Origin of the sequence: Micromonospora sp. NPDC126480, assembly GCF_040302465.1 — a bacterium.
Lineage (GTDB): Bacteria > Actinomycetota > Actinomycetes > Mycobacteriales > Micromonosporaceae > Micromonospora.
This window is the reverse complement of record NZ_JBEORU010000011.1, coordinates 113,678-168,808: the sequence shown is the minus strand read 5'-3', so window position 1 is coordinate 168,808 and position 55,131 is coordinate 113,678. Positions and strand designations below refer to the sequence as shown.

General features: G+C 70.8%; 59 protein-coding genes and 2 pseudogenes (2 of these 61 only partly in view). 39 read left to right on the top strand and 22 right to left on the bottom strand.

What is annotated here, in order from left to right:
• The 3 genes from ABTW87_RS13325 to ABTW87_RS13315 all read left to right on the top strand — a co-directional run.
• Positions 1-733 carry the 3' portion of an acetaldehyde dehydrogenase (acetylating) gene (locus ABTW87_RS13325; protein WP_350651071.1) on the top strand. 206 nt of this gene lie to the left of the window's left edge, so 733 of the gene's 939 nt are visible here — the last part of the coding sequence; the start codon falls outside the window, past its left edge; it ends in the stop codon at positions 731-733.
• On the top strand, positions 730-1,746 hold the full coding sequence (dmpG, locus tag ABTW87_RS13320; RefSeq protein ID WP_350651070.1) for a 4-hydroxy-2-oxovalerate aldolase: 1,017 nt from the start codon (positions 730-732) through the stop codon (positions 1,744-1,746). The genes ABTW87_RS13325 and dmpG overlap by 4 nt, the downstream gene beginning before the upstream one ends.
• Positions 1,747-1,823: 77 nt before the next feature.
• Complete coding sequence (locus ABTW87_RS13315) at positions 1,824-2,102, top strand: zinc finger domain-containing protein (protein ID WP_350651069.1); 279 nt, start codon at positions 1,824-1,826, stop codon at positions 2,100-2,102.
• Positions 2,103-2,174: 72 nt separating this feature from the next.
• Here the strand turns inward: ABTW87_RS13315 and ABTW87_RS13310 are convergent, their stop codons facing one another.
• On the bottom strand, positions 2,175-2,795 hold the full coding sequence (locus ABTW87_RS13310) for a TetR/AcrR family transcriptional regulator (RefSeq protein WP_350651068.1): 621 nt from the start codon (positions 2,793-2,795) through the stop codon (positions 2,175-2,177).
• Between the two features lie 98 nt (positions 2,796-2,893).
• Between ABTW87_RS13310 and ABTW87_RS13305 the strand changes: the two genes are divergently transcribed.
• The 4 genes from ABTW87_RS13305 to ABTW87_RS13290 all read left to right on the top strand — a co-directional run bounded on the left by ABTW87_RS13305 (position 2,894) and on the right by ABTW87_RS13290 (position 12,013).
• Positions 2,894-6,097, top strand: a complete 3,204-nt coding sequence (locus tag ABTW87_RS13305) for a bifunctional cytochrome P450/NADPH--P450 reductase (protein ID WP_350651067.1) — start codon at positions 2,894-2,896, stop codon at positions 6,095-6,097.
• A 95-nt stretch (positions 6,098-6,192) separates the two neighbouring features.
• Positions 6,193-7,242, top strand: a complete 1,050-nt coding sequence (locus ABTW87_RS13300; RefSeq protein WP_350651066.1) for a zinc-binding dehydrogenase — start codon at positions 6,193-6,195, stop codon at positions 7,240-7,242.
• Positions 7,243-7,660: 418 nt separating this feature from the next.
• A complete protein-coding gene (locus ABTW87_RS13295) occupies positions 7,661-11,431 on the top strand; it encodes a polymorphic toxin-type HINT domain-containing protein (protein WP_350651065.1) in 3,771 nt (1,256 codons plus the stop codon).
• Positions 11,432-11,440: 9 nt separating this feature from the next.
• Positions 11,441-12,013, top strand: a complete 573-nt coding sequence (locus ABTW87_RS13290; RefSeq protein ID WP_350651064.1) for a suppressor of fused domain protein — start codon at positions 11,441-11,443, stop codon at positions 12,011-12,013.
• A gap of 49 nt (positions 12,014-12,062) precedes the next feature.
• Here ABTW87_RS13290 and ABTW87_RS13285 read toward each other — a convergent pair.
• Positions 12,063-12,155: pseudogene (locus ABTW87_RS13285) on the bottom strand (IS5/IS1182 family transposase); the annotation flags it as partial.
• 204 nt (positions 12,156-12,359) lie between these two features.
• On the opposite strand from ABTW87_RS13285, the gene ABTW87_RS13280 reads away from it, so the two are divergent.
• Positions 12,360-12,569, top strand: coding sequence for a hypothetical protein (locus ABTW87_RS13280; RefSeq protein ID WP_350651063.1), 210 nt, complete (start codon positions 12,360-12,362; stop codon positions 12,567-12,569).
• Positions 12,570-13,346: 777 nt separating this feature from the next.
• On the opposite strand, the gene ABTW87_RS13275 is transcribed toward ABTW87_RS13280, so the two are convergent.
• The 4 genes from ABTW87_RS13275 to aztA form a co-directional block, all read right to left on the bottom strand.
• Positions 13,347-14,129 (bottom strand): 1-acyl-sn-glycerol-3-phosphate acyltransferase, encoded by a 783-nt coding sequence (locus tag ABTW87_RS13275; RefSeq protein WP_350651062.1) that lies wholly within the window; start codon positions 14,127-14,129, stop codon positions 13,347-13,349.
• Positions 14,126-15,571, bottom strand: a complete 1,446-nt coding sequence (locus ABTW87_RS13270) for a dihydrolipoyl dehydrogenase family protein (RefSeq protein WP_350651061.1) — start codon at positions 15,569-15,571, stop codon at positions 14,126-14,128. Before ABTW87_RS13270 ends, ABTW87_RS13275 begins: the two co-directional genes overlap by 4 nt.
• A gap of 117 nt (positions 15,572-15,688) precedes the next feature.
• A complete protein-coding gene (locus tag ABTW87_RS13265; protein WP_350651060.1) occupies positions 15,689-16,345 on the bottom strand; it encodes a class I SAM-dependent methyltransferase in 657 nt (218 codons plus the stop codon).
• Between the two features lie 252 nt (positions 16,346-16,597).
• A complete protein-coding gene (gene aztA, locus ABTW87_RS13260) occupies positions 16,598-17,224 on the bottom strand; it encodes a zinc ABC transporter ATP-binding protein AztA (RefSeq protein ID WP_350651059.1) in 627 nt (208 codons plus the stop codon).
• 50 nt (positions 17,225-17,274) lie between these two features.
• Here aztA and aztB point away from each other — a divergent pair, with 50 nt between their 5' ends.
• The 9 genes and pseudogenes from aztB to ABTW87_RS13215 all read left to right on the top strand — a co-directional run bounded on the left by aztB (position 17,275) and on the right by ABTW87_RS13215 (position 24,973).
• Entirely contained in the window at positions 17,275-18,141 is an 867-nt protein-coding gene (gene aztB, locus ABTW87_RS13255; protein WP_350651099.1) for a zinc ABC transporter permease AztB, read from the top strand.
• Entirely contained in the window at positions 18,138-19,322 is a 1,185-nt protein-coding gene (locus tag ABTW87_RS13250; protein ID WP_350651058.1) for a hypothetical protein, read from the top strand. Before aztB ends, ABTW87_RS13250 begins: the two co-directional genes overlap by 4 nt.
• A complete protein-coding gene (gene aztC, locus ABTW87_RS13245; protein ID WP_350651057.1) occupies positions 19,319-20,236 on the top strand; it encodes a zinc ABC transporter substrate-binding protein AztC in 918 nt (305 codons plus the stop codon). The genes ABTW87_RS13250 and aztC overlap by 4 nt, the downstream gene beginning before the upstream one ends.
• Positions 20,237-20,449: 213 nt before the next feature.
• Positions 20,450-21,496, top strand: a complete 1,047-nt coding sequence (gene aztD / locus ABTW87_RS13240) for a zinc metallochaperone AztD (RefSeq protein ID WP_350651056.1) — start codon at positions 20,450-20,452, stop codon at positions 21,494-21,496.
• Between the two features lie 224 nt (positions 21,497-21,720).
• Positions 21,721-21,900 (top strand): 50S ribosomal protein L32, encoded by a 180-nt coding sequence (gene rpmF, locus ABTW87_RS13235; protein ID WP_350651055.1) that lies wholly within the window; start codon positions 21,721-21,723, stop codon positions 21,898-21,900.
• Positions 21,893-22,595: pseudogene (locus ABTW87_RS13230) on the top strand (GTP-binding protein); the annotation flags it as partial. The gene rpmF and the pseudogene ABTW87_RS13230, both read left to right, overlap by 8 nt.
• Positions 22,596-22,597: 2 nt before the next feature.
• On the top strand, positions 22,598-23,311 hold the full coding sequence (locus tag ABTW87_RS13225) for a class I SAM-dependent methyltransferase (RefSeq protein WP_350651053.1): 714 nt from the start codon (positions 22,598-22,600) through the stop codon (positions 23,309-23,311).
• Between the two features lie 269 nt (positions 23,312-23,580).
• Entirely contained in the window at positions 23,581-24,441 is an 861-nt protein-coding gene (locus ABTW87_RS13220; RefSeq protein WP_350651052.1) for a class I SAM-dependent methyltransferase, read from the top strand.
• A gap of 139 nt (positions 24,442-24,580) precedes the next feature.
• Positions 24,581-24,973 (top strand): Fur family transcriptional regulator, encoded by a 393-nt coding sequence (locus tag ABTW87_RS13215; protein ID WP_350651098.1) that lies wholly within the window; start codon positions 24,581-24,583, stop codon positions 24,971-24,973.
• Positions 24,974-24,978: 5 nt separating this feature from the next.
• Here the strand turns inward: ABTW87_RS13215 and ABTW87_RS13210 are convergent, their stop codons facing one another.
• Genes ABTW87_RS13210 through ABTW87_RS13200 form a run of 3 tightly spaced genes read right to left on the bottom strand, consistent with a single transcriptional unit; the run spans position 24,979 to position 26,653 of the window.
• The gene (locus ABTW87_RS13210) at positions 24,979-25,110 is read right to left on the bottom strand and encodes a hypothetical protein (RefSeq protein WP_350651051.1); all 132 of its coding nucleotides are present in this window, start codon (positions 25,108-25,110) and stop codon (positions 24,979-24,981) included.
• Positions 25,107-25,367, bottom strand: a complete 261-nt coding sequence (locus ABTW87_RS13205) for a type B 50S ribosomal protein L31 (RefSeq protein WP_350651050.1) — start codon at positions 25,365-25,367, stop codon at positions 25,107-25,109. Before ABTW87_RS13205 ends, ABTW87_RS13210 begins: the two co-directional genes overlap by 4 nt.
• On the bottom strand, positions 25,364-26,653 hold the full coding sequence (locus ABTW87_RS13200; RefSeq protein WP_350651049.1) for a CobW family GTP-binding protein: 1,290 nt from the start codon (positions 26,651-26,653) through the stop codon (positions 25,364-25,366). Before ABTW87_RS13200 ends, ABTW87_RS13205 begins: the two co-directional genes overlap by 4 nt.
• 197 nt (positions 26,654-26,850) lie before the next feature.
• On the opposite strand from ABTW87_RS13200, the gene rpmB reads away from it, so the two are divergent.
• The 12 genes from rpmB (at position 26,851) to ABTW87_RS13140 (ending at position 37,730) form a co-directional block, all read left to right on the top strand.
• Positions 26,851-27,087, top strand: a complete 237-nt coding sequence (gene rpmB / locus ABTW87_RS13195; protein WP_350651048.1) for a 50S ribosomal protein L28 — start codon at positions 26,851-26,853, stop codon at positions 27,085-27,087.
• Positions 27,087-27,254, top strand: coding sequence for a 50S ribosomal protein L33 (rpmG, locus tag ABTW87_RS13190; protein ID WP_095565727.1), 168 nt, complete (start codon positions 27,087-27,089; stop codon positions 27,252-27,254). The genes rpmB and rpmG overlap by 1 nt, the downstream gene beginning before the upstream one ends.
• Positions 27,254-27,559: a 30S ribosomal protein S14 gene (rpsN, locus tag ABTW87_RS13185; protein WP_350651047.1), complete on the top strand. Its 306-nt coding sequence runs from the start codon at positions 27,254-27,256 to the stop codon at positions 27,557-27,559. The genes rpmG and rpsN overlap by 1 nt, the downstream gene beginning before the upstream one ends.
• A gap of 139 nt (positions 27,560-27,698) precedes the next feature.
• A complete protein-coding gene (locus ABTW87_RS13180; protein ID WP_350651046.1) occupies positions 27,699-29,171 on the top strand; it encodes a choice-of-anchor M domain-containing protein in 1,473 nt (490 codons plus the stop codon).
• A gap of 131 nt (positions 29,172-29,302) precedes the next feature.
• Positions 29,303-30,547, top strand: coding sequence for a WxL protein peptidoglycan domain-containing protein (locus ABTW87_RS13175; protein WP_350651045.1), 1,245 nt, complete (start codon positions 29,303-29,305; stop codon positions 30,545-30,547).
• A gap of 40 nt (positions 30,548-30,587) precedes the next feature.
• Positions 30,588-32,165, top strand: coding sequence for a TIGR03773 family transporter-associated surface protein (locus tag ABTW87_RS13170; RefSeq protein WP_350651044.1), 1,578 nt, complete (start codon positions 30,588-30,590; stop codon positions 32,163-32,165).
• Positions 32,162-33,760, top strand: coding sequence for an anchored repeat ABC transporter, substrate-binding protein (locus ABTW87_RS13165; RefSeq protein WP_350651043.1), 1,599 nt, complete (start codon positions 32,162-32,164; stop codon positions 33,758-33,760). The genes ABTW87_RS13170 and ABTW87_RS13165 overlap by 4 nt, the downstream gene beginning before the upstream one ends.
• Before the next feature lie 11 nt (positions 33,761-33,771).
• Positions 33,772-34,752, top strand: a complete 981-nt coding sequence (locus ABTW87_RS13160; RefSeq protein ID WP_502891576.1) for a choice-of-anchor M domain-containing protein — start codon at positions 33,772-33,774, stop codon at positions 34,750-34,752.
• Complete coding sequence (locus ABTW87_RS13155) at positions 34,749-35,492, top strand: anchored repeat-type ABC transporter ATP-binding subunit (RefSeq protein ID WP_350651041.1); 744 nt, start codon at positions 34,749-34,751, stop codon at positions 35,490-35,492. The genes ABTW87_RS13160 and ABTW87_RS13155 overlap by 4 nt, the downstream gene beginning before the upstream one ends.
• Positions 35,492-36,367 (top strand): anchored repeat-type ABC transporter permease subunit, encoded by an 876-nt coding sequence (locus ABTW87_RS13150; protein WP_350651040.1) that lies wholly within the window; start codon positions 35,492-35,494, stop codon positions 36,365-36,367. Before ABTW87_RS13155 ends, ABTW87_RS13150 begins: the two co-directional genes overlap by 1 nt.
• A gap of 62 nt (positions 36,368-36,429) precedes the next feature.
• A complete protein-coding gene (locus ABTW87_RS13145; protein ID WP_350651039.1) occupies positions 36,430-37,080 on the top strand; it encodes a choice-of-anchor M domain-containing protein in 651 nt (216 codons plus the stop codon).
• A complete protein-coding gene (locus tag ABTW87_RS13140; protein WP_350651038.1) occupies positions 37,077-37,730 on the top strand; it encodes a choice-of-anchor M domain-containing protein in 654 nt (217 codons plus the stop codon). The genes ABTW87_RS13145 and ABTW87_RS13140 overlap by 4 nt, the downstream gene beginning before the upstream one ends.
• A gap of 117 nt (positions 37,731-37,847) precedes the next feature.
• Here ABTW87_RS13140 and ABTW87_RS13135 read toward each other — a convergent pair whose 3' ends face one another.
• Positions 37,848-38,642, bottom strand: a complete 795-nt coding sequence (locus ABTW87_RS13135) for a TIGR03943 family putative permease subunit (protein WP_350651037.1) — start codon at positions 38,640-38,642, stop codon at positions 37,848-37,850.
• Positions 38,639-39,697, bottom strand: coding sequence for a permease (locus ABTW87_RS13130; RefSeq protein ID WP_350651036.1), 1,059 nt, complete (start codon positions 39,695-39,697; stop codon positions 38,639-38,641). Before ABTW87_RS13130 ends, ABTW87_RS13135 begins: the two co-directional genes overlap by 4 nt.
• A gap of 233 nt (positions 39,698-39,930) precedes the next feature.
• Between ABTW87_RS13130 and ABTW87_RS13125 the strand changes: the two genes are divergently transcribed.
• The 3 genes from ABTW87_RS13125 (at position 39,931) to ABTW87_RS13115 (ending at position 42,499) form a co-directional block, all read left to right on the top strand.
• Positions 39,931-40,323 (top strand): SCO5389 family protein, encoded by a 393-nt coding sequence (locus tag ABTW87_RS13125; protein ID WP_350651035.1) that lies wholly within the window; start codon positions 39,931-39,933, stop codon positions 40,321-40,323.
• Entirely contained in the window at positions 40,313-41,431 is a 1,119-nt protein-coding gene (locus ABTW87_RS13120) for an LLM class flavin-dependent oxidoreductase (RefSeq protein WP_350651034.1), read from the top strand. The genes ABTW87_RS13125 and ABTW87_RS13120 overlap by 11 nt, the downstream gene beginning before the upstream one ends.
• Positions 41,432-41,521: 90 nt before the next feature.
• Positions 41,522-42,499, top strand: a complete 978-nt coding sequence (locus ABTW87_RS13115) for an ATP-binding protein (RefSeq protein WP_350651033.1) — start codon at positions 41,522-41,524, stop codon at positions 42,497-42,499.
• 73 nt (positions 42,500-42,572) lie between these two features.
• Here the strand turns inward: ABTW87_RS13115 and ABTW87_RS13110 are convergent, their stop codons facing one another.
• The 6 genes from ABTW87_RS13110 to ABTW87_RS13085 all read right to left on the bottom strand — a co-directional run bounded on the left by ABTW87_RS13110 (position 42,573) and on the right by ABTW87_RS13085 (position 48,462).
• The gene (locus ABTW87_RS13110) at positions 42,573-43,220 is read right to left on the bottom strand and encodes a DUF1775 domain-containing protein (protein ID WP_350651032.1); all 648 of its coding nucleotides are present in this window, start codon (positions 43,218-43,220) and stop codon (positions 42,573-42,575) included.
• On the bottom strand, positions 43,217-44,902 hold the full coding sequence (locus tag ABTW87_RS13105; protein ID WP_350651031.1) for a copper resistance protein CopC: 1,686 nt from the start codon (positions 44,900-44,902) through the stop codon (positions 43,217-43,219). Before ABTW87_RS13105 ends, ABTW87_RS13110 begins: the two co-directional genes overlap by 4 nt.
• 1 nt (position 44,903) lies before the next feature.
• Positions 44,904-45,647, bottom strand: a complete 744-nt coding sequence (locus ABTW87_RS13100; RefSeq protein ID WP_350651030.1) for a YcnI family copper-binding membrane protein — start codon at positions 45,645-45,647, stop codon at positions 44,904-44,906.
• A gap of 381 nt (positions 45,648-46,028) precedes the next feature.
• A complete protein-coding gene (locus ABTW87_RS13095) occupies positions 46,029-46,628 on the bottom strand; it encodes a copper resistance CopC family protein (protein WP_350651029.1) in 600 nt (199 codons plus the stop codon).
• Between the two features lie 20 nt (positions 46,629-46,648).
• Positions 46,649-47,851 (bottom strand): Dyp-type peroxidase, encoded by a 1,203-nt coding sequence (locus tag ABTW87_RS13090; RefSeq protein ID WP_350651097.1) that lies wholly within the window; start codon positions 47,849-47,851, stop codon positions 46,649-46,651.
• 23 nt (positions 47,852-47,874) lie between these two features.
• Complete coding sequence (locus ABTW87_RS13085; protein ID WP_350651028.1) at positions 47,875-48,462, bottom strand: copper chaperone PCu(A)C; 588 nt, start codon at positions 48,460-48,462, stop codon at positions 47,875-47,877.
• Positions 48,463-48,790: 328 nt separating this feature from the next.
• Here ABTW87_RS13085 and ABTW87_RS13080 point away from each other — a divergent pair, with 328 nt between their 5' ends.
• The 3 genes from ABTW87_RS13080 to ABTW87_RS13070 all read left to right on the top strand — a co-directional run bounded on the left by ABTW87_RS13080 (position 48,791) and on the right by ABTW87_RS13070 (position 50,396).
• Complete coding sequence (locus ABTW87_RS13080; protein ID WP_350651027.1) at positions 48,791-49,405, top strand: superoxide dismutase; 615 nt, start codon at positions 48,791-48,793, stop codon at positions 49,403-49,405.
• 242 nt (positions 49,406-49,647) lie between these two features.
• A complete protein-coding gene (locus ABTW87_RS13075; protein ID WP_350651026.1) occupies positions 49,648-49,845 on the top strand; it encodes a hypothetical protein in 198 nt (65 codons plus the stop codon).
• On the top strand, positions 49,842-50,396 hold the full coding sequence (locus ABTW87_RS13070) for a glycosyltransferase (protein WP_350651025.1): 555 nt from the start codon (positions 49,842-49,844) through the stop codon (positions 50,394-50,396). The genes ABTW87_RS13075 and ABTW87_RS13070 overlap by 4 nt, the downstream gene beginning before the upstream one ends.
• Positions 50,397-50,477: 81 nt before the next feature.
• Here the strand turns inward: ABTW87_RS13070 and ABTW87_RS13065 are convergent, their stop codons facing one another.
• On the bottom strand, positions 50,478-50,666 hold the full coding sequence (locus ABTW87_RS13065) for a hypothetical protein (protein WP_350651024.1): 189 nt from the start codon (positions 50,664-50,666) through the stop codon (positions 50,478-50,480).
• 502 nt (positions 50,667-51,168) lie between these two features.
• A complete protein-coding gene (locus ABTW87_RS13060; protein WP_350651023.1) occupies positions 51,169-51,939 on the bottom strand; it encodes an SAM-dependent methyltransferase in 771 nt (256 codons plus the stop codon).
• A gap of 212 nt (positions 51,940-52,151) precedes the next feature.
• Between ABTW87_RS13060 and ABTW87_RS13055 the strand changes: the two genes are divergently transcribed.
• Genes ABTW87_RS13055 through ABTW87_RS13045 form a run of 3 tightly spaced genes read left to right on the top strand, consistent with a single transcriptional unit; the run spans position 52,152 to position 53,516 of the window.
• Positions 52,152-52,472 carry a prolyl oligopeptidase family serine peptidase gene (locus ABTW87_RS13055; RefSeq protein ID WP_350651022.1) on the top strand — a complete coding sequence of 107 codons (321 nt, stop codon included), beginning with the start codon at positions 52,152-52,154 and terminating at the stop codon, positions 52,470-52,472.
• Positions 52,460-53,035 carry a dihydrofolate reductase family protein gene (locus tag ABTW87_RS13050; RefSeq protein WP_350651021.1) on the top strand — a complete coding sequence of 192 codons (576 nt, stop codon included), beginning with the start codon at positions 52,460-52,462 and terminating at the stop codon, positions 53,033-53,035. The genes ABTW87_RS13055 and ABTW87_RS13050 overlap by 13 nt, the downstream gene beginning before the upstream one ends.
• 40 nt (positions 53,036-53,075) lie before the next feature.
• Positions 53,076-53,516, top strand: a complete 441-nt coding sequence (locus ABTW87_RS13045) for a VOC family protein (RefSeq protein ID WP_350651020.1) — start codon at positions 53,076-53,078, stop codon at positions 53,514-53,516.
• Here the strand turns inward: ABTW87_RS13045 and ABTW87_RS30220 are convergent.
• From ABTW87_RS30220 to ABTW87_RS13035, 3 genes are read right to left on the bottom strand one after another with little or no spacing between them, the layout of a single operon-like run.
• Positions 53,449-54,036: a histidine phosphatase family protein gene (locus tag ABTW87_RS30220; RefSeq protein ID WP_502891575.1), complete on the bottom strand. Its 588-nt coding sequence runs from the start codon at positions 54,034-54,036 to the stop codon at positions 53,449-53,451. The two genes, ABTW87_RS13045 and ABTW87_RS30220, sit on opposite strands and share 68 nt — an antisense overlap.
• Positions 53,987-54,223: a histidine phosphatase family protein gene (locus ABTW87_RS30215; RefSeq protein ID WP_502891574.1), complete on the bottom strand. Its 237-nt coding sequence runs from the start codon at positions 54,221-54,223 to the stop codon at positions 53,987-53,989. The genes ABTW87_RS30220 and ABTW87_RS30215 overlap by 50 nt, the downstream gene beginning before the upstream one ends.
• Before the next feature lie 30 nt (positions 54,224-54,253).
• Entirely contained in the window at positions 54,254-54,859 is a 606-nt protein-coding gene (locus ABTW87_RS13035) for a YdeI/OmpD-associated family protein (protein WP_350651019.1), read from the bottom strand.
• 205 nt (positions 54,860-55,064) lie between these two features.
• Between ABTW87_RS13035 and ABTW87_RS13030 the strand changes: the two genes are divergently transcribed.
• A protein-coding gene (locus ABTW87_RS13030; RefSeq protein ID WP_350651018.1) for a Re/Si-specific NAD(P)(+) transhydrogenase subunit alpha crosses the window boundary here: on the top strand, positions 55,065-55,131 show its start. Its footprint extends 1,484 nt past the window's final position; 67 of the gene's 1,551 nt are visible here — the first part of the coding sequence; it begins with the start codon at positions 55,065-55,067; its stop codon lies off the right edge, out of view.

The window sequence follows — 55,131 nt, the reverse complement described above, 5'->3', positions numbered from 1 at the left end:
CGACATCGCCGTCGTCTTCGACGCCACGTCGGCGGGCGCGCACCGGGCCAACGCCGCCGCCCTCGCCCCGTACGGCAAGGCGCTCGTCGATCTCACCCCGGCCGCCATCGGCCCGTACGTCGTTCCCGCCGTCAACCTCGACGCGCACCTCGGTGCCGGCAACGTCAACATGGTCACCTGCGGGGGACAGGCCACCATCCCGGTTGTCGCGGCGGTGTCCCGGGTGACGCCCGTGCCGTACGCCGAGATCGTCGCTTCCATCGCGTCCCGGTCCGCGGGTCCCGGCACCCGCGCCAACATCGACGAGTTCACCGAGACCACGGCCGCCGCCATCGAACAGGTCGGCGGCGCCCGCCGCGGCAAGGCCATCATCATCCTCAACCCCGCCGAGCCGCCGATGATCATGCGCGACACCGTGCAGTGCCTCATCGGCCCCGCCGACCACGACGCCGTCCGCGCCAGCATCGAACAGATGATCAAAGAGGTCGCCGCGTACGTTCCCGGCTACCGGCTCAAGCAGCCCGTGCAGTTCACCCCACTGGCACCGGACGAACCGGTCCACACTCTGCTGCCCGACGACACGACACGGGTCACCACCAAGGTGAGCGTCCTGCTGGAGGTCGAAGGCGCCGCCCACTACCTTCCCGCGTACGCCGGCAACCTCGACATCATGACCTCCGCGGCACTCCGGGTCGCCGAGCGCCTCGCCGCAGCACAGGGAGCCACCCGATGACCACACCCGCCCGCCGCCTGTTCATCCAGGACGTCACCCTGCGCGACGGCATGCACGCCACCCGGCACCGCATGACTCCGGCCGACGTCACCCGGATCGTCACCGCCCTCGACGCCGCCGGCGTGGACGCCATCGAGGTCGCCCACGGCGACGGGCTCGCTGGCGGCAGCCTCACCTACGGCGCCGGCAGCCACAGCGACCGGCAGTGGATCGAAGCCGCCATGGCCGCCATCACCCGCGCCCGCCTCACCACCCTGCTGCTGCCCGGCATCGGCACCATCCACGACCTCAAACAGGCCCACGCCCTCGGCGTACGGTCCGTCCGCGTCGCCACCCACTGCACCGAGGCCGACATCGCCGCCCAGCACATCGCCACCGCCCGCGAACTGGGCATGGACGTCTCCGGCTTCCTCATGATGAGCCACCTCGCGGAGCCCAAACAGCTCGCCGCCCAGGCCAAGCTCATGGAGTCCTACGGCGCCCACTGCGTCTACGTCACCGACTCCGGCGGACGGCTGACCATGGACGGCGTCAGCGACCGGGTCCGCGCCTACCGGGACGTCCTGGATCCGGGGACCGAGATCGGCGTCCACGCCCACGAGAACCTGTCCCTCTCGGTGGCCAACAGTGTCGTCGCCGTCGAGGCGGGGGCCACCCGTGTCGACGCGTCCCTCGCCGGCCATGGCGCTGGCGCCGGCAACTGTCCGATCGAACCGTTCGTCGCCGTGGCCACCGTTCAAGGCTGGCAGCATGGCTGTGACCTGTTCGCCCTTCAGGACGCCGCCGACGACCTCGTCCGCCCGTTGCAGGACCGGCCCGTCCGCGTCGACCGCGAGACCCTCACCCTCGGCTACGCCGGCGTCTACTCCAGCTTCCTTCGCCACGCAGAGACCGCCGCACGCCAGTACGGTCTCGACACCCGGGACATCCTGCTCGAAGTCGGCCGACGCAAACTGATCGGAGGCCAGGAAGACATGATCATGGACATCGCCCTCGACCTTGCTCGAACCTGACCTGTCGGATGACCGGGTCCGCGCCCGCAGTGCCGACCTGGCTGTTTCATTCGCACCCGCCCGGGAAGCCGCCACGCATGTCTTCTGACCCTGGCGCGTCAGCGCGGAGCAACCTGGAGCGCGCGCGACGGTCGGTTCAACAGATCCATGAGGCTGCCGTCCGGCACCGCGACCCGGTCCTGCACGACCTGGCCGACGAGATCAGCGAGATCGCCATGATGTTGGGTCACGACGCCGGCCCGGTCCAGGAGTGGCGCCCTTGCCCGGTCTGTGGGGCGCAGCCAGGGGCGCACTGCATCAACATGCCGGGGCACGAGATGGTCGACGACATGCACCCCGAACGGACCAGGCTCTAGCGAGCGCAGGGACGGCATCACACGGCCCCCGATCAGCGGCGGGTGCCGATCTGCGTGGCGAGGCCGCGGGCGTCAGGGAAGGCGCGCTTCGAGGCCCGCGATGAGGGTCTGCACGGCGAACTGGAAGCTGTCAGCCCGGTCCATGTCCGCGTTTGATGGAGTGCCCGACCCGGGGGCACCGGGTTGCATGGCGGCGAGGCGACCCAGGGTTCCGTTGCTCTCGGCGAGGAGGAAGCCCGAAAAGAGGCTGGCGAGGACTGCTCCGATCGGGGCAACCTGGGTCGGCGGCAGGCCTGCGCGGGTGAGGATGTCGGCCAGCCCCGTCCAGAACGGGTCCTCCGGCTCGACGAAGTCCGGGCTGGCCAGGCTGTGCACGATCAGGTTGGGGTGCCGGTGCGCCAGCGCCCGGAAGTCCGTTGCGAACCGGTGCAGCTGGTCCTGCCAGCTTCCACCGTCGACCGGGGGCTGGAACTGGGCGGCGACGAGGTTCTTGACGCCGCGCAGCAGCGCCGCCTTGTTCGGCACGTGGTGGTAGAGCGACATGGGGTTCACCCCCAGCACCCCGGCCAGCTTCCGCATGCTCAGCGCGCCGACTCCGTCGGCGTCGATCAGCCGGAGAGCGGCGGTGTAGATGCCCTTCTCGGTGAGACGTGCGTCTCCTCGGCCGCCCGAGGCCTGTCCAGTCGTAACCATACACCGTATGGTAGCAGCAGCCATACAGTGTATGGCTGGCGTCCAGGCAACGGATTCACCGGCTGGCGCCGCCGGCAGTGCTCAGGAAAGGAGTCCACGTGTCGAGCAACCTCACGTCCATCCCCGCCCCGCGAGGGATTCCGATCGTCGGCAACGCGCTGCAGATCCCGTCCGACGGGCCGGCCGCCTTCTTCGAGGAGACGGCCGCTCGGTTCCCCGAGGGGATCTACCGGCTCGCGCTGCCCGGTCGCGAACTCGTCCTTGTGTCCGACCCGGACCTGGTGGCGGAGCTGTGCGACGAGTCGCGCTTCTACAAGCCGATCGACAAGCCGCACAGTGACGTGCGGGCGATCGCCGGCGACGGTCTGTTCACCGCGAGGCGGGACGAGCCCAACTGGGGTAAGGCCCACCGGATCCTGATGCCGGCGTTCAGCCAGCGGTCGATGAAGTCGTACTTCCCCGAGATGCTCGAGGTTGCCGACGCACTGGTCGACAAGTGGCGGCGTAACGAGGGCACGGACCTCGACGTCGTGGGTGACATGACCCGGCTGACCCTCGACACCATCGGGCTCACCGGCTTCGACTACCGATTCAACTCCTTCAGCAGCGAAGAGGTCCACCCGTTCCTGCAGGCTCTGGCCGACTCCCTGAACGAGGCCATGGGGCGGTTGAAGCAACCACCCTTCGTCACTGCGATGCGGCGCAAGCAGATTCGGACCTTCGAGGAGAACGTCCGAGTCATGCAGTCCATCGTCGAAGAGGTCATCCGCGATCGCCGAGCGGCTGGGGGCGATGACCGCCGCGACCTGCTCAGCCTGATGCTCAGCGCGGTCGACCCCGAAACCGGCGAGCCACTGTCCGACGAGAACATCCGCAACAACGTGGTGACGTTCCTCATCGCCGGGCACGAGACCACCAGCGGTCTGCTCTCGTACGCCCTGTACCAGCTGCTGCGCAACCCGCACGTGCTGGCCCAGGCGTACGCGGAGGTCGACCGGCTGCTGCCCGGTGACACGGTGCCGACCTACGAGACGATCATGAAGCTGAACGTGATCCCGCGGGTCCTGGACGAAACCCTGCGCCTGTGGGGCCCCATTCCGGCGATCGCCCTGGCGCCGTACGAGGACACGGTGATCGGCGGCCGGTACGCACTGCCGAAGGACCAGCAGGTGATGATCGTGATCCCGGCGCTGCACAAGCACCCCAAGGCATGGGACCGGCCGACCGAGTTCGACATCGACCGGTGGCTGCCGGAGAACATCGCCCAGCACCACCCGCACGCCTACAAGCCGTTCGGCAACGGCGAGCGGGCCTGCATCGGCCGGCAGTTCGCCCTCACCGAGGCCCGGCTCGCGCTGGCCCTGGTCCTGCAGCAGTTCGCGATCACCGACCCGAACGACTACCAGATCAAGGTCAAGGAAACGCTCACTCGCAAGCCGGACAACTTCATGGTGCGGGTGCGCTCCCGCCAGCCGCACGAGCGACTCGGCACCGAGGTGCGGGCGGTGCACGAGCCGCAGGCGCCAGCGGCCGCGGTGAACGCCGTCGGCGTCACGCTGCGCGTCGCGTACGGCTCGAACCTGGGCTCGTCAGAGGATCTGGCCCGCCAGTTCGCCGGCCGGGCTGAGCAGTCCGGCTTCGACACCACTCTGCTCACCTTGGACGAGCTGGCCGACAACCCGCCCAGCGACGGGATCCTGGTCGTGGTCACGCCCAGCTACAACGGCAAGGCCCCGGACAACGCCCAGCGCTTCGACGCCCTCGCCGCCGCCGGCGGACTGACGGCCGGATCGATGTCGCAGGTGCGGTTCGCGGTGCTGGGCAACGGCAACACGCACTGGCTGACGTACCAGGCCTTCCCCAAGCGGGTGGAGGCGGCGCTGCTGGCGGCCGGCGCCACGCCGATCGTGCCGCGCGGCGAGGTCGACGCGAACGGCGACTTCGACGGCATGGCAACCACGTGGTTGGCCGGACTGTGGACGGCTCTGGCCGAGCAGTACGGCGCGGACACCACCGCCACCGGCGCACAGCTGTCGCTGGACGTCCTCACCGAGGCTGAGGTACGCCCGGCGGTGGTCTCCGAGAAGGCATACCCGATCACGGTGGTGGCCAGCGAGGAGCTGGTCGGCGATCCGACCGGGCTGTGGGACTTCAGCGTTGAGACGCCTCGGCCGCAGGCGCTGTCGATCACCGTGGCACTGCCCGAGGGGGTCGGCTACGAGACCGGCAACCATCTGGCCGTCTTCGGCAAGAACGACCCGGAACTGGTGGCTCGGGCGCTGCGGCTGCTGCGGGTGCCCCGTGAACAGGTGGTCCGGCTGCGCCGCGAGGACGGCGGCACCGGCACCCACCTGCCGATCGGCCAGCCGGTGACCGCGGAGCTGCTGCTGACGGAGTTCGTCGAGCTGCAGGAGGTAGCCACTCGTGCGCACCTGCGGGCGCTGGCCGAGCACACCCAGTGCCCGTGGACCGCCACCCAGCTTCAGCGGTATCTCGACGACACCGACGAGGCGAGCCGGCGCTACCAGGACGAGATCCTCGCCAAGCGGGTCTCCGTGCTCACCCTGCTGGAGCGGTTCCCCGCCGTCGAGTTGCCGCTGGCCGTCTTCCTGGAGTTGGCCGGGCCGATCCGGCCGCGCTTCTACTCGATCTCGTCGGCGGGGCTGGTGGAGCCGAACCGGCCGCGACTGACCGTGGGCCTGGTGGAGGGCCCGGCGCTCTCCGGCGACGGGGAGTACCGGGGGCTGGCCTCCCAGTACCTGGCCCGGCTGCGGCCCGGGGACGTGTTCTTCGGTTACGTACGCGTCCCGTCCCCGCCGTTCCACCCGCCGGCCGACCCGGCCACGCCGATGATCCTCGTCGGTCCCGGCACCGGCTTCGCTCCGCTGCGCGGCTTCCTCGAGGAGCGCGCCGCCCAGCAGGCGGGCGGTGTCCAGGTCGGCCTGTCGAAGGTGTTCTACGGCTGCCGGCACCCCGAGCACGACTGGTTCTACCGCGACGAGATGCGGGCCTGGGAGCAGGCCGGCATCGCCGAGGTGCACCTGGCGTTCTCCACCGTGCCGGATCACCCGTACCGGTTCGTGCAGGACGCCATCACCGCCGACGGCGACGGCATCTGGGACGCACTGCAGAACGGTGCCCACGTCTACGTCTGCGGTGACGGCCGGCGGATGGCCCCGTCGGTACGCCAGGCGCTGGCCGACATCTACCGCAGCCACACCGGTGGCAGCGGCGACGACGCTGAGAAGTGGCTCGACCAACTCGAGGCCGACGGGCGCTACCAGCAGGACGTCTTCGCCTGACCGACCGTTCGGCCGTGCGGCGCGGGTCGCCGCATCCGACACCATGCCCCGCGCGGTGGGGGCCACCGCACGCACCGCGAGACAAGGAGAATGTCATGTCCACCATGCTCGCCGGCCGACTCGACTACAAGACGGGCGACTTCGCGATGGAGGAGGTACCCGTCCCGCAGCCGGGGCCGGGCCAGGTGCGGATCAAGGTCGCGGCGGCCGGCATCTGCCTGTCCGACGTCCACCTCATCGACGGGAGCCTGCGGCTGGAGACCGGAGTCGACGAGGTGACCCTGGGGCACGAGGTCGCCGGTGTCATCGACGCCGTCGGGGCGCAGGTGCCCGCCGAATGGCAGGTCGGGCGGCGCGTGCTGTTGCAGGCCGGCCAGCCCTGCGGCGCCTGCCCGCCGTGCCGCCTCGGGCGGGTCGCGCAGTGCCAGCACCCGCTGACCCGCGGGGTCGACTACGACGGCGGCTGGGCCGAGTACACCATCGCCGACCACTTCACCCTCGTCGGCGTGCCCGACGACCTTCCCCTCGAGCAGGCCGCGATCATCCCCGACGCCGTCTCCACCCCCTGGGCGGCGATCGTCGGCACCGCCGACGTGCGTCCCACCCAGGCCGTCGGCGTGTGGGGTTTGGGCGGACTGGGCGCCCACGCCGTCCAGTTGCTGCGTCTCGTCGGGGCCGCTCCGATCGTCGCCGTGGACCCGATCCCGGATGCCCGGGCCCGGGCTCTCGCCCTGGGCGCCGACCACGTCCTCGACCCCGGCGTCGCCGACTTCGCCGACGAGGTACGCCGGATCACCGGCGGACGCGGCCTCGATTTCGCCTTCGATCTGGCCGGTGTCCCGCCGGTCTGGGTTCAGGCCCAGCAGGTGCTTGCCATCGAGGGCCGGCTGGTCCTGGTCGGACTGGCACCCCAGCCGCTGACGATCCACCAGAGCACCCTGTTCAGCTACCTCAGGCAACAGGTCCGCGGCCACTACGGCAGCGTGCCCGAGCACGTCGAGCAGTTGGTCTCGCTGGTGGGCCACCACCGTCTCGATCTCTCCGGGTCGATCACCGATGTGCTTCCGCTGTCCGAGGCACCTCGTGGGGTCGAACGGCTGGTGAAGAAGGAGGGCAGCCCCATCCGGCTGATCCTCAAGCCCTGACCGGCAGGCCGATCACTGCATGTGCCGGCAGAGTGGGTCACCTGCCGGCACAGCCTGGACAAGAAAGCGTTGTGGTCTGAGACAGACCGGCTTGACGCCCGTCCGACGTCCTTGATCTCGCTGATCCCGGCGCCGTCAGTTAGCCGTCAACCAGCCTTGGGAAGAAGTCCTCTACGGCGTTCATCATGCGGCTGCGCCGGATGGACCTCGGCGGCCCGCCTGGCGATCGGGATCCGCCCGGCGGCTCCGCTTCCGTCAGACGTGAGGGCTCGGATCTTCGTCCGGCGCGGACGCCCGTGTGGGCGGTACCGGAGACAGATCCCGTCGGGTGCCGGTGATTCCAGCGGCCTGATCGTGTGCTCGGTTCAGGATCGCCTCCGCCTCTCGCCGGGCGGCGGTCACTATCCCCTCGGGGTCGGTGGATGCCACCGGGGCGCGTGCCACCGCCACCTACGACCTGCTCGGCCGTCGCCTCACCAGCAGCCAGGTGGTCCGCCAGCCGAGCCCGGTCACCAACACCACCAACTACGACTACGGCACGGACGCCTACGGCTCGGGGCCCTGGCTGCGCAAGACCACCTCGCCGGAGGGCGTGACCACTTCGAACAGCTACAACTCCGTGGGCGAGGTCACCGGCATCACCGACGGCGCCAACCACACCACCACCCTGGAGTACGACGGGCTCGGCCGGGTCGTGAAGACCGTCGCGCCCGACTCCACCAAGACGGTGAACGTCTACGACGCGGCCGGCCGCCAGGTGGAGGAGCGGAAGCTGGACGCCACCGACGCCGTGCTGACCATCAGCTCCGCCGGGTACGACGACAACGGCAACCAGACCAGCGCGACCGACCCCCGTCGCACCACGGTCACCTTCAGCTACGACGCGCTCGGCCGGCTCGTCGGTCAGAGCGAGCCGGTGACCAGCACGAAGGCGATCGCCAGCTCGTTCGGCTACGACGCCGCCGGCAACCGCACCCGGTTCACCGACGGTCGAGGCAACCAGTTCTGGACCACGTACAACAGCTGGAACCTGCCGGAGTCGCGGGTCGAGCCGTCGACGTCGGCCTACCCGGCGGCCGTGGACCGCACCTTCACCGTGACGTACGACGCGGCCGGACAGGTCAGGGAGCAGTTCGCTCCCGGCGGGGTTCGGATAAGCAACCAGTACGACCCGCTCGGGCGACTGATCAGTCAGGCCGGTTCGGGCGCCGAGGCGGCGACGGCCGAGCGCACCTTCGAGTACGACGACGCGGGACGGATCACCGAGCTGTCCGTCCCGGCGGGCACCAACACCATCACGTACGACGACCGGGGCCTGCCGCTCGCGATCAGCGGCCCGAGTGACAACCTCTCCTACTCGTACAACAGGGACGGGCGGCTGACCTCGCGCGCCGACGCGGCGGGGACCACCGCCTTCGGCTACGACACGGCGGGCCGGTTCCGGACGGCCTCGAACGCCACCACCGGCATCAACCTGGTCATCGCCTACAACTCGATGTCCCAGGTCGCCACCATCACGTACGGCTCCGGCAACGTCCGCTCGCTGAGCTACGACGGGCTGCAGCGGCTGAAGACGGACACCCTGAAGAACGCGGCCGGCACCACCACGCTCGGCTCGGTCAACTACGGGTACGACGAGAACGGTAACGCAACCACGAAGGTGGTCACCGGGTTCGCGGGGGGCAGATCGAACACCTACAGCTACGACCTGGCTGACCGGTTGACCTCGTGGAACGACGGCACGACAAATGTCTCGTACGCGTACGACGACTCGGGCAACCGCACCCAGGTGGGTGGCCAGACGTTCAGCTACGACGCCCGTAACCAGCTCATCTCCAGCAGCGACGGCACGGGGTACACGTACACCCCCCGGGGGACGCTCAAGCAGACCGGTGCCGGCGGGACCGGCTTCGTCACCACGTCGGACGCGTTCGGCCAGGTGATCTCCCAGCAGGCTGCCGGCGGCACGACCAGCTACGAGTACGACGCGCTGGGCCGGGCGGTGCGACCGGGCTTCCGGTACAGCGGGCTCGACAACGACCTGGCCCAGGACAGCGGTTCGACCTACACCCGCAGTCCCACCGGCGAGCTGCTCGGTGTCGGTGCCGGCACCGGAGCCGGCTCCGTCTACGCCTGGCTGGACCAGCACGACGACCTGGTCGGCCAGTTCACCGCCACCGGGACGGCGCTGAGCGGTTCCCGCAGCTACGACCCGCTGGGTCGGGTCCTGGCGAGCAACGGCATGGTAGGCAGCCTCGGTTACCAGAGCGAGTGGACGGACTCGACCACCGGCCGGGTCAACATGCTGGCGCGCTGGTACAACCCGGACACGGGCCAGTTCGACAGCCGGGACACGGCGACCAACAACCCGACACCGGACTCGATCGACGCCAACCGCTTCCAGTACGGCGACGGCAACCCGCTGCTCACGATGGACCCGACCGGGCACTGGGGCCTGTCGAGCCTGAAGAAGGCCGTCAAGAGCACCGTCTCGGTGGTCACCAACCCGGTGGCGGCCATCCGAACGTCCTACCGGGTCGCCACCGCGACCTACCACCAGGCGACCAAGGCGTACAACTACGTCGCCTCGGGGCGGGCCTGGCAGGACGTCAAGCGGACCACCAAGGCGGTGGTCCACAAGGCGAAGAAGGCCGTCAAGACCGTCAAGGACACCACCGTGCGGTGGGCGAAGAAGAAGGTCAACACCGTACGGGACGCGTACAACTCGGCGAAGAAGTGCCTCAGTACAGGCGTGAAGAAATGCGTCAAGGAGACCGCGAAGAAGGCGGTCAAGAGCGCCGTAAAGAGCGTCAAGTCGACAGTGGCGGCGATCAAGAAGGATCCGTGGAAGTTCGTCGCCCAAGCGGCCGTGGCAGTGGCCGCCACGGTGGCGGTCGGCGCGCTCTGCGCCACCGGCGTCGGCTGTCTGATCGTCGCGGGCGCGGTCGCGGGAGCCATGTCGGCGGGTGCCGGCTTCATGGTCGACGTCGCCCAGGGCGAGGAGAAGTTCACCTGGAGCGGCCTCGCCAGCACCATGATCGAGGGTGGCCTCGACGGCGGACTCACGGCCGGCCTGAGCAGGTTCACCGGCGGCCTGACGAAGATGGCCGGCGGATCCGCCGCGGCCAAGATCCCTGGCCTGGGCCCCCGGCGCCCGGGCGGCGCGGCCAAGGCCAGCGAGGGCCCGAGCGCACCCTCGGGCTACCAGGGCCGACACCGGGCACCGGCCGGCTGCGCTCGGCCGCACAGTTTCGACCCGGAGACCAAGGTGCTGATGGCCGACGGCAGCAGCCGGGCCATCCAGGACCTCGGCCCGGGTGACAAGGTCGCCGCAACGGACCCGGAGCGGGGTGGAGCCGAGGGCCGCGCGGTCACCGCGGTTCACGTCAACCAGGACCGTGAGCTAAAAAACGTCACCGTGCGCGACGTCGCGTCGGGTGAGGAGACGGTGGTCAAGACCACCCAGCACCATCCGTTCTGGGACGCCACCGACCGGAAGTGGGTCGACGCCGCCGAACTATCGGTGGGACATCGCCTGCTGGTGCACGACGACAAGCGCCTGGAGGGCGACGGCACCGGCGCGGGCATGGGCGGCGGCGGGCCAGGAACCAAGGTAGTCGTCGTCAAGGTCGACAACTTCACCGGCGACCAGGAGATGCGCGACCTGACGGTCGCCGATCTGCACACGTACTACGTGTTCGCCAGCGACCAACCGGTGCTGGTGCACAACTGCGGCGGGGGCGAGGACGGACACGGTGCGGCATGCCAATGCGCCACTGGCGGGCGGCCGATCGGGCCGAACGGACAGTTCCTGCCGAACCCCAATACGCCCGTTCCGGGCGCGGTGGACGCCAACGGCATGGTGCGGGGCACCAACGAGCCTGGTTACACGACGAGCCGGGGCAGTTGGCGTGCGGACACGACGAATCGTGCCTGGGCAAACGGAACTCCGGGACCCCACGGTGGAGTGATGTGTCCGCGGCAGGGGCCGAACTGCGCGGGCGAAGTGTTCCGCAATCCGACGTCGGGCCAGCCGGCCGGTGACATGGGCCATTGGCCGACCGCGCACACGAACCGCCTTTATCCCGCCAATATCAGCCGTGCGGATTTCCTGGACGAGTATCAGAAGGATGTGCGAATAGAATGCATACCCTGCAACCGAGGTGCAGGTAATCGGCAGGACGGGTAGGCTGTCGGGGTGCCGGTACTGATCGATCACCTTGAGCGCCGCCTGGGTCGGCTGACCAATGGCTGGAAGGGGGCGGCGCGGGAAGGGCTGCCGACCGTCAACGTCGCGTGCTTCACCGGTGGCGTCTTCACGGGGACCACCTGCTACGCGACCGTAGGGCTGAGTCGTGTGCCGCTGCACCATCCCGGCAGCGACGGGCATCTCTTCCTGGAGTTTATTGCCGCCGAGCACGGTCCTGATGACGTTTCACGCAGCATGTTTCCTCGCGCGCTGGAATTTGTCGCGTCGAGGTGTCTCGATACCCGCGAGGCGGTGCTTCGGGGCGACGTCATCCCGCTGCCTGAAAACCTCGTCCGAGGCTCGCGTTTCACCTCGCTTTACGCGGCGCTGCCCGTCTACTACGACGCGGACTTCAAATCGGTCGTCGTTGAAAACGGCGATGCGGTGGCTGTCGCATGGCTGGTCGGCATCACCTCCGGCGAAGCACAGTTCATTGCGGATCGTGGCTGGGGTCAGTTCGAGGAAGAGTTGCTGAAACATGACCCTGACCTGATGGACATGAACAGAGAAGCGATCGTCTGAAGGACGTCTCGTAACTCGGTGAAGGCGTTGCCGGGAAACGATGTTGCTGTCATCCGGCGAGGATGATGTTGTGGAGATGGGCGATGCCGGAAGCGGTGTCGGTCAGTGTGTGGGCGGCGCGGTGGTAGTCCCGCAGGATCTTGCAGCCATGATGGACGAAGCCAGGCGTCAAGCAGCGACCTCGGCGTACCATGGCCGCCAAGCTTGCTTGGAAGTGCCAAATGCGGCGGTTCTGGCCAAGGCTCAGCGTTGGCTGGGTGACGCTAAGGTCACAAACATCAACATCAGGGTGGCTCCATGAACTTCGACCCCGTAATTGTCGCAATGGTCTCGGCCATCCAGATGCATGGACCATGCGACCGATGAGGAGGCGGCCTCGAGTTTCGCGGTCGAGGTGCAACAGATCATGGGGGATTATCTGGACGAACTGTCCGGTGACGATGCGCGCGAGTTCCGGGAGATCCTGCTGCGCATCGCCGACGAACGTTCTTCCGGGGATCCGGTGATCTCGCAGTATCTTCGGAGGCTCGCCGACGGGTATGTGCCGACGGAATAGACAGGCAGCTGGCTGAGCTTGTCCCTCGTGGAGAAAGGCGGGCGGGTGGTCAATGTTCCAACGCTTGTGTCAGAGGACGGTTCGAAGATCTTGATCTGATCTGCGGGTTGCGTCCGGTTGGGGGCCTTCCGGCGATTCGTTGCAGGTAACGACTGGTCGATGGGCCTCCACTCTCTCGCATCTCGCAAGGACCTCGGCCCGGGTGACAAGTTACACCGTTCGTCTTACAGCCCCCGCTCCCCGAGCCGTGCCGCACGACTGCCCGCCGGAGACATGAACGGACCCGGCCCGACGGGAGCGCCCAGAACGTGCCAAGGAGCGGTCAACACGATCGGAGCCCGTGACGCCTCGACGGTAGACCGACGTCATGGGTCGGTTGGCCCGTGTACCGGTTGGCGGGTGTGGTGGTCGCGGCTGACGCCGTACCCGTGCTGGCAGGTGGAGTGGGCGACCAGCCGGCGGGTGCGGTCGCTGACGGCGGCGCTGCTCGGAGCCGTGCATGACGACACACGGCCCGGTGCTGCCGATCTGGAGCTGCGGCGGCTGCGACGCGCCCCGGCCCCTGCCGCACGCGGCAGCGAGCTGCGCGCGGAGTTCGACGGTGCTCCGATACCCTGGCTCTCTACCTCGGTGCCCAACTGGTGCGCGCCTTCGAAGACCTGACCTGGGTTGCCGGTGGAATTGATGAGGGCCCGCGGCGTGGCCGGGTGGGCCACCACCACGGCGTGCGACGGCGGCGGACCGGCCCGCGCGCCACCCCGAGGTGGACCCCGACGCTCAGCGATGCCTGGCGGCGGCCGAGGTGCGATCGAGCAGCTCCTGGACCGCGCGATGGACGCGGGCGGCGCACCGCCGGACGTATTGCTCGTCGTGGGCCGCGTCCGGGCCCCGGCGGTCGAAGTGAATGGGCGGGCCGATCGCGATGGTGATCCGGGCGGGCAGTGGGAGGTAGGGCACGGACGGTAGGAAGGTCAGGCCCCACGGCAGGCTGAGCAGCAGTGGCCAGCGGGTCAGGCGAAGCCATCGCCGGGTTCGGAGCAGGCGGGCCACAGCCGCACCGTCGGACAGGACCACAGCGGTGTTGTGCGCCCCGGCTGCGGCGACGGGGATGACCGGCACGCCGCAGGCGACGGCGAGGCGCGCGTAGCCTACGCGGTCGTCGAAGATCACCTTGTGCCTGTCGGTCCAGCGTCGGGCTCCGTCGGCGTCGCTACCCGGATATACGAGGACCTTGTTGCCCTGGGTGAGCAGAGCCGCGGCGGTGGCGAAGTCGGCGGGGATCGCGCCGAGCGGCCGCAGCCAGCGTCCGAGCAGGGCCAGCCCGAGGTCGTGGGTTAGCACCCACGGTGTGTCGGCGAGACCTCGCGCGTGGTGGACGGCTGCGGCGAAGAGGTAGGTGTCGCCGGTGTAGAAGCCGCCGTTGTGATTGCCGACGTACAGGGCTGGACCGGTCGGGATGTGTTCGACGCCGGTGATCCGTGCGCGGTGGTAGGGCACCAGGATGCGCCGTACCCGGCTGGCCGCGCGGGCGATCGCGTGCGGGTCGCGCTGTGGCGTCACGTGGTACGGGCGGCGGTGCGCAGCGCGGTCAGCAGCGGTCGGGTCAGCCGGCGGGTGCGGGGGGTCAGCAGCCGCGCCTGCAAATGCTCGCCCACGGCGTCGACGGCGGCGAGCGCATACGTCGGGTACGGGTGCACGGTCCGGTACAGGTCGGTGAGTCGGCCGCGGCGGGCGACGATGGCGGCCAGTTCGCCGATGATCTCGCCAGCGGCCGGCGCCACCACTGTGGCGCCGACCAGCCGCCCCCGCGGGTCGGCGAGCAGCTGGGCCCACCCCTCCGTGCGTCCAGCGGCCACCGCCCGGTCCACCTCGGTCAGGTCGAGGCGGGTGATGGTGGCGCGGTCGCCCCAACGGTGGCGGGCCTGCGCGGCACGCAGGCCGACCCGGGCCACCTCGGGGTCGGTGAAGATGACGTACGGCATCGCCAGGTAGCGCACCTGGCGCGGCAGCCAGAAGAGCGCGTTGAGCGTGGCCGTGCCCGCCTGGTGGGCGGCGACGTGGGTGAAGGGCAGTCCGCCGGTGACGTCTCCGGCGGCGTACACCCCGGGGGCTGTGGTACGCATCCGGCTGTCCACCCGGATCGCGCCCGCGTCGGTGACCGCTACGCCGGCCTGGGCCAGGCCCAGCTCGGCGGTGCGCGGCCGGCGCCCGCCCGCGACGAGGATCCGGTCGACCTCGATCTCGCCCGGCTGGTCCCCGGTCAGCCACACCCGCGACGGCCGGCCGGTGGCGACCTCGGTCACCTGGGTGGCGGTGCGCACGTTGACGCCCTCTGCCCCCAGCCGGTCGGCGAGCAGATCGCCGACCTCCGGATCCTCCTGCGGCAGCAGGCGCGGTGCCCGCTCCACCAGCGTCACCGCGCTGCCCAGACGGGCGAACGCCTGGCCGAGTTCGCAGCCGACCGGTCCGCCGCCGACCACCAGCAGCCGCGGCGGCCGCTGCGTCAGACCCCAGACCGTGTCACTGGTCAACGGCTCGGCCGCCGCCAGCCCGGGCAGCGGCGGCAGCCGTGGCTGCGATCCGGTCGCCACCAGAACGCACCGTGCCGTCAACTCACGTCCACTGCCGGCCAGCCGTACCCGGCGGGGCGCGACGAAGGAGGCCTCATCGGCGATGACCTCGGCTCCGGCCGCGCGGACCCGTTCCGGAGCGTCGTGCGGCGCGATCGCCGCCTGGGTCGCTCGCACGTGCGCCATGACATCCGCCAGGTCGACGTCCGGCTCCACCGGCGCCAGGCCGACCCGGTCGGCCTGGCGCATCCGGTGCGCCAGGCCGGCCGTCTCGACCAACGCTTTGCTCGGCACGCACCCGGTCCACAGGCACTCGCCGCCGGTGCGGTCCCGCTCGACCAGCGCCACCCGGGCCCCCAGGCCGCCGGCGATCACGGCGGAGACCAGACCCGCGGTGCCGCCGCCGATCACCAGCAGATCCAAGTCGGTCATGAACTCCCCGCCGCCCGCCCGCTGAGCCGCGACCCATTCTCGATCACGCCGCGACGCTACCCGCGCGTGCCCGGTGCCGGCAGCGCTTGCCGGATCTGGTCCGCAACCGGTAAGACCTCATCCGCCAGCCGGCTCGGGAAGTCGCGCGGACCGGATGCCGGAGACCACATGCACGTGCCCGCCGCGCAACACCTCGTGCGTGACGTCGGTGAAACCGCTGTCCAGTAGCCGCCACGGGTGCCGATGCGGGTTCGACCCGCCGGCCAGGCACGCCAGCCGTGCGGCCGGTGACAACGGCCGCCACCGACCCGCCGGTAGGCTCAGATCGACGACGGTCATCCGCCCTCCGGGACGCAGCAGGCCGAGCGCCTCCTGCCATGCCCGACGCCAGTCATCGATGACGCTCAGGGCGTACATGAACAACACTGCGTCGAACGGCGTGCCGGACCGCAGTTCGGACGGAAGATGCGCCGCGTCCGCGAGGACGAGGCTGACGTTGCGCCAACCGCGACGGTCGATCCGACGCTGTGCCCGCGCCAGCATCTGCGGGCTGGCGTCGACGCCGACCACCACCCCGCCGGACCCCACCGCGGCCCGTGCGAGGGGGAGGGTCATCCCCGTTCCGCAGGCCACATCCAGCACCCGGCTGCCAGGTCGCAGTCCGGCCGCCGCGACGCCAGCGGCCCGACCCGCTCGGTAGACGGGCCACTCCAGGGAGACCAGGTCATGGAGACGGGCGACGAGACGATAGCGCCGGCGCTGCCCGGTCACCATGGCCTCGCCGGGCCGAGCCGGGCCGGAACAGGCTGCGACGATGGTGCCCGGCGGTGGGGCGGATCCGGCAGAGCGGTCATGGCCGTGAGCTACCCGGCAGCCGCGCCGTTACGCACGTCAGGCGGCTCCGTCCGCCGTCTGCGACCGGTCCACCCCGAGCCGACGGACGGGAAGGCCACGGGTTGCGGTCCGTGGGCTCACCGCGCCGCTGAGCTCGGCGACCGTGCGGTGACCTGCCTGACGTCAGGGTGATCAGGCGACTGGGGTGGCGCCTTGAAGGTGGATGGTGCGTGTCGCGAGCGTCGCCTCGGTGGGGTCGTGACTGGCGATGATCACCGCCGCGCCGGTGGCGACGCGTTCGGCGAGCAGGTCGTGGACCTGTCGTCGACTGCGGGTGTCGAGGGCGGCTGTCGGCTCGTCCAGGACGTAGATGTCGGCGTCCTGGACGAGCGCCTGGGCGATGAGGGTGCGCTGGCGCTGGCCGCCGGACAGTTCGCGGAGCCGCTGGCGGGCCAGGTGGGCGATGTCCAGCCGCTGCATGATCGCCGCCACCCGGGCGCGGTCATCGCGGCTGAGCCGGCGGCGCAAGGTGAACCGTCCGATCTGCACGCATTCGGCGACGGTCAACGGAAGCGCGTCGATATCGCTGGTGCGCTGTGGCAGCAGGGCGAGACGGGTGCCCGGCCGCCGGAGGATGCGACCTTCGGTCGGTGGCGTGACGCCCGCCAGCAGGTGCAGCAGAGTGCTCTTGCCGGCGCCGTTCGCACCGGTCAGGGCAAGCATGGACCTGGCTTCGACGCGGAGGTTGACGTCGTGCAGGACGGGGACGTCGGCGTATCGGAAGCCGGCGTGCTCGGCGGTCAGGACATCAGCGCTCAACGCATCCCCTTAACAACAACGATTGTCATTTCAGTATAGTCGGTCCGGTGATGTCGTCCCTGGTCGAGCCGTTCACCGTGTCGTTCGTCGTCCGTGCGCTCGTCGGCGGCGTGCTGCTGGCCGCGGCGTGCGCGCTGGTCGGCGTGTGGGTGATCGCTCGCGGCATGACCTTCCTCGGAGAGGCGATGAGCCACGGCATGCTGCCAGGAGTGGCGATCGCGTCGATCGTCGGCGGGAATCTCGTCGTCGGGGCCGCCGCCAGCGCCTTCGCCATGGCGGCAGGGGTCAACGCCCTGCGACACAGCCGCGAGTTCGGGCGGGACACCAGCATCGGGCTGCTGTTCGTCGGGATGCTCTCGGTCGGGGTCATCATCGTGTCGCACTCGCGGTCGTTCGCGACCGATCTGACGGCCTTCCTGTTCGGCGACGTACTCGCTATCCAGCGGCCCGACCTGCTGATGCTCGGCGCCGCCGTCGCCCTGGTCGCGGCGGTCACCGCCGCCTGCTACCGGCCGTTCCTCGCGCTGACTTTCGACCCGCGCAAGGCCCGGACACTCGGCCTGCGACCGGATCTGGCCAACGCGGCGATGCTGGCACTGCTGACCGTCACGATGGCGGTCGCCTTCAGCGTTGTCGGTACCCTGCTCGCCTTCGGCATGCTGATCGCACCGTCGGCGGCGGCCATGCTGGTGGCCCGACGACTGCCTGCGGTGATGCTGGCCAGCTTCGTGATCGGCGCGGCCGCCACCGTGGTCGGCCTCTGGGTTTCCTGGTACGCCGCGACCGCCGCCGGTGCCACGATCGCCGCCGTCGCGGTGCTGTTCTTCCTCGCGATTCTCGGCGCGCGCCGGGTCACGACCGCGCTGGGTCGACGCCGGCCGCCGGTCCCGAACCCCCCACTGGAAGGAATTTCGTGATCGTCACCAACGTCAGGCGCTTCGCCGCCGCCCTGGGTGTCACGCTCGCGCTGTCCGCGTGCGGCTCCTCAGGTGATCCGCCGGCCGCCGAGGAGACGCCGCACGGCTACGTCGCCGGCGCCGAGGAGATGGCCGAGGCCCAGTCGGCCATCGCGTACGCGACCCGCGGGGCCCGGCGACTGCACCTGCTCGACCTGGCCACCGGTTCGGAGAAGGAAGTCGGCCTGTCACTCGACGCCGAGCGGATCACCGAGGACGGCCGGTTCGTCTACGTCGACGACGGCGACCGGCAACTCGACATCGTCGACGCCGGAGTATGGACCGTCGATCACACCGACCACGTGCACTACTACCGGGCGCCGGCCCGCTCGGTCGGCACGCTGACGCTCGCCGCACCGATCACGACGGTCGCCGGCTTCGAGGCCCACACCGCCATCGGTACAGCCGACGGGAAGGTCACCGTGCTCGACCGCCGGGGTCTCGAGGCCGGCCAGGTCACCACCCTGGCCACGGTCGACTCGGGCAGCTCCACGGCACTGGCCGTACCGTACGCGGATCGGCTCCTCGTCGCCGTCGGTGACGAGCCGGGCCGGCCGGCGGACCGCATCGTCGCGATGGACGAGCGCGGTGCGCCGACCGGTGCTCTCGAGGTGCCCTGCCCCGCACCGCGCGGCTGGGCGGTGCTGCGCGGCGGCGCCGTCATCGCCTGCGAGAACAGTCTCGTCCGCGTCAAGCTCGAGGGCGAGGAGCTCACCGCCAAGACCCTGCCCAGTCCACGGGCTCCGGTCCCGATGGGTACGTTCGGCTACCGGCCGAGGAGCAACGAGGCGGCGGTCGCCGATTCCGCCGGGATCTGGTCGGTGAACGCGGCGAAGGCCACCCTGCGACACCTGCCGGTGGGGGGACGGGAACTGGTGGCCGCGGCGTCACCGGCGGACGGCAGTACGGTGCTCGCCCTCGACCGGTCCGGCACGCTGTTCAGCTATGACCTCGCGACCGGAAAGGTGCTCGCGCGAACGTCCGTGCCGGCCGCGAACCTGACGCTCGACGTCGACCGCGCCTATCTGGCCGAGCCGGTCGCCCGGATCATCCACGAGATCGACTACCGCGACGGGCTGCGCACCGCCCGCAAGCTGCGGGTCGCCGAGCAGCCGGATCTCGTCGTGGAGGTCGGGCGATGAGGACACCGAAGCTTCTGGCGGCGCTCGCCGCCGCGGCGGTCCTGCTGGCCGGCGGCGCCGCCTGCACCTCGCCGGAGCGGACCCGCATCGTCGTGACCACCAACATCCTCGGCGACGTCGTCGCGGAGATTGTCGGTGACCAGGCCGAGGTCAGCGTGCTGATGAAGCCCAACTCCGACCCGCACTCGTTCGCCATCTCCGCCCGGGAGGCGCACGCCGTGCAGACGGCCGACCTGGTCGTCTACAACGGACTCGGGCTTGAGGAGGGCGTGCTGCACCATGTCGCGGCGGCGAAGGCCCAGGGAGTCCCCACCGTGGAGGTGGGGGCAAGGGTCGATCCGATGCAGTACCGGGACGGCGACGCCGCCGGGCTTCCGGATCCGCATTTCTGGACCGACCCGGCGCGCGTCGTCACCGCGGTGCGGCTGCTGACCGAAGAGATCATCAACCACGTCGACGGCGTGGACGCCGGCACAATCCGTCAGCGCGCCGAGTCATACGCAGGCGAAGTGAGCGATCTGGACGCGGAGCTGACCCGGCGTTTCGCCGCGATTCCGGCGCAGCGCCGGGTCCTGGTCACCAATCACCACGTCTTCGGCTACCTCGCCGAACGCTACGACCTCTCGGTCGTCGGTGCGATCATCCCGAGTGGAACCACCCTGGCGTCGCCGAGCGCGTCCGACCTCGCCTCGCTGGTCACCGCCATCCGGACCCACCAGGTGCCGGCCGTTTTCGCCGACACCGCGCAACCCGCCCGTCTCGCCGAGGTCCTCGCCGCCGAGGCCGGCATCGCGGTTCGCGTCGTCGGGCTGTATTCGGAGTCGCTCAGCGACGCGGACGGGGACGCCCCCAGCTACCTGGACATGATGCGTTTCAACACCGAGGCGATCATCGGCTCCCTGAGCGGCGGCTGACCCCGACGGCACCGACCCTCGGGACTCCCTGTACGGTATTCGAAAATGATTGTCAGTTTCATCTAGAGAGGGAAAGCAGTGAATCGACGCAGAAGCCGTGGTCTGGCCGTGCTGACGGCCGCATCGCTGGCGCTCGCCGCCTGCGGGTCCGGGACGACGGGAGAGAGTGGATCTCCCGCCGCGTCATCGGCCACCGCTTCCGTACAGGAGCCGGTGGCGGTCACCTACGAGGGCGGCATCTACGTGCTCGACGGCGAGGCCCTGGAGGTGGTGCACACCGTCGCCCTCGACGGGTTCAACCGGATCAACCCGGCGGGCAACGACACCGGCGTCTTCGTCTCCACCGAGGCCGGCTTCCAGGTGCTCGACGCCGCCGCCGGAAAGATGACCGACATCGCGTACCCCGGCGCGAAGCCCGGGCACGTCGTGCTGCACGGCGACCGCACCGTCCTGTTCACCGACGGCACCGGGGAGGTGCACAGCTTTGACCCGAAGGGCCTCGCCGACGGCAAGCCCACCGGACGCCAGTACAAGACCGCGCAGCCGCACCACGGGGTAGCGGTCGAGTTGGGCGATGGCACGCTCGTGGTCACCCTCGGCACCGAGGAGTCCCGTCCCGGCGCGATCGCGCTGGACAAGGACGGCAAGGAGATCGCCCGCAGCGAGGAGTGCCCCGGCGTCCACGGCGAAGCCGTCGCCCAGGGCGAGGTCGTCGGACTCGGCTGCAAGGACGGAGTCCTACTGTTCAAGAACGGCGCCTTCGTCAAGGTCAAGAGTGACCGGGCGTACGGCGCCGTAGCCACCCAGGTCGGCAGCGAAGCCTCCGCCGTCCTGCTCGGCGACTACAAGATTGACCCGGACGCCGAGCGTGAGTTCCCCGAGCAGTTCGCGCTCATCGACACCGCCACCAACTCGCTCAAGGTGGTGCCGATGCCCGAGGGCGTCAGCTACAGCTTCCGCTCCCTGGGCCGCGGCCCGAAGGGCGAGGGTCTGATCCTGGGCACCGACGGCAAGCTGCACGTCGTCGACCCCGCCACCGGCACCTTCACCAGCGCGTGGCCCGTGGTCGCCGCCTGGAAGGAGCCGATGAAGTGGCAGGAGCCCCGTCCGGCCCTGTTCGTCCGCGACGACACCGCCTACGTCACCGAGCCCGCCACGAAGAAGGTGCACCGCATCGACCTCGCCACCGGCAAGCTCGTCGGCTCGGTGGAACTGCCCGCGGTCCCGAACGAGATCAGCGGACCGCTGCCGGCCCACTGAGTCCAGGGATTCCCGGCGGTGGAGGCAGTTCCAGCCCCGCCGCCGGGAACCACACGGTGCGGACGGCGGGGAGGGGCAGCGCCGCGAGCTCCGGGCCCCAGCAGGACTCGCCGGCTGGTGACGGACAGTGCCCGTCGCCGTCCAGCCGCCGAAGAGAGGCTCGGGGACTACAAATGAAAACCAATTCCGTTAATCTGCTATGATCCCTCGATGAAGGAGGCCTCGTGGCCGTACCGAAGCGGAAGATGTCGCGGTCGAACACCCGGCACCGGCGGGCGCAGTGGAAGGCGGCCGTGCCGCAGCTGGTGCCGTGCCCGTGCCCGCGCAAGGAGATGGTGGTGCCGCACCGGGCCTGCACGCACTGCGGGCTGTACAAGGGGCGTCAGGTGGTGGACCAGCCGTGACGGGGCGTCTGCCACAGTTGTCGACGCGGCGGGGCTACGGGACATGATCGAGGCGGGCGAGAGTTTGCAGGCTCGCGGCCTGGCGGCCTACGACGGCCGTGCACGGACGGATTGATCCGGTGGAGATCCTGCACACCGGCCGGTTCGATCTGGAGCGGGCGGAGACCGCGCCCGGCTGGATGACGGAGCTCAACGGCGGGCACGTGCCGGAGACCGAGGAGTACGGCACCTCCAGCATCGTGTTCCGCGACCACCGGCCGTTTCACCCGCAGCGGCTATGGGACCTCCTGGCCGGCGGCCTGGACGCGTTCGGTGTTGTGCGCTCGAAGGGGTTCCTGTGGTCGGCCAGCCGCCCGGATGTGCAGGCGCTGTGGTCGCAGGCCGGCCCGTCCGGGCCGTGCGACCCGGTCGCCGCGCCGGTGGTGGTGTCAGGGGAGTGGCCGGAGGATCCCGAGGAGCGGGTCGAGTTGGAGTCCCGCTGGCATCCCGTCTTCGGTGACCGGCACCAGGAACTCGTCCTCATCGGTGTGCGCCTGGACAGTGACGGCCTGCGGGCGGCGCTGACGGCCGGCCTGCTCACCGACGCAGAGATCACCGTCGGAGAGGACGCCAGGCGGGCGCTGCCCGACCCGTTCTGCGAGTGGGACCTCGGTGACCTGCACGACCACGAGCACGCCGACCCGGTCCCGGTCTGACCATGGCGACCACCCTGGCACCCGAGGACGTCGTCCGGTGGCGGCGCGACTGGGAGACCATGATGCGTCACTACCAGCCCGGCCGCGACGACCTCCTCGCCGCCGGTCTCGCCGCCGTCGAAGAGGTCCACGGGCGCCCGCCCGAGCGGGTGCTCGACGTCGGCGGCGGGCCGGGCACCACGGCCGAGGCCGTGTTGCACCGTTGGCCCGACGCGCATGTCACCGTGCTGGACATCGACCCGGTCCTGCTGGCCCTGGCCGACACCGCCCTGCCGCAGGTGCGGACCGTGCGGGCCGACCTCAACTCAGCCCGCTGGCTTTCGCCCGGCGGCGGCCCGTACGACCTGGTGTTGGCCGTGATGGCCCTGCACTACCTTCCCGAGGACCGGGTCCGCGACTGGTACGCCGAGGCCCGACACCTGCTCCAGCCTGACGGCTTGCTCCTCGTCGCCGACGCCATGCCCGACGCTCCCATACCCCCGCAGCGCCCGAGCGGCGGGACGGAGCCGTGGACCGCGTGGTGGACGGCGCTGGCCGCGGAACCGGTGATGGCGCCGCTGTTGAACGAGCGGACGGCCGTGCTCAGCGGCCTGAACTCAGCAGAATTCGCCGCGCCGGCCGACTGGCACCGCGAGGCGGCGCTGCGCGCCGGATTCGCCGGCGCGACGATGCTCCACCAGCGCGCAGGCCATGCCCTGATGACTTTCCATCGATGAGCATCCCACCGCCGTGCAGCGCTGGTGGCACCGTCGCCTACTGCGACGGCCATCGCCGCCGCGCGCTCCGCCACCGCAGCTTCCCGAAAGCAGCCGACGACGAGCCGGAGGATTTTGCCAAAGCGGACCGACCCGAACTCTGACGGGACTTCAACCCACGTCGTCACCGGCCGCCGCCGGCGGTTCGGTGGGGGATGTGTGGCGGTAGCGATGCTGGTGGCAGGTGTCAATGACGACGAATCAGGCGAGATGTTCAGAACGGAGAGGTGATGTCGACGATCAGCGATGGGCGGTCGAACGAGACCGTTGAGGTGTTCGATCAGGCCGCGACGAGTTACGACCGCACCGGCGTGTCCTTTTTCGGGCCGTTCGGTGTCGAGTTGGTCCGTCGTGCCGGCATCCGACCGGGAGAGCGTGTCCTCGACGTCGGCTGCGGTCGGGGAGCCGTCCTGTTCCCCGCGGCGCAGGCGACCGGGCCGACCGGTCACGTGATCGGCATCGACCTCGCGCCGGCCATGGTGACTCTCACCGCTGAGGACGTCACCCGCGCCGGTCTGACTCACGTCAACGTCCGGGTGGGCGACGCCCAGCAGCCTGACTTTCCGCCCGGCAGCTTTGACGCGATCCTGGCCGGGCTGGTCGTTTTCCTGCTTCCCGCCCCCGGGCAGGCCCTGCATGCCTACGCCAGGCTGCTTCGACCGGCGGGCCGGCTTGCGGTCAGCACCTTGGCCGGACAGGACCCGGCGTTCGTCGCCGCCATGGACGCCCTCGCCGCGCATCTGCCGGCGGACCGGCCTCGACCGGCGCCGGGCACCGACCCGTTCGCCGACGACTGCGCGATCATCGCGACCATGGCGGCAGCCGGCCTCGCTGTCACCACGATCAGTGAGCACCGGGTCGAGAGCCACTTCCGCGATGTGGACCACTGGATGGAGTGGATGTGGTCGCACGGTGGACGGGCACTGCTGCGGCACATTCCGGCCGACCGTCTCGACACCGCGACCACCGAGGCCGCCCGTGCGCTTGAACCCGCCCGCCTGTCCGGCGGCGGCCTTACCTTGACCACCGCGATCCGTGTCACCGTCGCGACGCCGCAGCCCACCGCCACGCGTCCTACGGAGTCTTCGTAGCGGCATCGGCGGGACGGTGCAGCAGAGTGTCGGTCGCAGCGACGCATAATGGGGGCGTCGCAGGTAGAAGGCGAGACCGGAAGCGCCGCGCAGACCACTGCCGCCACCACAGGAGGATGCGATCACGGTGACCCAGACGATGCCGAACGTGACCCGCAACACCCGCCAACGTGGCGAGGTGCTGGCACTGCTGCGCGAGGTCGAGGGGTTCCATTCGGCGCAGCACCTGCACCAGATGCTGCTCGCCCGGAAGGCGCGCGTCGGCCTCACCACGGTGTACCGGACGTTGCAGCTGCTGGTCGAGGCCGGCGAGGTCGACTCCACCCGGCTGCCCGGCGGTGAGCAGCTGTTCCGCCGGTGCAGCCAGAACAAACACCACCACCATCTGGTCTGCCGCGAGTGCGGACGCACGGTCGAGGTCGCCGGGCCCGCCGTCGAGCGGTGGGCCGACCAGTTGGCCGTTCAGCACGGCTTCACCGGTGTCGGCCACACCCTGGAGATCTTCGGCACCTGCGCCGAGTGCTCCCGCTGATCACGTCACCTGTCGGCGCAGGTCGCACAGATCCCTCTCAGGTCGAGTCGGTCCGGATGCGGAGTGAAGCCGGTGTGCCGGTGCAACTCGTTGAGCCAGCTCGTCGCGGTCCAGTCGACCTGCGTGTCGGTGCTCATCCGCCCTGGGGGCTGCGGCGGGCGTACTTCTGGCGGAACTTCTCGACCCGGCCGGCGGTGTCGAGCAGGCGCTGCTTCCCAGTCCAGAAGGGATGGCTGGCCGAGGAGATCTGCACGTCGATCACGGGGTAGGTGTTGCCGTCGGTCCACTCGATCATCTGATCGCTGGTGGCCGTCGAGCGGGTGAGGAAGGCGAAGTCGGCGCCCTTGTCGCGGTAGACGACGCGGCGGTACTCGGGGTGGATGCCAGGCTTCATGCGGGTTGCGCTCCTTCGGTGTCGGTCAGCTCGTCGGCCACCAGGGGAAAGCAGCCGGCGAACGGGTCGTGGTAGGTCCGCCAGGTCTCCTCACCGTCGGCGAGTTCAGCGTCGGTGAGCAGGCAGCCGGCAAGGGTGCGGTGCAGCTCGACGGGATCGATGTCGAGGCCGATGAAGACCAGGTGCTGGTGCCGGTCGCCGTAGTAGGGATCCCAGTCCAGGGCGGCGGCGAGGCGGCGCTGGTCCTCGACGTGCTCCCAGCGGTCCTCGGGCAGGCCCACCAGCCAGTGCCCGAGAGGGCCCATGGCCAGGCCGCCCCCGGCGAACTCCCAGGCCACCACGGTGTCCGGCTGGCTGGCCAGCCAGAGGTGACCCCGGGAGCGGATGATCTCGGCGTTGACGTCTTCGAGGACGTCGTGCAGGCGCTGCGGGTGGAAAGGGCGGCGGGCGCGGAAGACGGCGGAGACGACGCCGCAGTCGGGCTCGGGCTCGTGGGTGCCGAGGGTGTAGCCCTGCAGACCACGGTTGAAGGTCCCGGGCGTCTCGGGTCGGTGCCGGTGGGTGTGGCGCAGCTGGCGGGTCAGCGTGCCGGCGTCGACGCGGTCGCCGTCGATGCGGATGTGGGTCGCCCAGGGCGCCATCCGCTGCAGCAGGACCGCCATCCGGCCGGTTTCGAACTCACCCTCCCGGGACTGTCCCCAGAGCACCAGCGTGTCCGCGTACTCGATCTGCCGGACGACCACGTCGGCGAGCGCGCGGTGGTCGTCGTCGGCGGCCTGGATGCCGAGCGTGGCGAGGTCGTCGGTGCTGGCCAGGCCGTCGAGCAGGTGCTCGGCGTCGACGACGGTGACGTAGGAGTCGATGCGGAGAAGCTCGGTGATCGGTGCGTCGTCGACGAGGCAGTAAGCGCAGGCGGCGGCGACCGCCTCCGGTTCCACCACCTCGGGCAGCATCAGCACCACGTCCTGGCCGGGGTGGCTGCGGGTGAGCCGGACAAGGGTGGGCAGTACGTCCTCGCGCAGGGTGCAGGAGACGCAGCCGTGCCGCAGCGTGACCCGCTCGTCCTCGATCATGCCGGTGCCGCAGCGGACCACCCGGCGGACGACGCCGTCCCGGATTCCGGTGAGGTCGTGCCGCACCAGCAACAGCGACGGGTCGGCGGCGAGCAGCGCGCGGGCGACGGCGAAGGTCGCCGCCGGCCAGAACCCGGACAGCACGGTCAGCGACGGACGGGTCTCGGCGTCGGCTGGCACGGCACGGGTCGGGGCCTGTGGTGACGACGACATCAGGTTCCTCTCGACTTACTTGAAAACGATTGTCATTCTAAGCACACTCGGGGCGCCGAAGCCAACAGCGACGTGCGAGCGCGGGGTCGAGGCCGCGTGGAGATGGTCGACGACCCGGATCGGGTACGTCCGATCGGCTGATGTAGAACTGAAAACCGTTGTCGTTATCGTATGAGTCTTATTGAGGAGCGAGCACTGTGTCCCGACGCTGTGACGTCACCGGCGCGAAGCCGAGCTTCGGCAACGCCGTGTCCCATTCGCACCGGCGCACCCGCCGCCGCTGGAACCCGAACCTGCAGAGCCACCGCTACTGGCTGCCGTCGGAACGACGGTGGGTCAGCCTCACCCTGACGGCGAAGGCGCTGAAGACGGTGGACCGTAAGGGCATCGAGAAGGTCGTCGCCGAGATGCGCGCCCGGGGAGTGAAGCTCTGATGGCCCGCCAGACCGACGTCCGTCCGATCGTGCGGCTGCGCAGCACCGCCGGCACCGGCTACACGTACGTCACCCGGAAGAACCGCCGCAACGACCCGGACCGGCTGGTGCTGCGCAAGTACGACCCAATCGTGCGCCGGCACGTCGAGTTCCGCGAGGCCCGCTGATGGCCAAGAAGAGCCTGAGCAACCGGCAGGCCCGCCGGGAGGAACTGGTCGCCCGGCACGCCGACCGCCGGGCCGAGCTGAAGCGGCTGATCGCCCACCCGGACACCGACCCGGCGGTACGCGAGGACGCCGTGCGCCGGTTGGCCCGGCTGCCCCGCGATTCGAGCCGAATTCGGCTGCGCAACCGGGACGTGATTGACGGCCGGCCGCGCGGTGTGCTGACCCGCTTCGGGTTGTCCCGTATCCGGTTCCGGGAGATGGCGCTGCGCGGCGAGCTGCCGGGCATCCGTAAGGCGTCCTGGTGACGGCTGGCGGCACCGGTCCGGCACGGGCCACCCGCTCCGCGTCGGCCGCCGCCCGCCCGGCGGAGGTGTTGCCCAACGGCAGGACTCCGGGTCACAGAAACCACCACGCGCAGCCGCGCGTGGCGTGGAAAGGGGAGGTATGAATGCGACACTGAGGGCTCGCGGTTTCGCGGCCCTGTTCGCCGGGGCGGTGGTGGCCGCCGGCACGGTGCTGGCGCCCACCGCGGCGTCGGCGGCCGAGAAGGTGGTGCTGTCCACGGGGCACACCGACGCGGTCGACGTGCACTACGCCGACGGCGAGCTGTCCCTGAAGGTGAGGGACGACACGGGCAGTCCGATGGTGATCCGGGATCCGGCGGACGTCACGTTCCAGGTGCTGCCGCAGGCGGCGATGGAGGTGCCGGACGACCCCCGGTTCGCGTTCCTGGGCCCGGCCGGTTCACAGATCTGGCTGCTGCCGATGACGCAGGACCCGGATCTGCTCTGGCCGGGCTGGAACACCACCGAGCTGGACTCGGGGGTGTTCGAGGGGAACAAGGTCCGGCTCAGCCTGGTCGGCGTGGAGGGACCGGGCAAGGTCACGCTGTTCACGCAGGACTCGTTCGGCGGGCCGATCGTCAAGTTCCGCAGCGAGGACGGACTTCCGGACGTGATCGACGTGCCGGTGCACACGCACGCGCATTCGAACTGGGCGTTCAGCGCGCTGGGCAACTACACCTTGAAGTTCCAGGCCGACGCGACGCTGAGCAACGGCACCACGCTCAGCACCGGGCCGGTCGACTACTCGTTCGTCGTCGGCGAGCTGTCCGGGGGCGGTCCGGAGGTCAGCCTGGCGGTCAGCGGGATGGCCGACGAGTACCAGCCCAACGACACGGTCACGCTCAACGCGGTGCAGACGCCGCAGACCGAGCTGGACCACTACCACTGGTTCAGCAAGTGTCCGGGCGCGGCGGACTGGAGCGTCATTCCGGGTGAGGGTGGCGCGAGCTACTCGTTCACCGCCACGCGGGAGCTGAACGCCTGCGAGTACGTGGCGAAGCTCTACGACGACGACCACGAGGTCGTGGCGACCAGCGAGCCGGTGACCCTGTGGGTGGCGTTCCCGCCCGAGGATCCGGCCGCCTCGCAGACGATCACCGCGTCGATCGACGAGACGCAGGGCTCGCTGGTGATCAGCGTCAACCCGGACGACCGGGCCGTGGTGCTGCCGCCCGCGCAGCTCAACGCCGCCGGTGACCGGTGGGAGAGCAACGGTGAGCTCCGGCCGGTCACGGTGACCGACACCCGCGCCGGCCAGCCGGGGTGGAGTGCGTCCGGGCAGATCCCGGCGGACTTCGTCGGGCCGGACGGGGCGACGTTCAGCGCCGGTTACCTCGGCTGGACGCCGCGGGTCCTGGCTCAGGCCGACGGGCAGGGCGTGGTTCCCGGTCCGGAGGTGGCGCCGTACGTCGTCGGAGCCGGCGGTGGCCTCGGCAACAGCGCGGTGCTCGGCTCGGCACCGGACGGCGCCGGACGGGGTACCGCACAGCTGGGCGCGGGCCTGCGGCTGAGCCTGCCCACCGAGACGGCGGCGGGGATCTACACCGCGACCCTGACCCTCACCGCCATCTGATCGCACCAACCCGTCCGGTGGTCGAGCCGTGAGCCTGGCCACCGGACCACCGCGCGGGGTGGGCGTGTCGTTGCCGCGACCCGCCCACCCCGCACCTCCTCTCGTACCCCAGGAACGGACCAGTCCTCGCAATGCGCCTGCTCGCCACCATCGCCGTCGGGATCGCCCTGCTCGGCGTGGTCCCCGTGCCACCTGCCTCCGCGCTGGCCGCGCCCACCCCCGCCACGCCGCCGGTGACGCAAGGGACGTCGTCGCCGGCACCGTCGCCCGCCGCCGCGACCTGGGGCGTGGCACCGTCGAGCGCGCGGGGGCCGAACGGCCGGCCGGCGTTCAGCTACAAGCTCGACCCGGGCGCCAACTTGACCGACTACGTCGGCGTCACGAACCATTCCAACCGCCCGCTCACCCTGAACCTCTACGCCAGCGACGCGGTCACCACCACGCGGGGCGGGTTCGATCTGCTGGCCGCCGACCGGAAGCCCACCGACGTGGGCTCCTGGGTCCGCCTGCCGAGCCGCACCCTGACCATCCCGTCGACGTCCCGGCTGGACGTACCGTTCACGCTCACCGTCCCGCGCAACGCCACGCCCGGGGATCACGCCGGAGGGATCGTCGCCTCGCTGGCCGGCACCGCCGTCGACGCGCAGGGTAACCAGGTCGCCGTCGACCACCGGGTCGGCGCGCGCATCTACCTGCGGGTCACCGGTGAGCTGCAGCCGACGCTGACCGTCGAAGACCTACGAGTACGGCACACCGGCTCGGCCAACCCGCTGGCCGGTGGCACGGTCACCGCCACGTTCACGGTCCGCAACACCGGCAACGTACGGCTCAGCGGGCGGCCCGTGCTCGGCGTGTCCGGACCGTTCGGCCTGGCCCGGCGGTCCGTCGCCGGTGCGGCCCTGCCGGAGATCCTGCCCGGCGGCGAGCTGACCACCACCGTACGCATGGCGGGTGTTCCGCCGCTGTTCCGGCTGACCACGAATGCGACCATCACGCCGGCCGCCATGGGGGACCAGGTCCTCGATCCGCCACCGCGGGCCGGCACGGCGCAGGCGGCCGTCTGGGCGGTGCCCTGGCCGCAGCTCGCCCTGCTGGCCCTGCTCATCCTCGCCGGCTGGGCGCTGATCGCGGCCCGGCGCCGCCGGGCGGCGCAGTTCGCGCGGGCGGTGGCTGCCGCCCGGGAGGAGGGCCGCGCGCAGGCCGGCCGGGCACCGGACGGCCAGGACATCCCGGTGGCCGTTGGCCGGCAGCCCTCGGCCGCCGCTGATGGCGGATCAGCACCGGACGACCACCCGATGCCGGACGCCGATCGTTCCGGTCCGGGCCCCGACAACCGGCATCCCACGACCGACAACACGCGGAAGGACGAGAAGTGACTCGGCTACGCCTGGGGAGCGACCAATGAGGATGAAAAGCATGCGCGTCGGCGCCGCGAGCCTTGCCGCCGTCGTGCTGGCGCTGGCACCCGCAACAACGCCGGCCGCCGCCGCACCGGCCGCCGTCACCTCGGCCGGCGCCGACCTGGTCTCCGTCGCGCTCGACGGTGACACGATGTCGCTGCGCTTCCGGGACGCCGCGCAGGCGGCCGGCGGCGCGGCGGGGCGCGACCCGGCCGAGGTGGTGCTCGGGCCGGGCGGCGGCCTCGCCGGCCGGGTCCCGGCCGGACCGGCCTTCGCCTTCCTCGGGAAGCCGGGCCATGCCGTGTGGGCACTCTCCGCCGGTGACACCGGGTTCCCGGCCCTGGACACCACCGGGGTACGCCCCGGCATCGCCGTCGACGACCGGGTGACCCTGACGCTGGGCTCGGTCGAGGGGCCGGGGACGTTCACCGCGTACACCCTGTCCGGTCTCGGCGCGGCGACCCCGCTGTTCGGCAGCGGTGCCGGCGTGCAGCGGTCGACGCAACTGCCGGCGGGCACGCGTACCGGTGGCGTGGTCTGGGCCTTCGACGCGGCCGGCGAGTACCGGCTCACCCTGACCGGCTCGGCCGCCCTGCGCTCCGGTGAGACGGTGCGCGCCGAGGCGACGTACCGGGTCCGCGTTCCGGCGATCGAGCCGGCGGAGCCGGCGTTGCCCGCTCCGCTGAAGCAGGCGCCGCAACCGCGCGCCGAGGCACTCGCCGCACCGGCTGCCGCTCCGAAGCCCGCTGCCGCTCCGAAGCCCGCCGCAGCGCCGAAGGTGGCGGCCCCGCCGGAGGCGGCGAAGGTCGCTGCCGGTGCTCGTCAGGTGATCAGTGACGGGCACGTCGACATGGGTCCCAATCTGTCCGGGGACAGCTGGACGATCCGGATCAAGGACGACCGGACCAGCCCTCCGGTCTGGCGGGAGACCGCCGACGTGGTCCTGCACGCCAAGGACAAGGCGAAGATCACGGTGCCCGCCGGAGCGGACTTTCTCGGCAGGCCGGGCGACACCGTGTGGGTGCTCCCGCAGACCCAGCAGGCGGGTCTCGTCTGGCCCGGCTGGAACACCCAGCACGCGTCCGTCGTGTCGGGCGTCAAGGGCAGCGTCACGTGGACGCTGAAGGGGGTCAACGGACCCGGCCGGTTCGCCCTCTTTCTGACCGGCTCGTTCGGTAAGGCCGACGTGCTGTTCGACTCCGCCAAGCCGTTCCCGCAGAAGCTGGACATCCCGCTCAACACCCACACGCACGGCAACTGGGCGTTCGGCAAGCCCGGTCTGTACCGCCTCGCGGTGCAGATGAGCGGCACCACCACCGCCGGCAAGGCGGTCACCGACACGAAGACGCTCACCATCGCCGTCGGCGACAGCACCGATCCGAATGCCGGGTTCGGCCCCGGTTCCGGTTCCGGTTCCGACGGCGACGGCGACGGCGACGGCGACGGCGGTTCGGATCAGGGTGGCGGTGGCCCGCTGCCGCGTACCGGCGCCGGTTGGGTGCTCACGGCCGCGGCGCTGGGCGTCGTCCTGGTGGCGGTCGGAGCCCTGCTGTTGCTGCTGGTCCGCCGCCGCGCCGCCCTCCGGACCGGGTGACGGCGGTGCCGAGGACTGGCAGCCGCCGGCTCGGCCCGCGGCGGCTGCTCCTGCTGCCGCTGCTGCTGGCCGCGGTGCTCGCCGGCGGCTGCCGGTCGGAGGTGGCGTTGAGTTCGCACGACGAGCGGGTCCAGGTCCTGACGACCACCGGGATCCTGCGGGATCTGGCCCGCAACGTGGGCGGCGACCGGGTGACCGTGACCTCGATGGTGCCGGACGGGGCCGATCCGCACAGCTACGAGCCGTCACTGCGGGACGTCCGTGACGTCGTCTACGCCGACGTGGCGTTCAGCAACTACCTGCTCCTCGAGGAGCAGGCCCTGATCAAGGCGTTGGACGCCAACCTTCGTGACGGCGTACCGAACATCTCGCTGGCCGAGGGGGCGGTGAAGTACGCGGCGGAGGTCATCCCGCTGGTCGAGGATGTGTCGCTGGACACCATTTGGCTGGGCATGCGGGTGCGCGGCACCGGTGCGGCGCAGGGTGCGGACCGGTCCTCGGAGGTGCTGCTCAGCGCGACCGGCGTGGGCGGCCCGGGTCGGATGTACGCGTACCTCATCGAGTCGTTCGGCAACCCGTCGTTCTACGTCGACTCCGGTGACGGCTTCGACCCTGCCAACGGGTACCGGGACGACACCGCGACGCTGCCCCCGGACGCGCACACCCACATGAGCTGGGCGTTCACCGAGCCGGGTGTCTACCGGCTGACCATGCAGGCGCGGCTGGCCGTCGACCCGCAGACGGCGCCCGTACCGATGGGTGAGCAGGTCTTCACCTTCGCCGTCGGGGTCGACCCGCACTCGGTGCCGGGGACGTCGGAGGTGCTGACCGGCGGGCACGCCGACGTCACCGTCGACCTCGACCAGCGGCGGCTATACCTGCTCGCCGACCCCGAGGGGGGCGGCGAGGCGACCCAACGGGTGTACGACCCGGCGCGCACCGTCATCGAGGTGCCGAACAAGGCGCTGTTGGAGGTGCCCGGCGACCGGCGTTTCCGGTTCCTCGGCCGGCCGGGTACCCAGGTCTACCAGTTGCCGCAGGCTGTCCTCGGCAAGCACGTGCACGGCGAGATCGACCCGCACCTGTGGCAGAACGTCCGCAACGCCATCGCCTACGTGCAACTGATCCGGGACACCCTGATCGGCGTGGACCCCGAGGGCGCCGCCGACTACCGGGCGAACGCCGCCGCCTACATCCGGCAGCTGGAAGAACTCGACTCGTACGTCCGGGACACCATCGCGCAGATCCCACCCTCGCGGCGCCACCTCGTCACCACACACGACGCGTTCGGCTACCTGGGCAAGGCGTACGGCGTGCAGATCTCCGGCTTCGTCACACCCAACCCGGCCACCGAGCCGAGCCTCGCCGACCGCCGCAAGCTCACCGAGACGATCCGCAACCTGCGGATCCCCGCCGTGTTCCTGGAGCCGAACCTGGCGGCCCGGTCCGCCACGCTGACCGAGGTGGCCCGCGAGGAGGACCTGCGGGTGTGCCCGATCTACGGCGACGCGTTCGACCGCGACGTCACCACCTACGCGGAGATGATGCGGTTCAACGCCGAATCGCTGCGCGACTGCCTGACCACGGAGAAGTGATGGAGGAACCAGTGACGGCAGGACGGGCGCGCCGCCGCACCCGCGTGACCACAGTCATCCTGCGAGGGGCGCTCGCGGCGCTGCTCATGGTGGCGACGGCACCGACCCGGGCGTGGGCAGCCGAGCCGACGCCGAACCTCAGCCAGTCGATCGCGGCCGACCAGCCCCTCGCCACCGGACGGACGACTCTCGCCACCGGGCACGTCGACATCGGCCCCCGCTACGTCGACGACCGGTGGACGCTGCTGATCCACGACGGTACGCAGGCGCAACCGGTGTGGCGTGACCCCGACGACACCCTGCTCCGGGTCTCCGACGCCGCGCTGCAGACCGTTCCAGACGATCCGGCGTACGCCTTCCTCGGCATCGAGGCCGGCAAGCGGGCGTACGTGGTGCCGCAGGTCCAGGACCAGGATGTCGTCTGGCTGGGCTGGAACACCCAGGATCCCCGGGTGATGCAGACCATCGACCGGGGCGTCACCCTGAGCCTGCTCGGTGTCCGCGGTCCGGGAACGCTCACGACCTACCTCCAGTCGGGCAACTTCGCGCCGCCGCAGCCGCTCTGGCGATCCGCCGAGACGACGGCCCAGCCCTTCTGGGTCGAGGTCAACACCCACACCCACGCCAACTGGGTCTTCTCCGCACCGGGTGTCTACCTGGTCGCGGTGCAGGTCTCGGCCGACCTGGTCAACGGGGAGAAGGTTTCGGCGACCCGTACGCTGCGTTTCGCGGTGGGGGACGCCACCAGCGCCGACGAGGCCTTCGCCGCCGTGGCCGACATCCCCGCACCGACCGGCCAGGAGCCGTCCGGTGAGGACCCGGCCGCAGCCGACGAGGGGGCCGGAGGTTCCCGGACGCCTCTGATCATGGCGCTGGCCGGGTCGGCCGTCGTGCTCGCTCTCGGCCTGGTCTTTCTCCTGCTGCGCGGACGTGGCGCCCGACGGCGGGCCGAGCAGGAACGCGCCAGCGCATCGTCGGGGGGCCAGCCGTGAGAGCACTGGAGATCGAGGCGTTGGACGTCGATCTGGGTGGCCGGCCGGTCCTGCGGGACGTGCGGCTGCACCTGGACCGCGGCGAGCTGGTCGGACTGCTGGGACCCAACGGCGCCGGCAAGACCACCCTGCTGCGCGCGATCCTGGCGCTGATCCGCAGCCGCCGCGGCCGGGTGCTGGTGGAGGGCGGGCCGACGCGTCCCGGCCGGTCCGGGATCGGCTACGTCCCCCAGCGCCACGAGTTCAGCTGGGACTTCCCGATCTCCGTCGAGCAGGCCGTGATGTCCGGCCGCACCGGCCGCCTGGGCCTGCTCCGACGCCCCGGCGTCACCGACTGGCGGGCGGTCGGCGATGCGCTGGACCGGGTACAGCTGACCGGACTGCGCCGGCGGCCGGTCGGCGAGCTTTCCGGTGGGCAACGCCAACGCGTCCTGGTCGCGCGGGCACTCGCGCTCGCGCCGAGCATCCTGCTGCTCGACGAGCCGTTCACCGGGCTGGACATGCCCACTCAGGAACTGCTGGGCGACCTGTTCACCAGCCTGGCCCGAGAGGACCGCGCGGTGCTGATGACCACCCACGACCTGGTCGCGGCGGTCGACTCCTGCACCCGGCTGGTCCTGCTCAACGGCCGGATCATCGCCGACGGCCGCCCGGCGGACCTGCAGGACGCTGACCTGTGGACGCAGACCTTCGGGGTGAGCGCGACGTCTGCGCTGCTGAAGCTGGTGAGGGCGGCCTGATGTCAATCACCGATTTCCTCACCGACCTGTTCAATCCCGACCTCGCGTTCCTGCCCAAGGCGCTGGCGATCGCGGTGATGTCCAGCGTCGTCTGCGGGGTCGTCGGCTGCTACGTCGTACTGCGGGGGATGGCCTTCATCGGCGACGCCGTGACGCACGCGGTCTTCCCCGGCATCGCGGTCGCCTTCGTCCTGCAGGGCAGCCTGGTCCTCGGCGGCGCCGTCGCCGGTGTAGCCACCGCCCTGCTGATCGCGATCTTCTCGCAGAACCGCCGGGTCAAGGAGGATTCGCTGATCGGCGTCTTCCTGGTGGCCGCGTTCGCTCTCGGCATCGTGATCATCTCGCAGGCGCCCGGCTACGCCGGGTCGCTGCAGCAGTTCCTGTTCGGCTCGATCACCGGCATCCCGGACCGGGACCTGTACGTCGTCGGCGGCGCCGGGCTGGTGATCCTCGGTCTGGTGCTGGTATTGCACAAGGAGTTCGTCGCGGTCTGCCTGGACCGCGAGATGTCCCGCTCGATGGGGTTGCCGGTCTTCTGGCTCGACATCGTGCTCTACGTCCTGGTCACCCTGGCCGTGGTGATCTCGTTGCAGACCATCGGCAACATCCTCGTCCTGGCCCTGCTGATCACCCCCGCCGCCGCGGCCCGCCTGCTCACCGACCGGCTCGGCGTGATGATGCTGCTCGCCCCGGTGATCGGCGGCACGTCGGCGCTCGTCGGGCTGTACCTGTCCTGGAGCTACGACACACCGGTCGGCGGCACCATCGTCCTGGTCGCCACCGCCGTCTTCCTCACCGCCTGGCTGATCGCGCCACGACACGGCGTGCTGACCCGGCGGTGGAAGCGTCCGATGGAAGAGCCTTCCCCGCGCTAACCAAAACGACTATCGTTTTCGATAACACGGTCCATAGGGGACCGCGTGGAAGGAGTTCCTTCGTGCGTAAGCCCATCCGCCTGCTGCTCACCTCCGGTGTGGTGACCGCGGCGCTGCTCGCGGCTGCCCCCGCGGCGGCGCAGGCATCCCTGGTGACGTTCAACTCCGGGCACCTCGACCTGGTCGACATCGCCTACGAGGACGGTGCGCTGGAGCTCGGCGTCCACGACGAGGACACCGACGTCGAGTACGCCGCCGACGAGGTCAAGGTCGTCGTCAAGCGGCAGGCCAAGGTCACCGTCCCGAACGATCCCGCCTTCGGCTTCCTCGGTACGCCCGGCGTGTCGAAGGTGTGGATCCTGCCCGAGATCCAGAACACCAGCCTGGTTTGGCCCGGCATCGCCGCCGAGGAGGTCGAGCCCGGCACCTTCACCGCCGACACCCTCACCCTCGACCTGCAGTCGGTCAACGGCCCCGGGCAGCTCGCCATCTACACCGAGAACGCCGTCGGGCAGCCCACCGTCCTCGCGGACAGCGGTGACGGCCTGCCCGACACCATCGCCCTGACCGCCGGCGACCACCTCCACGCGAACTGGGCCTTCGACCGTGCCGGCACCTACTGCGTCACCTTCCGCGCCACCGGCACCCTCGCCGCCACCAGCGAGCAGGTCACCAGCGAACCCGCCACCCTGCGCGTCGTGGTCAGGGCGTGAGCGGCGTGCGTACCCGCAGTCGCTTCCTCACCGGCCTCGCCCTGACCGCCGCGCTGCTCGCCGGCACCGCCACCCCCGCTGTCGCGGCGCCGATCGTGCTCTCCAGCGGCCACGTCGACGTCATCGACGTCGACTATGCCGGCGGTGCGCTGACCGTCAACCTGCTCGATGACACCGTCAGCCCGTCGGTCGAGCGCAACCCCGCCGACGTCGTCCTGCGCGTGCCCAACACCGCCAAGCTCACCGTGCCCGGCGGCAGCGCCTGGTCGTTCCTTGGCACCGGCGGCCAGGCCTGGGTCCTGCCGCAGGGCAACACCGCCGGACTGCTCTGGGCCGGCTGGAACACCACCGAAGTGCCCAGCGGCGTGCTCCAGAACAACCGGGTCACCGTCAAGCTGACCAACGTCACCGGGCCGGCCGGCTTCAGCGTCTACACCGTCTCCGGCGGCACCCCGACGGTGCTGTTCGACAGCGGCAACGGTCTGCCCGACAGCCTCAACGTCAACCGCAACACCCACGCCCACGCCAACTGGGGCTTCGACGCTGCCGGCACCTACACCGTCACCTTCGAGGTCACCGCCAAGCTCGCCTCCACCGGCGCCACCATCAGCTCCGGCGCCAAGACCTGGACCTTCGAGGTTCTCCTCTGACACCGCGTCCCGTAGCAGCAGCTGAACACAGACGTCCGCCGAGGTAGGGGGTACCTGCAAGCGGCGGACGTGGCCGGCGCGCGAGCCCACCGCCCACCCGGGCCGCGCGCCGGCCGGCTATCCGTACGGATTGGTCGGCGGCTGCACCTGTCGCCAGGACTCGACCTGGAGGTAGGGGATCTCCTCGTCGTTGACCGGGTCGCGGCCGCGGCGGTCGGTGTAGCGGCCGGTGACCTCGATCCAGGTGTCGGCGGCCAGGCCGGCGGGTGCGCTGCCGGTCATACCGACTTTGACCGGTCGGCCGTCGGCGGCGCAGCAGGACATGATCATTCGGGCGAGGATCGGCTCGGCGTCGGGGCCGGAAATGACGAAGCCGGTGAGCTGGACGCGGCGGTCGTCGAGCGACCGTCCCTGGTCGAACAGGGCGCGGGCGGCGTAGTCGAGGACCGAGGTCCGCACCGGGTCGCCGGCGGGCAGTGGGGGATATTCGTAGTCCCGGTCGGCGGTGAGCGCGGTGCCGGCCTGGCCGGCGGCGTAGGAGCCGAGCGCGGGCGGGGCGACCAGGAGAAGCCCGAGGACGGGCAGGAGGAGCAGCCAGGCGACGCGCGGCCCGTGGTGGTCGTGTCCGTGGTCGTCGTGCCCGTGCGCGGTGGCCGTGCGCGGGCTCTCTCCGCTGTCGGGGGAGACGACCGGGGTGGCTGCCTCCCGCTCGTTTGCGGCGTCGGGTGCGGCGGCGGGTCGCAGTTCGTACCAGAGGGTCATCGCGCCGGTGATGATCAGCAGCAGGCTGGCGGCGATGAGGAACGGACGGAGCCCTTCCTTGACGTAGCGCAGGTGCAGGTCGGTGAGGCTGGCCCGCAGGACCGCACCGCCGAGAAGGAGCATGACGCAGGCCTGGGCTTGGCGGTTCACAGCAGCACCGCCCCGGTGGCCACGGCGACGGTGACCGCTACGGCGAACGTGGCGGGTGCGAAGCGGGCGGCGAACCGGCGGCCGAAGACTCCGGCCTGCATGGAGATGAGCTTGAGGTCGACCATGGGTCCCACCACGAGGAAGACGAGCCGGGAGGTGAGGGAGAACTGCGACAGCGAGGCGGCGACGAACGCGTCCGCCTCCGAGCAGATGGACAGCAGGACGGCGAGCGCGGCCAGCGCCAGCACGGAGAGCACCGGCTGGTCGGCGAGGGTCTGCAGCCACCGTTCGGGCACCAGGACGTTGATGCTGGCGGCGGCCATCGCGCCGATGACGAGGAAGCCGCCGGCGTGCACGACATCGTGCCGGACCGCGGCCCAGAACGCCTCGCCCCGCCGAAGGCCGTCGAGTTCGGGCCGGTGCGGTAGCCGGATCCAGTCCGCGCGGCCCAGCCGTAGCCACAGCCAACCCATCACCACGGCGACCACCAGACTCGCGATGGCGCGGGCAGGGACCATCTCGGGGTTGTTGGGGAAGGCGACCGCGGTGGCGACCAGAACGATCGGGTTGATCGCGGGTGCGGCGAGCAGGAACGCCAGCGCCGCGGCGGGGGTGACGCCACGGCGGATCAGGGACCCGGCGATCGGCACCGCGCCGCACTCACAGCCGGGCAGGACGACACCGGCCGCGCTGGCCACCGGCACCGCGAGCGCGGGATGCTTCGGCAGGGCCCGCGCCCAGAACGAGCGGGGAACGAAGACCGCGATCACGGCCGACAGCAGCACACCGAACACCAGGAACGGAACCGCCTGCACCATCACCGAGACGAACACCGTGGTCCAGGTCGCCAACGACGGCGCGGACAGCAGGCCGGCGAGCGGCTCCCGCAGGATGATCAGCAGGATCAGCAGCGCGGCGAGCACCTCGACGGAGCTGACGCGCTCGGCGATCAGTGCCCGGGCGGCGGCACCGCGCGAGAGCGGCACGTCGTGCGGCGGCGGAGATTCGCCCGGTGAATTTTCTTGTGCTGGCGCGATGCGTTCGGGTGCGCTCACACCGCCTCCACCTTCTGTCTGTCCAGCGCCGATGAGTGCCAGCAGGCGATGGCGGTGCGCTTCTCCCCGTGCCGCTGGTGCGGATGAGTGTATAGAAGAGTGCCGCTCGTAGGGGATTCTCTGCGCTCCGGCTGAAGCACGATCGGTGCCATTGACGCCACGCACGGTACATGGTGTGCTCGTGGCGCAAACGCTAACGAAAACTGTGGTCGTTATCGTGTGTGAGGAGGAGCATGTCTCTGACCGTGCCACCGAACCTGTTGCAGGCCGCCGAATCGGGTCCCGTCGACGACGAGGCGTTCGTGGCCTGCGTCCGCGAATCACTGCCGTACGCCTGGCAGACCGTCAGCCGGGTGGCGGCGGATCTCCAGTCGTCCGACGCCGAGTTCGCCGACAACGTCGTCCCGCCGCCGGGTGAGGCCGAACGCGGCCAGCTCCTGCGGGCCCTGGCCAGCGACGCCATCCGGTCCAGCCTGGAGCGCCACTTCGGCGTCAAACTGGCCTTCCAGAACTGCCACCGGGTCGCCGCGTTCCGCCTGTCCGCCGTCGACTCCGACACCTACCGCCGCTTCGTCTCCGCCCGTGGCCAGCTGCTCAACCAGTCTCCCGAGCTGCGTGACTGCTGATCCGGTCACCGCCCGGCGAGCAGGCCGCGACGTCGACGTCCACCTGTTCCTGCTCGCCGGGCACCGCCCGGACGCCAGCCACGCCACGGCTCTCGCCGACGCCCATCAGTACGGCCGCGCCGCGGAGGCCGCTGGGTACGCCGGGGTCTGGATCGCCGAGCACCACTTCATCTCCTACGGCGTGTGTCCCTCGGCGATCACCTTCGCCGCGCATCTGCTCGGCTCCACCCGGCGCATCGTCGTCGGCACCGCGGCCTGCATCCTGTCCAACCGTCACCCGGTCGCGCTCGGTGAGGAGGCGGTGCTGCTCGACGAGTTGTCCGGCGGCCGGTTCCGTCTCGGCGTCGGCCGGGGCGGCCCCTGGGTGGACCTGGAGGTGTTCGGCACCGGCCTGGACCGCTTCCGCGCCGGTTTCCCGGACGCTCTCGAGCTGCTGGACCGGTGGCTGTCCGGCGCACCGATCGTGGCCGGCAACGAGCGGTTTCCGTTCCGGGCGGTGCCGGTGGTGCCGCGACCCGCGCGGCGGATACCGGTGTGGGTCGCGGCGACCTCGCCGCCGACGGTGGAGCTCGCCGCGAGGCACGGCATGCCGCTGCTGCTCGGGCTGCACGCCGACCTGGCCGAGAAGGCGGACCTGCTGGACCGCTACGCCCGGGTCGCTGCCGCGCACGGTCACGACGCCGACCGCGCCGGCCATGCCAGCGCACACCTGGCGTACGTCGAGGACGACGACGACCGCGCCGTCGACGCCGTCCGCGCCGGGCTTCCGGGGCTGCTGGCCGGCACCCGCGGCTACGTCCGCCTCGACGGCACAACCGCGGGTCAACGAGACCTGGCCGCCTACGTGGAACGCCTCATCACCATCCACCCCGTCGGCTCACCCCACCGCTGCACGCAGGTTCTGGAGCAGGCGGCAGCGTTGCCCGGCGTGCGGCACCTGCTGCTGATGGTGGAGGGCGTCGGCGGCCGCGAGCGCACACTCGGCACGATCCACCGCATCGCAGCGGACGTGCTCGGCCTCGCTGTCGAGGCACGCCGGGGCGAACCCGACCACGCGACGGCGGTGAGCGCCGCTCCTCGCCGGAGACGTCGGCACACCGACCGGTGACACGACGGTGGTCGCCGTCCGGAGGGCCGCACCACCGGCTACAGTGTCGCACATGGAAACGATTGCCGTTAGCGTTGCTGGGGTGGTGCGGTGAAGGTCGCGTTCGTCGGTAAGGGCGGCAGCGGGAAGACCACGCTGGCCGCGCTGTTCGCCCGCCACCTCGCCGAGCTGGGGCGGCCAGTGCTGGCCATCGACGCCGACATCAACCAGCACCTCGCAGCGGCCCTCGGCGGGCCGGAGGGTGCCGCTGCGGCGATCACCCCGCTCGGCGAGCACCTACCCGAGATCAAGAACTACCTCCGGGGCGACAATCCCCGCATCGGGTCCGCCACCGAGATGGTCAAGACCACCCCGCCCGGAACCGGTTCGCGCCTGCTGCGGGTGGCGCAGGAGAACCCGATCTACGCGTCGTGCGTCCGGGCAGTCGGTGGTGTGCGACTGGCGGTGACCGGCGAGTTCACCGCCGAGGACCTCGGGGTCGCCTGCTACCACTCCAAGGTCGGCGCGGTCGAGCTGCTGCTCAACCACCTGGTCGACGGGCGCGGAGAGTACGTGGTGGTGGACATGACCGCCGGCGCCGACTCGTTCGCCTCGGGGCTGTTCACCCGCTTCGACCGCACCTTCCTGATCTGCGAGCCGACCGTGCGCAGCGTCGGCGTCTACCGCCAGTACGCCGGCTACGCCCGGGACTACGGGGTCGCGCTGTCCGTGGTCGGCAACAAGGTCGAGGATGCCACCGACGTCGAGTTCCTCCGGGAGCACGTCGGGGAGGACCTGCTCACCTGGGTGAGCCGTTCGGCGTACGTGCGACGGGCCGAACGCGGCACGGTGAGGCCGCTCACCGAACTGGAGGCAGCCAACCAGGCGGTGCTGCAACAGCTGACGGATGCCGTCGACCGCACCGTCCAGGACTGGGAGTCCTTCACGCGATGGGCCCACGAGTTCCACCGGCGCAACGCAGCAGCATGGGCCAACGAGCGGGTGGGAGCCGACCTCGCCACCCAGATCGATCCCGATTTCCGGATGGGTCGGCAAACCCTCGACATGCCGGCGGCCGTGACGGCATGACCGGCGGGTGGCGTGGCCGCCGAGCGGTCCTTCGACAAGCCCTGGGCCGCCGGACGATCGGGAGGTGACAGCGTCAGGGCGTCGTTGCCTCGGGCGCGTCCGAGTCGGCGGGCCTCCGGCGCCGGCGGTGACCCACGAGAGCGGCGGCCGTCGTGGCGGTGACGACGAAGAGGGCCAGTGCGCCGAGGGCCTGTGGCAGGGTGGCGGCGCCGCCGGTGCCCGGCGGCGGGGCGGGAGCGGCCCGCGTGACCGTCGGGGCGGGCGCGAGGATCGCGCCGGTCGCGATCAGGCTGGGCGCCGGGTGTTCGTCTCCGGGTTGCGGGTCGGTCCATTCGTACGCTTCACCGCTGGCGCAGCGCTGCACGGTGGGGAAGCGCAGTGGCTGTCCGATCGTGCCGGTCAGCCGGGTGGTGAGGGAGAAGGCGGCTTCGGCGCCGGCCTTGAGCCCGGGTCCGGTCCAGGCGACCCGGCTCGGCTCGGTCGTCGCCTTCCACCCGGCGGGTTGTCCGGTACGGGTGGCCGGGGTGGCGCCGGCCGGGAGGGAGACGATCAGTTCGGTGGTGGGTGATTCGCCGCAGCCGTGGTCGAAGGTGAAGGTGAGGGTGGTGCTGCCGTCGCCGTTGGGTTGTGCCTTGGCGAGCAGGACGTGCGCGGCGGCCGGGGAAGCGGTGAGCAGGAGGACCGCCGCCGTGGCGGCCAGGAGCGCGACCAGGCGTCTCACGGGATCTCCACGGGTATGCGGGCGACCGGATTCTCGTACTTGGAGGTGCGAACGCTGACCTCGATGATCCATTGACCGGGCAGGGGGAACTCGGCGACGGCCTCGTAGCGGCCGGGTGCGGTGCGGGAGACGGGGCGTTCGAGCGGGCCGACCTGCTGGGCGGGCAGGCTGAAGCGCAGTTCGGGCGCGGTGACCGGTTCGACCGGTCGGCGTTCGCCGTCGAGGATGGTGAGTTGCAGCGCGTTGACGCCGGTGGTGCCGGGGGTCAGCACGATGGCGGTGCGGTGGTCGCCGAGTTGTGCGGTGAGTTCGACGGACGCCGGGCGGTCCACGGGTGGTGGAGCGGAGCCACTGTCGTCGCGGACGGGACTCTGGGTGACCAGCACGCCGGTGACGGCGATGGCGACGGCGAGCAACCCGGCTTCGGCACGTACGGTGCGGCGCAGCAGCGGCCACGCCGGGCCCGCGCTGTCCGCGGAGGTGATCCGGGGAACGAGCCGGTAGCGGTTCCAGGCGGCGATCCCCACGATGACCGCGACGATCGCGACCTTGACGAGCAGCGCGACGCCGTACGCGGTGCCGAACAGCGCGGACCAGGTCCGGACGATGCGCCAGCCGAGCAGGACGCCGGTGACGGCGAGGGCGGCGACCAGCAACGCGGCGGCGCGGGAGAACGCGGCCACGGCGGTCGCGGCTGTGCTCGGTGTCGCCTGGGAGGAGGGGAGCAGCAGCAGGGTCAGCCCGATGAGGCCGCCGAGCCACAGCGCGGCGTTGGCCACGTGCAGCAGGTCGGCGGTGAGGACGAGGGGGGCAGGGCCGAACGTGCGGGTGTGCCCGGTCAGGGCCAGCGATCCCACGGCGAGCGCGGCGCCGGCCAGGCCGGCCGTTGCCGCGTACCGCCGGGTCTGTGACCGGGTGGCGAGCAGCGCCGCGGTCAGGCCCACGACGGTGAGCAGAGCGGCGAGCGCGGTGTCCGTGGCCAGCGCGGTCCGCCAGGTCGCTGCTCGGGCAAGTGCGGCCAGGTCGCTGCCGTCCTGCCAGGCGACGACGACGGGCAGCGCGACCAGCATGGTGACCACCGTCGCCGGCACCGACCAGCGCAGTAGGACGTAGATCCGGCGCCGCACCACGGCCGCGCCGGCAGCGGTGGGCAGCAGCAGGAACGCGAAGGCGGCCAGGCCCGCGCCGCCGAGCACGCCGGCGTAGCCGAGCGCTTCGGTGAGCTGCCGGGTCAGCCGCACGCCGCGGCTGGGCTCCGGGACCGTCGTGGCGTCGATCGCACCGGCGGTGGGGGCGCCGATGGCGAACGTGAACCCGCCGGCGACCGGGTGGCTGTCGGCGGAGATCACCCGCCAGGTGACCACGTAGCTGCCGTCGCCCAACCCGGGAGGCACGGAGAGGACGACCCGGGTGTCCACGGTACGCACCGCCGCCGGCTGCTCGGCGCCGGCGGCGTCGAGCAGCCGGACGGCTCCGGTGCGGACCTGGACCGGTTCGTTGAAGGTCAGGGTGACCTCAGCCGGCGGACTCGGCAGGACGGCACCGTCGGCGGGATCGGTGCCCAGCAGCGTGGCGTGCGCCTGAGCCGGTGCCGCCGGCCCGAGCGCCAGCAGGAGTCCGCACAGCAGGGCACCGGCGAGGCCCGCCAGTCGGGCTGGCGGGCGTCGGGCCGGGACCGGCATGTCAGGCGTCGGTGCCGCGGGACCGGGCAATGGACGGGCGCAGGACGGCGAACCCGCCGAGCAGCAGGCCGAGGAGGCCGGCCGCGAGCGCGATCCAGCTCACCGTGCTGGTCCCGCCGCTCTGCTCGTCGGCGGCGTCGCTCTGGGTGCCGGCCAGCGCCACGTCGGCCGCGGGGCTGGGGTCGGCGTGCCCCTCCTTGGCGGCCTCGGTGACGGTGAAGCCGGGAGCCGGGTGCTCGAGGTCGTCCGGGTTCTGCCCGTCGGCGGGCACCTGCACCCAGGCCGTCTCGCCCTTCTCGCAGGTCTGCACGGACGGGAAGACTAGCTTCTTGCCCGGCGTGTCCGGCAGCTTCAGCGACAACTGGAAGACATCCCGCAGGTCGTCGGGCAGCGGAGCCTTCGCGGTGTAGACGACCTCGGAGACCCGCTGGGTGATCTCGTTGCCGTGGCTGTCCTTGACCGGCGGGTTCAGGTCGTCCATCACCTTCGCCACGGTCCAGTTGACGTTGACGGTCGGCGTCACCGAGACGATCTCGTCCGGGATCTTGATGGCCACCTTGGTCGTGCCGGCGCCGTCGCAGCCGTGCGGCACCGAGACGGTGAGGACCGAGTACGAACCGGCCGACGTCACGGTCGGCGAGACGGTGACATGAGCGGCGGCCGGCGCGGCGGTCAGCAGCACGACACCGGCGGCGGCAAGGCTGGCAGCGGCGGTCTGCGCCGTACGCCGCAAAGCGGTCTTCATGACGTGGATCCCTTCGACGAGACGGCTCCTCGGCGGAGCCGCAGCGGGCTGATGAGACGGTTTGGCTCAGGCAAGTAGTCGGCACCGGGCCGGGAAAAGTTCCCAGCCGACCGTGGCGGTGCCGAACCCGTCGGCGAGCAGCCGGACGACGGGTGACGCCGGGTTGTGACCGGCCCGGAATCCGGCCGGCCGACGATCGCGGCACCAGCGCGCCGCCGGCCCGCGTCCCCGGAGGAGCGCCGGCCACCGCCGACGCGCGGACGCGGCGGCGGTCAGGGCGCTGCGAGCGTCGGCTCGGCTCGGCGCCGGCCGACCCTGCCCCGCAGCGGCCGGCCGGTGCCCGACCGGCAGGCGGGCACCGCCGGACGGCGCCGCCGGCGGTCAGGACACCCGGCTGGACCGTCGGCGCCTCACGACGACGGCTCCGGCGGCGACCATCACGACCAGGAGGATCCCGCCGCCGACCAGGACCATTGCCCCGGGCCCGTCGCCGGAGTCGCGGGCCGCGGACGCGGGGCTGGCCGACGTCGTGGACGGCTCGGCGGCCGGGGCCGAGGTGGCCGGCGCGGACACCTCGGGGCCGGCGGTGGCGGTGGGGTCGGCGACGGTGAACCGGTACGAGCCCTGTACCGGGTGCCCGTCGGCGGAGACGACCCGGTAGGCGACCGTGTAGGCGCCGTTGGTGAGAGCCTGGTCGATGGTGATGGTGCCCTTGGTGCCGGTGACGGCCGGTTCGCTGGTCGGCACCTTCTGCTGGGCCGCGTCGGCCAGGGTGATGGTGGTGAACGACGGGTTCAGCTTCTGCATGAACTCGAGCGTGATCTGCTCCGGGGGCGCGGTGAGCCGCGCGTCCTTGGCCGGCGTGGCGGTCTTCAGGGTGTTGTGCGCGGCGGCCGGTGAGGCTGGTACGAGCAGCAGTGTCACCACGGTCAGGGCGGCGGCGAGGCCGGCGACGGTCGGGCGGCGGACCTTGGTACGCATGTCTCTCCTGATGGGTGTGGTCAGCCGAGCAGGTGCTGGCCGATCCAGCCGCCGCCGGGGCAGCCGGGTGGGATGGCGAAGACGGCGGAGCCGATCGGGGTGGTCCATTCGTTGAGCAGGTCGCGGTCTGCCAGCCGCCGCTGGATCGGCAGGAACTGTTCCGCGATGTCGGCCTGGTAGGAGGCGAAGATCAGTCCGCTGTCGGCGGTGCAGTCGGCGGCCGGCACGCCGTCGTAGTTGTACGGCCGGCGCAGGACCTTCAGCCGGTCCTCGGTGACGTGGGCCCGGGTGAGGTGGGAGAAGTCCGGGATCACGGTGAGCCCGTCGGGGCCGAGTGCGGCGAAGTCGGGTTCGTCGTGTTCCGCGGTGCCGGTGAGTGGGGCGCCGGTGTCGAGGCGGCGGCCGACGGCCAGTTCCCGGTCGGTGCGTCCGAGCAGGTCCCAGGTCTCCAGGTTCATCGAGATACGGCGGACGACCAGTGTGGTGCCGTCGCGCAGCCAGTCCGGGCCGTCGGTCACCCACACTGCGGCCTCCAGGGGGCCGCCGGGTTTCGGGTTGGCGGTGCCGTCGAGCTGGCCGAACAGGTTGCGCTGGGTGCGGCCGGGCTCGGCGCCGGCGGCCCGCCGGAAGCCCCGTTGCACCCACCGGACGGTGGCGAACGGCCGGCTGTCCTTGATTAGTACCCGCTGTGCGTGGGCGACGGTGAGCGGGTCGTCGGCGCAGATCTGCAGCAGCAGGTCCCCGCCGGACCAGCGTGGCTGCAGCCGGTCGATGCGGAACGGCGGTAGGTCGGCCACCGAGGGCGGCCGGCGGTCCTCGAGCCCGGCGGCGCGGTAGAGGCCGGGGCCGAAGCCGAACGTGACGGTGAGCCGGGCCGGCAGCAGACCGAGTTCGGGTTCGGTGTCGGCGAGGGCGGGACGGCCCTCGGTGAGGCGGGCGGCGTCGTCGGAGAGCAGCCGCAGCATCCGCCCGAGCGCGTCGCGGTCGGTGCCGGGCTTGAGAGTGAACGCGACGAAGGCCGCGTGGGCCTGCGGTTCGGTGGCGACACCGGCTTGCCGGGGACCGTGGAACGGCTCGACCGCGATGCCGACCGCCGCCACCGGGACCGGATCGCCGGAACGTACCGGCGGAGGGTCGGAACGGGCGGCGGTGACGGCGGCGGCGCCGGCGAGCGTGCCCCCGGCGGCCAGGGCCCCGCCGGTGAGCAGGCCGCGCCGGCTCACCCGGTGGGGCGTCGGCGTGCCGGTCACGGCGCCGGGCTGGGGCTCGCGGACGAGTCCGGCATGCCGTGGCCGGGGGCGTAACTCTCCTGCGCGCCGGTGAACGGCTTCGCCACGGCCGTGAAGGTCTGGGTCCGGCCGTCGGCGAAGGTCAGCGTGAAGGTCAGCTCGTCACCGGCCTTCACTGGCTGCTTGAGGTTCATCATCATCAGGTGGTCGCCGCCGGGCTGCAGGACGTGCTCGCTCTTCGCCTTGATCACGATGCCGCTCTGCTTGGCCTGCATGACCATCTTCCCGTCCTTCATGGTCATCTCGTGCAGCTCCATCGGCGACACCTCCGTCGACGCCGAGGTGATCGTCACGTCGGTGTCCCCGTCGTTGACGAGGGTGCCGAACGCGGCGGTCATGCCCTTGTCGGCGGCCTTCACCCACGGGTCGCGAATGCCGAGTACGCCCGCCGCCGTGCTGGCCGACGCCGAGGCCGTCGGCGACGCGGTGGGCGTGGCGGTCGACGAGTCGTCCGACGACCCGCAGCCGGCGATCGATACGGCCAGGATGGCGGCGCTGAGCAGAGCCGCCCGGCGCAGGACACGGCCGGTGGTGGTACAGGGCATGACGACATCTCCTCGAAATCGGTCTCGTGCGGTTGGTCGGCTAAGCGGGGCCGGCAGTTCCCGCTGATGCGGTAACTCTCGTCACGCCTGCCGGAGTCAGGCAGCGGTGCTTCCTTGCTGGTGCACCGATCCCGGATGGGGCGGCGGTCGGCCGGACCGCTCGCGGTCACCCTGGCTGGCGGAGAGCGCCCACGCGGTGACCTTCTTGCAAATATGTGGCAACTACGTAATGCTGGCGGCAGTGGGTGGGTGCCCCGGCGCGCGATGATCCGAACCATTGCCGGGGTGCCTGCCTGCTGCTGTCGACGACGAGTTGCGAGGAGTGCTGGTGGGCGTCTACTCCCTGCCTGACATGCCGTACGACTACGGAGCCCTGGAGCCGGCGATGTCCGGCGAGATCCTGGAGCTGCACCACAGCAAGCATCACGCCGCGTACGTGAAGGGCAGCAACGACGCCCTGGAGCAGCTCGCCGAGGCCCGCGACAAGGGTGACTTCGCGGCGCTGGTCGGGCTGGAGAAGACGTTCGCGTTCAACCTGTCGGGCCACGTGCTGCACTCGATCTTCTGGAACAACCTGTCCCCGCACGGCGGTGACCGCCCCGACGGGGAGCTTGCCGCGGCGATCGACGAGCACTTCGGTTCGTTCGAGGGTTTCGCCGGTCAGCTGTCGGCGGCGACCAAGGGCGTGCAGGGTTCCGGCTGGGGCGTTCTCGCGTGGGAGCCGCTGGGGCAGCGGCTGATCGTGGAGCAGGTCTACGACCACCACGGCAACGTCGGTCAGGGGTCCACCCCGCTGCTGGTGTTCGACGCCTGGGAGCACGCCTACTACCTGCAGTACCGCAACGTTCGACCGGACTACGTCGACCGGCTGTGGAACCTGGTGAACTGGGCTGACGTCACCGCCCGCCTCGAGGCCGCCCGCGCCGCCACGCCGAAGCTCTGACTGACGTGACGGGATCGGTCCCGGTCGCTGTGGAGCTCGTCCAGCGCGCTGCCGGGGTCATCGTGGCGAAGCACCGCGGTGACCTCGCCGGCGCGGAGGAACTCCTGGCGGCGTTCGACTCGGAGCGGGCCCTGAACCAACCAATCAACCAACCACCCGCCCGTCGAGCATCCGGTATGCAGCAACGGCCTTCGGGTCCGGCGTACACCGGGCACGCACCACATCGATCGCAGGAGTCCGTCATGAGAAAGCCCCTGTCCGTCCGCGTGACGGCGGTGGCCGTCGCCGCGGTGCTCGCCGTCACCGGCTGTTCGTCCCCGGCGCCGTCCCCCGGAGCCGCGAGCGGTGCCGGCACCATCGTCGTGGCGACCGCCGGCGAGCGCGGCGTTACCGGACCGGCACGCATCTTCGGTATACCGGCCCGCTTTTCGCCCGCTTGAACACACCCGTGCCGCGGGCGGTCGAGGATTTCCTGCAGCAGCCGGGACCCACCATCTACGTCGCGGTCACCTCCAGCCCTCCAGAGCTCGTGCGCCAGGTCGTCGCTGCGCTGCGGCCCCTCGGCGCGAGGATCCTGGTCGCGGCCACCGTCCATAACCTGGCCGACCTTGCTGACGACCAGGTTTGCGTCGCCAGCATCCTGCCCAGCCACAAGATCATGCCGCAGGTCGCGCTCGCCGTCACCGCTGCCGGGCAGGGCAGCATCCAGACCGCGCTGGCGTGCGGGACGCCGCTTATCGGCATCCCTCTGCAACCCGAGCAGGACGCCAACATCGCTCTCGCCGAGCAGACCGGCGCCGCACGACGAGTCCGGCTCGCTGATGCGAGTGGTTCCGCCCTCACCACCACTGCCCGCGCCATGCTGACCGATGCCGTAGCCCGCGCTGCTGCGCAACGGGTTCAACAGGCCTTCGCTCAGGTCGACGGTGCGGCGGCAGCGGCAGCAGCGATCTGCGAACTCCTCACGACGGCTCAGGATGTGCGACCGTGATCGATGGGCGACCATCAGTCGAGGCGGACCACGTCCCCGGACGGCTCGGACATGACAGCGCGTTTTGCCGTCTCTGATCGCCTATTGGCGCGGTACGACGGACAGCCTGAGTCCGCTCTCTGTCTCCTCGATCCGTACCCGCTCGCCACGGCCGTGATCGGGCAGCATCGCGTCGTACAGTTCGGCGTTGCTGATCTCCACGGTGCCACCGGCGCGGCTGATGAGGACGTTGAGGACGGCGCGTAGGTTGACGTCGCTGAGGTACCGCATGTCATCGTCTCCGAGCTGTTTACTTGTTGGGGTGAGTGGTGTTCGGCGACCCACGGCCGCCGATCCGTCAGCGTTTCAGGACCGGTCGGCCAGGAAGGGAACCCGGCGGCGGTGTCGATGTGTGGTGGCCGTGAAGCGTGATCACGAGCGTCCTGCGGTCCGGTCATCACGAGCCGTCGCCCGCCCATGAACGATCCGCGTGCCAGGAGGGGACACGTCGGTTCGGGCGGTGTCACCGCCTGGCGTGCCGGGGCAAGGAGTTGCCGGCAGCATCGCGGCGACAAACGGTTCGCGCATCGGCAACCCGAAACTGTGGCGAGAATCGAAGGAGTACGTCCCGCCAGGGGCGGACCGACAGCCGCCGTGATCCCGGGCGACAATCACCATCGTACGCCCTCGCGCTTTCGGCGGCGATGCGCCGGACGCCTGGACCCTGACCGGGTGGTGCGGCACGGCGGGGTTCTTGGCGATTCGGGCCGGGTGCGGTTCGCCGCGGCAGCCGTCAGACCTGGTTCTTGCGCGCGGTCACCAGTGCGAAGGCGAGGAACTCGCCGCCGTCTGCGTTGAGCATGTCGATGACGGGCTGGTTCGACGCCTGGCCGTCCGGCTGGTACTCGGCGCAGGCTCGGGCCCACAGCAGCCAGTCACGCCAGCCGTCCTGCTGGAGTCGGGCAGACGTGACCGTCACCAGTTCGGTGATCTCCCATTGGAAGCGCCACCACTCGGCTGTGTGCCAAGCGATCGCCTCCCAGCCGACTACTTCTTTGATGTGGGGAGGGATCACCCCAAGCTCGCGGACTTCGCGGGTCATCGCGGGTGTCGCGATGCCCAACTGTCCACCTGGACGCAGGAAGCGCACCAGGTAGGGCAGGTAGCTGTCCGCCGTGCCGAAGTACTCGAACGCATCGATGCTCACGATGGCGTCGAAGCCTTCTTCTTCGAACGGCAGGACATGTGCCTCCGCCTGCACGGCATCCACCCGGTCGCTGACGCCGGCCTCGGCGAAGACGGCCGCGGGCACTTCGGGCTTGACCCACCAGTCGGCCGCGACGACCTGCACGCCGTACTCGCGGGCCAGGAAGACGGACGTCGCACCCCTGCCGGAACCGAGGTCGAGCACCCGCAGTCCCGGGCGCAGGTCAAGGTCGCGGGCGAGGTCCTCCAGCAGCCACAACGGGTTGGGCCCCATATCCAGCTTGAGCAGCCAGCTCGGATCGTATCGGGACGAGAGCGGATAACGGTCCGGGCGCACAAGGTCCTCAAGAGCAGTCACGAGCAACGACGGAAGTCGACCGACGGGCACTCGTCAACTTCATTTGCAACGTCTGAGCTGCGCGGGCCAGCCGAGGCCAGCGAACGCTCGTAGGATCGCCGATCATGGGCAGCGCTGCGGTGATTCTGTGGGTGCATGCCGGTGGATGACATTCGCGCGACAGCCCGGACTGGCCGCGAGCTCGCGCCGAAGGGAACCCGTGGCATCACCTCGTGGGCCACGTCCCCGCGCCCGGCGACGCAGCCACGCTCGACTGCACGGTGACGTCGCACGTCGGGGCCGGCACACCGGTACTGCTCATGCACGGCATGAATGATCTCGCCGTGCCGCCGACACAGACGCTCAGCCTGGCCACGGCGCTGCTCGCCGCTGGTCATCCGGTGCAGGTGATGGTGACGGACGGAGCGCACGGCGAGCGTGGCGGCGTGGAGTGCGCGGGGCGGCGTGGCGCGATGAGTCGCGTGGCGTTGACAGGTCGATGCTTGTTGAGAGCCCGCAGACACGACAGGAAGGCATCGACATGCCGACACTGATGGTCGACTTCATCACCTCCCTGGACGGGTACGGCGCGGCCGAGGGCTGGCCGGGCTTGTGGGGCCTGGGCGGCCCGGAATACTTCGGCTGGCTCGGCGAGGACGCCAAGAGTGAGTACACCCTGCTGATGGGGGCGAACACGTACCGCTTGTTCGCCGGCTTCGCGGAGTCCGGCGAGGAGGGGATCGAGGAGCTCACGCCCATCCCGAAGATCGTGTTCTCCCGTACCCTGGCTGCCCCACTGAGCTGGGCCAACACCACGCTGGTCGAGCAGGACGCCGTGGCGGTGGTCCGGTCGATGAAGCAGGGCGGGCAGTCTGAGCTGCGGACCATCGGCAGCCCCCGCCTGTGCCGGTCGCTGCTGAAAGCAGGGCTGGTCGACCGGTACCGGGTGGTGGTGTTCCCGGTCGTCAACGGCGTGACCGGCAGGGACCGGATCTACGACGGATGGCCGGATGTGGCGCTGCAGATGGTCGACTCGCGCACCTTCGACGGCCGGCTCCAGCTCCTGGAGTTCGTTCCGACCGTCCTGACCGGTCCCCCCGAGTCGTCGACGGACTGACGACCGCACTGTCATCGAACACGCCACACGGGAGAACACCATGTCCATCAGACTCGACAACGTCGGCATCGCCGTCCGCGATCTGGAGACCGCTGTCGCCTTCTTCACCGATCTCGGCCTGACCGTGCTCGGACGCGCCCGGATCAGCGGCGAGTGGGCTGACACCGCCGTGGGCCTGGACGGCAACACCGCCGACATCGCCGTCCTCCAGACGCCTGACGGCAACGGCCGCATCGAGCTGTTTCAGTACGTGAACCCGGACGCGATCGAGGCCGAGCCCGTCCAACCGAACACCATCGGCATGCACCGCGTCTGCTTCGCCGTGGACAACATCGACGCCGCCCTCGAGGTCGCCGCCCGGCACGGCTGTCAACCGCTCCGCGGCGTCGCCACGTACGAGGATGTCTACCAGCTCACCTATCTCCGCGGTCCCAGCGACATTCTCGTGATGTTCGCCGAAGAGCTGCAGAAGGCGGACTGACCGCGAACCCCTGAGCGGCGCAGTGCCAAGGCAGCGTCGACGGGGCGAGCCCACATCTTCGGTTCGTCGACTCTGCTTTCTTGGCCCGAGCCGCGCCAGCGGCGGCCGCTACGCGACGTTCCAGGAGGAGATGACCGGCTGCTCGTGCTCGATACATAAGGGCACTGAGGGTGCCCGGAGCCGGGTGGCGGAACAGCCGGCCGGCTGACGGGTCGAGACCGAGCCAGCACGCGGTCAGTACGCGTTGGAGGTGACCGTGAGCGACGAGGGCGACGTCACCATCGTGCAGCAGCGGTCGCACCCGGGCGAGTACCGCATCCGTGCGCGTGGCCACCTGCTGGAGTTGCTCGCCAGGATGATCGGCGTTGCCGGGAACGACGCCGTCTCGCCACAGGTTCCAGCCCGGCCGCACATGGCGGATCTGCGCCTCGGTCATGCCCTCGTAACCGCCGTAGTCCCACTCCATGAGGTCAGGATCGGGTTTGACGCCGGTCAGGGTCGCCAGCTCGGCCGTCCGCAGCGCGCGGGTCAGCGGGCTGCTGAAGACAGCGACCAGATGCCGGCGGGCGAGCGCCGGGGGCGAGTGCCTTGGCTGCGACTATCCCTGCCTGGGTGAGCGGGAGGTCGGTACGACCCGCATACTGGCCCGTCCGGCTCCACTCGGTCTCGCCGTGTCTGATCAGCAACCGGCGCGGCGCGTGTGCCATCGCGTGGCGCGAGGCCGACGGCCGGGCTGATCACGGCGAGTTCGGCGGCTTGGCCTTCTGCGGGTAGATCGTCTCGTGTCGGGCCAGCATGGCGACGAACTCGCCGATCTTCCGCTCGCGGGTCTGCGCCCGTTTGACGGCGTTGAGGCGGTGGACGAGAGCGAACCGGTTGGTCTTGGTGAGCACGTCGAACATGGCCTGGGCGGCGGGATCGGCGGCGATGGCGGTCAGCAGGTCGGCCGGTACCTCGGCTTCCGACGGCGGGGCGTAGGCGGCTGCCCACCGGCCGTCCGCCTTGGCGGCTTCCACGGCGGCGCGGCCCGCGGGTGTCATCCGGCCCTGTGCCTCCAACCGGGCCACGTGGGCGACGTTCCGTTGTGACCAGGAGCTGCGGGGCCGGCGCGGGGTGAACCGGATCCAGGAGGTCTCCTGATCCCCCTTCCGGGCCTGCCCGTCGATCCAGCCGAAGCACAGGGCCTCGTCGACCGCCTGCTGCCAGGTGAGCGTGGTGACTGTGCCACCCTTTCTGGTCAGGGCGAGCCAGACACCGGGCGACGTGGCGTGGTGGGCCGACAACCACTCGCGCAGCGCCTCGGCGTCCGCAACGATCAAATCATCCAGCTCGGCGCTCGCCATGCCGGCAGACTAACCCCGGGGTCGGACAGCGACGGGTACTGACCGCCCGTCGGCAGCGGCAGTGATCGATTGCACTGTCCTATGGCAGACCGGGGCGACGATCGAGATCATGGGGGAGTCGCGGTCATCCTGCAACGGCGCTGGGTGAGTCGGCAGCGCCTGACCGCCACGACGGAGGGATCCGACGCCTGGCGGCGTCCTTGCGATGAAGGAGATGCAGGTGCTGGTCGGCGTTGTCAACGAGACGAGGCGCGGGGAGACCCGGGTGGCCG

Excerpts from the sequence above, each read along its gene's own strand:
- dmpG (WP_350651070.1), top strand. The coding sequence starts at position 730 with ATGACCACACCCGCCCGCCGCCTGTTCATCCAGGACGTCACCCTGCGC.
- ABTW87_RS13315 (WP_350651069.1), top strand. The coding sequence starts at position 1,824 with ATGTCTTCTGACCCTGGCGCGTCAGCGCGGAGCAACCTGGAGCGCGCG.
- ABTW87_RS13310 (WP_350651068.1), bottom strand. The coding sequence starts at position 2,795 with ATGGTTACGACTGGACAGGCCTCGGGCGGCCGAGGAGACGCACGTCTC.
- ABTW87_RS13300 (WP_350651066.1), top strand. The coding sequence starts at position 6,193 with ATGTCCACCATGCTCGCCGGCCGACTCGACTACAAGACGGGCGACTTC.
- ABTW87_RS13280 (WP_350651063.1), top strand. The coding sequence starts at position 12,360 with ATGGACCATGCGACCGATGAGGAGGCGGCCTCGAGTTTCGCGGTCGAG.
- ABTW87_RS13270 (WP_350651061.1), bottom strand. The coding sequence starts at position 15,571 with ATGACCGACTTGGATCTGCTGGTGATCGGCGGCGGCACCGCGGGTCTG.
- ABTW87_RS13265 (WP_350651060.1), bottom strand. The coding sequence starts at position 16,345 with ATGGTGACCGGGCAGCGCCGGCGCTATCGTCTCGTCGCCCGTCTCCAT.
- aztB (WP_350651099.1), top strand. The coding sequence starts at position 17,275 with ATGTCGTCCCTGGTCGAGCCGTTCACCGTGTCGTTCGTCGTCCGTGCG.
- aztC (WP_350651057.1), top strand. The coding sequence starts at position 19,319 with ATGAGGACACCGAAGCTTCTGGCGGCGCTCGCCGCCGCGGCGGTCCTG.
- ABTW87_RS13225 (WP_350651053.1), top strand. The coding sequence starts at position 22,598 with ATGGCGACCACCCTGGCACCCGAGGACGTCGTCCGGTGGCGGCGCGAC.
- ABTW87_RS13220 (WP_350651052.1), top strand. The coding sequence starts at position 23,581 with ATGTCGACGATCAGCGATGGGCGGTCGAACGAGACCGTTGAGGTGTTC.
- ABTW87_RS13215 (WP_350651098.1), top strand. The coding sequence starts at position 24,581 with ATGCCGAACGTGACCCGCAACACCCGCCAACGTGGCGAGGTGCTGGCA.
- ABTW87_RS13210 (WP_350651051.1), bottom strand. The coding sequence starts at position 25,110 with ATGAGCACCGACACGCAGGTCGACTGGACCGCGACGAGCTGGCTCAAC.
- ABTW87_RS13205 (WP_350651050.1), bottom strand. The coding sequence starts at position 25,367 with ATGAAGCCTGGCATCCACCCCGAGTACCGCCGCGTCGTCTACCGCGAC.
- ABTW87_RS13200 (WP_350651049.1), bottom strand. The coding sequence starts at position 26,653 with ATGTCGTCGTCACCACAGGCCCCGACCCGTGCCGTGCCAGCCGACGCC.
- rpmG (WP_095565727.1), top strand. The coding sequence starts at position 27,087 with ATGGCCCGCCAGACCGACGTCCGTCCGATCGTGCGGCTGCGCAGCACC.
- rpsN (WP_350651047.1), top strand. The coding sequence starts at position 27,254 with ATGGCCAAGAAGAGCCTGAGCAACCGGCAGGCCCGCCGGGAGGAACTG.
- ABTW87_RS13180 (WP_350651046.1), top strand. The coding sequence starts at position 27,699 with ATGAATGCGACACTGAGGGCTCGCGGTTTCGCGGCCCTGTTCGCCGGG.
- ABTW87_RS13175 (WP_350651045.1), top strand. The coding sequence starts at position 29,303 with ATGCGCCTGCTCGCCACCATCGCCGTCGGGATCGCCCTGCTCGGCGTG.
- ABTW87_RS13170 (WP_350651044.1), top strand. The coding sequence starts at position 30,588 with ATGCGCGTCGGCGCCGCGAGCCTTGCCGCCGTCGTGCTGGCGCTGGCA.
- ABTW87_RS13150 (WP_350651040.1), top strand. The coding sequence starts at position 35,492 with ATGTCAATCACCGATTTCCTCACCGACCTGTTCAATCCCGACCTCGCG.
- ABTW87_RS13125 (WP_350651035.1), top strand. The coding sequence starts at position 39,931 with ATGTCTCTGACCGTGCCACCGAACCTGTTGCAGGCCGCCGAATCGGGT.
- ABTW87_RS13105 (WP_350651031.1), bottom strand. The coding sequence starts at position 44,902 with ATGCCGGTCCCGGCCCGACGCCCGCCAGCCCGACTGGCGGGCCTCGCC.
- ABTW87_RS13100 (WP_350651030.1), bottom strand. The coding sequence starts at position 45,647 with ATGAAGACCGCTTTGCGGCGTACGGCGCAGACCGCCGCTGCCAGCCTT.
- ABTW87_RS13095 (WP_350651029.1), bottom strand. The coding sequence starts at position 46,628 with ATGCGTACCAAGGTCCGCCGCCCGACCGTCGCCGGCCTCGCCGCCGCC.
- ABTW87_RS13085 (WP_350651028.1), bottom strand. The coding sequence starts at position 48,462 with ATGCCCTGTACCACCACCGGCCGTGTCCTGCGCCGGGCGGCTCTGCTC.
- ABTW87_RS13075 (WP_350651026.1), top strand. The coding sequence starts at position 49,648 with ATGAGAAAGCCCCTGTCCGTCCGCGTGACGGCGGTGGCCGTCGCCGCG.
- ABTW87_RS13065 (WP_350651024.1), bottom strand. The coding sequence starts at position 50,666 with ATGCGGTACCTCAGCGACGTCAACCTACGCGCCGTCCTCAACGTCCTC.
- ABTW87_RS13050 (WP_350651021.1), top strand. The coding sequence starts at position 52,460 with ATGCCGACACTGATGGTCGACTTCATCACCTCCCTGGACGGGTACGGC.
- ABTW87_RS13045 (WP_350651020.1), top strand. The coding sequence starts at position 53,076 with ATGTCCATCAGACTCGACAACGTCGGCATCGCCGTCCGCGATCTGGAG.
- ABTW87_RS30215 (WP_502891574.1), bottom strand. The coding sequence starts at position 54,223 with ATGGCACACGCGCCGCGCCGGTTGCTGATCAGACACGGCGAGACCGAG.
- ABTW87_RS13035 (WP_350651019.1), bottom strand. The coding sequence starts at position 54,859 with ATGGCGAGCGCCGAGCTGGATGATTTGATCGTTGCGGACGCCGAGGCG.